The sequence below is a fragment of the Streptosporangium sp. NPDC053982 genome, from assembly GCF_055585205.1.
The window spans coordinates 1-57,671 of the sequence record NZ_JBVJKQ010000012.1; the positions used below are offsets into that span (position 1 = coordinate 1).

At 71.9% G+C, this 57,671-nt stretch carries 41 protein-coding genes (1 of these 41 running past the window's edge); 20 read left to right on the forward strand and 21 right to left on the reverse strand.

Features of this window, described 5'->3' with window-relative positions; translation table 11 throughout:
* Positions 1–213 precede the first annotated feature (213 nt).
* Positions 214–591, forward strand: coding sequence for a DUF6069 family protein (locus tag ACZ6W9_RS22400; RefSeq protein WP_389964363.1), 378 nt, complete (start codon positions 214–216; stop codon positions 589–591).
* A gap of 459 nt (positions 592–1,050) precedes the next feature.
* Here ACZ6W9_RS22400 and ACZ6W9_RS22405 read toward each other — a convergent pair whose 3' ends face one another.
* Positions 1,051–1,224 (reverse strand): hypothetical protein, encoded by a 174-nt coding sequence (locus tag ACZ6W9_RS22405; protein ID WP_389964360.1) that lies wholly within the window; start codon positions 1,222–1,224, stop codon positions 1,051–1,053.
* Positions 1,225–1,385: 161 nt separating this feature from the next.
* On the opposite strand from ACZ6W9_RS22405, the gene mihF reads away from it, so the two are divergent.
* Complete coding sequence (gene mihF, locus ACZ6W9_RS22410) at positions 1,386–1,694, forward strand: integration host factor, actinobacterial type (protein ID WP_362941787.1); 309 nt, start codon at positions 1,386–1,388, stop codon at positions 1,692–1,694.
* Between the two features lie 583 nt (positions 1,695–2,277).
* A complete protein-coding gene (locus tag ACZ6W9_RS22415) occupies positions 2,278–2,640 on the forward strand; it encodes a hypothetical protein (protein WP_389964356.1) in 363 nt (120 codons plus the stop codon).
* A 287-nt stretch (positions 2,641–2,927) separates the two neighbouring features.
* Here ACZ6W9_RS22415 and aceA read toward each other — a convergent pair whose 3' ends face one another.
* A complete protein-coding gene (aceA, locus tag ACZ6W9_RS22420; protein ID WP_389964353.1) occupies positions 2,928–4,217 on the reverse strand; it encodes an isocitrate lyase in 1,290 nt (429 codons plus the stop codon).
* 240 nt (positions 4,218–4,457) lie between these two features.
* Between aceA and ACZ6W9_RS22425 the strand changes: the two genes are divergently transcribed.
* Positions 4,458–5,927 (forward strand): helix-turn-helix domain-containing protein, encoded by a 1,470-nt coding sequence (locus tag ACZ6W9_RS22425; protein ID WP_389964350.1) that lies wholly within the window; start codon positions 4,458–4,460, stop codon positions 5,925–5,927.
* A 69-nt stretch (positions 5,928–5,996) separates the two neighbouring features.
* On the opposite strand, the gene ACZ6W9_RS22430 is transcribed toward ACZ6W9_RS22425, so the two are convergent.
* Complete coding sequence (locus ACZ6W9_RS22430) at positions 5,997–8,495, reverse strand: hypothetical protein (protein WP_470119441.1); 2,499 nt, start codon at positions 8,493–8,495, stop codon at positions 5,997–5,999.
* A 150-nt stretch (positions 8,496–8,645) separates the two neighbouring features.
* On the opposite strand from ACZ6W9_RS22430, the gene ACZ6W9_RS22435 reads away from it, so the two are divergent.
* On the forward strand, positions 8,646–9,674 hold the full coding sequence (locus tag ACZ6W9_RS22435; RefSeq protein ID WP_470119443.1) for a glucosyl-3-phosphoglycerate synthase: 1,029 nt from the start codon (positions 8,646–8,648) through the stop codon (positions 9,672–9,674).
* Positions 9,675–9,870: 196 nt separating this feature from the next.
* Here the strand turns inward: ACZ6W9_RS22435 and ACZ6W9_RS22440 are convergent, their stop codons facing one another.
* A complete protein-coding gene (locus ACZ6W9_RS22440) occupies positions 9,871–10,623 on the reverse strand; it encodes a DUF305 domain-containing protein (protein WP_389964341.1) in 753 nt (250 codons plus the stop codon).
* Between the two features lie 219 nt (positions 10,624–10,842).
* On the opposite strand from ACZ6W9_RS22440, the gene ACZ6W9_RS22445 reads away from it, so the two are divergent.
* Together ACZ6W9_RS22445 and ACZ6W9_RS22450 are read left to right on the forward strand one after the other, a co-directional pair.
* Positions 10,843–11,355 carry a hypothetical protein gene (locus tag ACZ6W9_RS22445; protein ID WP_389964338.1) on the forward strand — a complete coding sequence of 171 codons (513 nt, stop codon included), beginning with the start codon at positions 10,843–10,845 and terminating at the stop codon, positions 11,353–11,355.
* A gap of 86 nt (positions 11,356–11,441) precedes the next feature.
* Positions 11,442–12,095 carry a DUF305 domain-containing protein gene (locus tag ACZ6W9_RS22450; protein ID WP_389964335.1) on the forward strand — a complete coding sequence of 218 codons (654 nt, stop codon included), beginning with the start codon at positions 11,442–11,444 and terminating at the stop codon, positions 12,093–12,095.
* A 168-nt stretch (positions 12,096–12,263) separates the two neighbouring features.
* Here the strand turns inward: ACZ6W9_RS22450 and ACZ6W9_RS22455 are convergent, their stop codons facing one another.
* On the reverse strand, positions 12,264–12,911 hold the full coding sequence (locus tag ACZ6W9_RS22455) for a TetR/AcrR family transcriptional regulator (protein ID WP_389964332.1): 648 nt from the start codon (positions 12,909–12,911) through the stop codon (positions 12,264–12,266).
* Positions 12,912–12,995: 84 nt separating this feature from the next.
* Between ACZ6W9_RS22455 and ACZ6W9_RS22460 the strand changes: the two genes are divergently transcribed.
* The 3 genes from ACZ6W9_RS22460 (at position 12,996) to ACZ6W9_RS22470 (ending at position 17,047) form a co-directional block, all read left to right on the forward strand.
* The gene (locus ACZ6W9_RS22460; protein WP_470119446.1) at positions 12,996–14,213 is read left to right on the forward strand and encodes an MFS transporter; all 1,218 of its coding nucleotides are present in this window, start codon (positions 12,996–12,998) and stop codon (positions 14,211–14,213) included.
* A gap of 153 nt (positions 14,214–14,366) precedes the next feature.
* Positions 14,367–15,581, forward strand: coding sequence for an acyl-CoA dehydrogenase family protein (locus tag ACZ6W9_RS22465; protein WP_389964483.1), 1,215 nt, complete (start codon positions 14,367–14,369; stop codon positions 15,579–15,581).
* 296 nt (positions 15,582–15,877) lie between these two features.
* Positions 15,878–17,047: a cysteine desulfurase family protein gene (locus tag ACZ6W9_RS22470; RefSeq protein ID WP_470119448.1), complete on the forward strand. Its 1,170-nt coding sequence runs from the start codon at positions 15,878–15,880 to the stop codon at positions 17,045–17,047.
* Positions 17,048–17,266: 219 nt separating this feature from the next.
* On the opposite strand, the gene ACZ6W9_RS22475 is transcribed toward ACZ6W9_RS22470, so the two are convergent.
* Positions 17,267–18,085 (reverse strand): NAD(P)H-binding protein, encoded by an 819-nt coding sequence (locus ACZ6W9_RS22475; protein ID WP_470119450.1) that lies wholly within the window; start codon positions 18,083–18,085, stop codon positions 17,267–17,269.
* 87 nt (positions 18,086–18,172) lie between these two features.
* Between ACZ6W9_RS22475 and ACZ6W9_RS22480 the strand changes: the two genes are divergently transcribed.
* Positions 18,173–18,592 carry a winged helix-turn-helix transcriptional regulator gene (locus ACZ6W9_RS22480; protein WP_189249364.1) on the forward strand — a complete coding sequence of 140 codons (420 nt, stop codon included), beginning with the start codon at positions 18,173–18,175 and terminating at the stop codon, positions 18,590–18,592.
* A gap of 141 nt (positions 18,593–18,733) precedes the next feature.
* On the opposite strand, the gene ACZ6W9_RS22485 is transcribed toward ACZ6W9_RS22480, so the two are convergent.
* From ACZ6W9_RS22485 to ACZ6W9_RS22500, 4 genes are all read right to left on the reverse strand, one after another.
* Entirely contained in the window at positions 18,734–20,356 is a 1,623-nt protein-coding gene (locus ACZ6W9_RS22485) for an SMI1/KNR4 family protein (protein WP_470119453.1), read from the reverse strand.
* Positions 20,357–20,974: 618 nt separating this feature from the next.
* Entirely contained in the window at positions 20,975–21,361 is a 387-nt protein-coding gene (locus ACZ6W9_RS22490; RefSeq protein ID WP_389964314.1) for a hypothetical protein, read from the reverse strand.
* Positions 21,362–21,813: 452 nt separating this feature from the next.
* On the reverse strand, positions 21,814–22,356 hold the full coding sequence (locus tag ACZ6W9_RS22495) for a hypothetical protein (RefSeq protein WP_470119455.1): 543 nt from the start codon (positions 22,354–22,356) through the stop codon (positions 21,814–21,816).
* A 10-nt stretch (positions 22,357–22,366) separates the two neighbouring features.
* On the reverse strand, positions 22,367–23,095 hold the full coding sequence (locus tag ACZ6W9_RS22500; RefSeq protein ID WP_389964307.1) for a polymorphic toxin-type HINT domain-containing protein: 729 nt from the start codon (positions 23,093–23,095) through the stop codon (positions 22,367–22,369).
* Here ACZ6W9_RS22500 and ACZ6W9_RS22505 point away from each other — a divergent pair.
* Positions 23,094–23,534, forward strand: a complete 441-nt coding sequence (locus ACZ6W9_RS22505) for a hypothetical protein (protein WP_470119457.1) — start codon at positions 23,094–23,096, stop codon at positions 23,532–23,534. The genes ACZ6W9_RS22500 and ACZ6W9_RS22505 overlap by 2 nt on opposite strands.
* Positions 23,535–23,789: 255 nt before the next feature.
* Here the strand turns inward: ACZ6W9_RS22505 and ACZ6W9_RS22510 are convergent, their stop codons facing one another.
* From ACZ6W9_RS22510 to ACZ6W9_RS22520, 3 genes are all read right to left on the reverse strand, one after another.
* Positions 23,790–24,206, reverse strand: coding sequence for a hypothetical protein (locus tag ACZ6W9_RS22510; RefSeq protein ID WP_389964301.1), 417 nt, complete (start codon positions 24,204–24,206; stop codon positions 23,790–23,792).
* 47 nt (positions 24,207–24,253) lie between these two features.
* On the reverse strand, positions 24,254–32,686 hold the full coding sequence (locus ACZ6W9_RS22515) for a DNRLRE domain-containing protein (RefSeq protein ID WP_470119459.1): 8,433 nt from the start codon (positions 32,684–32,686) through the stop codon (positions 24,254–24,256).
* A 748-nt stretch (positions 32,687–33,434) separates the two neighbouring features.
* On the reverse strand, positions 33,435–34,853 hold the full coding sequence (locus ACZ6W9_RS22520) for an Ig-like domain-containing protein (protein WP_470119461.1): 1,419 nt from the start codon (positions 34,851–34,853) through the stop codon (positions 33,435–33,437).
* A gap of 204 nt (positions 34,854–35,057) precedes the next feature.
* Between ACZ6W9_RS22520 and ACZ6W9_RS22525 the strand changes: the two genes are divergently transcribed.
* Both ACZ6W9_RS22525 and ACZ6W9_RS22530 read left to right on the forward strand, forming a co-directional pair.
* Complete coding sequence (locus ACZ6W9_RS22525; RefSeq protein ID WP_389964292.1) at positions 35,058–36,152, forward strand: DNA-processing protein DprA; 1,095 nt, start codon at positions 35,058–35,060, stop codon at positions 36,150–36,152.
* Between the two features lie 2 nt (positions 36,153–36,154).
* Complete coding sequence (locus tag ACZ6W9_RS22530) at positions 36,155–36,922, forward strand: phosphoribosyltransferase (protein WP_389964290.1); 768 nt, start codon at positions 36,155–36,157, stop codon at positions 36,920–36,922.
* Between the two features lie 132 nt (positions 36,923–37,054).
* On the opposite strand, the gene ACZ6W9_RS22535 is transcribed toward ACZ6W9_RS22530, so the two are convergent.
* The 4 genes from ACZ6W9_RS22535 to ACZ6W9_RS22550 all read right to left on the reverse strand — a co-directional run bounded on the left by ACZ6W9_RS22535 (position 37,055) and on the right by ACZ6W9_RS22550 (position 48,186).
* The gene (locus ACZ6W9_RS22535) at positions 37,055–37,513 is read right to left on the reverse strand and encodes a hypothetical protein (RefSeq protein ID WP_389964287.1); all 459 of its coding nucleotides are present in this window, start codon (positions 37,511–37,513) and stop codon (positions 37,055–37,057) included.
* Between the two features lie 256 nt (positions 37,514–37,769).
* Entirely contained in the window at positions 37,770–43,139 is a 5,370-nt protein-coding gene (locus ACZ6W9_RS22540) for a non-ribosomal peptide synthetase/MFS transporter (protein WP_389964284.1), read from the reverse strand.
* Positions 43,136–43,312 carry a hypothetical protein gene (locus ACZ6W9_RS22545; RefSeq protein WP_389964281.1) on the reverse strand — a complete coding sequence of 59 codons (177 nt, stop codon included), beginning with the start codon at positions 43,310–43,312 and terminating at the stop codon, positions 43,136–43,138. The genes ACZ6W9_RS22540 and ACZ6W9_RS22545 overlap by 4 nt, the downstream gene beginning before the upstream one ends.
* The gene (locus ACZ6W9_RS22550) at positions 43,309–48,186 is read right to left on the reverse strand and encodes an amino acid adenylation domain-containing protein (RefSeq protein WP_389964278.1); all 4,878 of its coding nucleotides are present in this window, start codon (positions 48,184–48,186) and stop codon (positions 43,309–43,311) included. The genes ACZ6W9_RS22545 and ACZ6W9_RS22550 overlap by 4 nt, the downstream gene beginning before the upstream one ends.
* A 556-nt stretch (positions 48,187–48,742) precedes the next feature.
* Between ACZ6W9_RS22550 and ACZ6W9_RS22555 the strand changes: the two genes are divergently transcribed.
* The gene (locus ACZ6W9_RS22555) at positions 48,743–48,982 is read left to right on the forward strand and encodes a hypothetical protein (RefSeq protein ID WP_389964275.1); all 240 of its coding nucleotides are present in this window, start codon (positions 48,743–48,745) and stop codon (positions 48,980–48,982) included.
* Between the two features lie 101 nt (positions 48,983–49,083).
* On the opposite strand, the gene ACZ6W9_RS22560 is transcribed toward ACZ6W9_RS22555, so the two are convergent.
* A complete protein-coding gene (locus tag ACZ6W9_RS22560; protein WP_389964272.1) occupies positions 49,084–49,818 on the reverse strand; it encodes a hypothetical protein in 735 nt (244 codons plus the stop codon).
* A gap of 145 nt (positions 49,819–49,963) precedes the next feature.
* Between ACZ6W9_RS22560 and ACZ6W9_RS22565 the strand changes: the two genes are divergently transcribed.
* A complete protein-coding gene (locus ACZ6W9_RS22565; RefSeq protein WP_470119465.1) occupies positions 49,964–52,435 on the forward strand; it encodes a glycoside hydrolase family 95 protein in 2,472 nt (823 codons plus the stop codon).
* A gap of 78 nt (positions 52,436–52,513) precedes the next feature.
* Here the strand turns inward: ACZ6W9_RS22565 and ACZ6W9_RS22570 are convergent, their stop codons facing one another.
* The 3 genes from ACZ6W9_RS22570 to ACZ6W9_RS22580 form a co-directional block, all read right to left on the reverse strand.
* Complete coding sequence (locus tag ACZ6W9_RS22570) at positions 52,514–53,617, reverse strand: cellulose binding domain-containing protein (protein WP_389964266.1); 1,104 nt, start codon at positions 53,615–53,617, stop codon at positions 52,514–52,516.
* Positions 53,618–53,760: 143 nt separating this feature from the next.
* Complete coding sequence (locus ACZ6W9_RS22575) at positions 53,761–54,675, reverse strand: TauD/TfdA dioxygenase family protein (protein ID WP_470119467.1); 915 nt, start codon at positions 54,673–54,675, stop codon at positions 53,761–53,763.
* 36 nt (positions 54,676–54,711) lie between these two features.
* On the reverse strand, positions 54,712–54,798 hold the full coding sequence (locus ACZ6W9_RS22580; RefSeq protein WP_389964480.1) for a putative leader peptide: 87 nt from the start codon (positions 54,796–54,798) through the stop codon (positions 54,712–54,714).
* A 233-nt stretch (positions 54,799–55,031) separates the two neighbouring features.
* On the opposite strand from ACZ6W9_RS22580, the gene ACZ6W9_RS22585 reads away from it, so the two are divergent.
* The 4 genes in view from ACZ6W9_RS22585 to ACZ6W9_RS22600 are tightly spaced (at most 14 nt apart) and all read left to right on the forward strand, a layout consistent with a single transcriptional unit that may run on beyond the window.
* Positions 55,032–55,799, forward strand: coding sequence for a GntR family transcriptional regulator (locus tag ACZ6W9_RS22585; RefSeq protein WP_389964260.1), 768 nt, complete (start codon positions 55,032–55,034; stop codon positions 55,797–55,799).
* Positions 55,790–56,017 (forward strand): 4Fe-4S dicluster domain-containing protein, encoded by a 228-nt coding sequence (locus tag ACZ6W9_RS22590; protein ID WP_389964257.1) that lies wholly within the window; start codon positions 55,790–55,792, stop codon positions 56,015–56,017. The genes ACZ6W9_RS22585 and ACZ6W9_RS22590 overlap by 10 nt, the downstream gene beginning before the upstream one ends.
* Positions 56,018–56,031: 14 nt before the next feature.
* A complete protein-coding gene (locus ACZ6W9_RS22595) occupies positions 56,032–57,564 on the forward strand; it encodes an ABC transporter substrate-binding protein (RefSeq protein WP_389964254.1) in 1,533 nt (510 codons plus the stop codon).
* On the forward strand, positions 57,561–57,671 hold the start of the coding sequence (locus tag ACZ6W9_RS22600; protein ID WP_470119470.1) for an ABC transporter permease. Its footprint extends 852 nt past the window's final position; only the first 111 of its 963 coding nucleotides appear in the window; the start codon lies at positions 57,561–57,563; its stop codon lies beyond the right edge, outside the window. Before ACZ6W9_RS22595 ends, ACZ6W9_RS22600 begins: the two co-directional genes overlap by 4 nt.

The following is a 57,671-nucleotide window of genomic DNA, read 5'->3' on the forward strand; positions in this document are numbered from 1 at the left end:
GATCCGCTGCCAGGCTTTGTCGGTCAGTTCACCTCGTCGCACCACGAGGCATCATCTAACCGCACCACCGAGATCATTTATCAGACACGCCTTAGGCCGCGGAACGGAGGATCCGTCACCTACCGAAGTAGGAGGCGGCCCCCACCGGAGGAGGACGGAACGCGACCTCGGGCCCGATGCGGTTACCGGCCCGGCCGGGCGAGGCTGACCGCCGTGAACACCTCCCTCAGAAGATTCCTCGTAGTGGTGATCGGCGCCCCCGTGGCGGCCCTGGTCGTGTGGGCGCTGGCGGTGCCGCTGGCCGGAACCGCGCTGACCGTGCGGACGGGCGGCGCCACGCAGACGGTCGGGCCGGTGTCGGTCGTGGTGGTGAGCCTGCTGGCCGGGCTGGCCGGCTGGGCGCTCCTGGCCGTCCTGGAACGGTCGGCGAAGCGGTCCGGCCGTGTCTGGACGATCGTCGCCCTGGTCGTGTGCGTCCTGTCCCTCCTCGGCCCGCTGGGCAGCGCCGCCGGGGCCGCCGCGACGCTGGTGCTGGTCCTGTTGCACCTGGTCGTCGGCGCGGTGCTCATCCCGGGGCTGGCGCGGCGGTGAGGCGCCCGGGCGTCCTCGGGGGCTCGCCCGGCCCTGCCTCCCGCGGCGGTCCGCGCCGCGCCCGCGCCGGGTGCCGCCGGATCCGCGCGCCGTCCGCGCCGGGTGCCGCGGGTGGAGGTGCCGGGGCGGTCCGCCGTCTCCCCCAAGGCGGCGGACCGCCCCGGCCGTTCAGCGGCCGGCCTGTGCGGCCAGCCGTTCCGCTTCCCGGTGCAGGGCTTCGATGAGGAGAAGCTCCAGGCGGAGCCTCTCGTCAGCGAGGCCGTCGAGTACTTCCATGCGGGCCTCCCTGCTCACACGGACGCCCTGGTGATCGGGAAAGTTCACGTCGATGCCGAACCGGCCTCGCCTTTCGGTTCCTTCGGTGACGCGCAACCGGCCTCGCCCGCGGGACGACCGGTTCTGTGATCGTCCTCCCGGCGCCCCCGCGCTCCCGACGTCCCCGCGCATCCGGCCGCCTCCTCAGGAGGAGACCAGTTCCGCCAGGTCGACGTGCTCGCCGACCTCCCGCACATCGGTGCAGTACGCCAGGAGCACCTGACGGTCACCGACACGCCGGGTCACGCGCAGGCACGGGAGGTCGTGGAGCACGACCGCCTCCACCTCGATGCCGTCCGGTCCTTGCCAGATACTCATGAGGTCGAGGCTACGAAGAGTCAGGTAAGTCTGGGGTAACCAATCGGGCATATCGTGGTGGTCAGTGAAGGATGCCCCGTTTTTCCCTGGTTCCAGGATGATTAGCCGCGTCGCTATGGGTAACAGGACGGCAGAACCCAAGCAACCAGGGAGAAACCAACATGGCCTTGCCCAAGCTAACCCCCGAACAGCGTCAAGCGGCGCTCGCCAAGGCCGCCGAGACGCGTGCGGCCCGGGCCAAGCTCCTGGCCGACGTCAAGGCCGGGTCCGTGAGCCTTGAGCAGCTGCTCGGCCGCGAAGACGAGGTCGCCAAGCGCATCAAGGTCTCGCAGGCGCTGCGAGCGCTGCCGGGCATCGGCAACGTCAAGGCGGCCCAGCTCATGCAGGCGGCCGACGTGGACGAGACCCGCCGGCTCGGCGGTCTCGGCGCCCAGCAGCGCCGCAAGCTGCTGCAGGCCGTCGAGCGCTGATCCCCCGGGGCGCGCCGGCCCTCGGCGCGCCCGGATCCCCCGGACATCGCGCGGACGGCCAACGGCCCCACCGTCCGCGAGCCGCCCGGAACGGAGGGCGGCGGAAGAGGCCCCGCCGTACGGACCCCCGTACGGCGGGGCCTCGCCGCGTCCCCATGAGCCCGCGAGGGCCCGCCGCCGTCTGGACCCGCTCAGGAACGCCGATGTCCGGACCCGCGAGGGGGCGCCGGTGTCTGGACTGAGGAGAGAGCGAGCGCAGCGAGCGAACGACGAGGGAAGACACCGGCTAAGAGCCCCCGAGCCGCGACACGCAGTGTCGCCATGAGCACTACCCCGAGCCGCGACACGCAGTGTCGCCATGAGCCCGCGAGGGGGCGCCGGTGTCTGGACTGAGGAACGCAGCCGCGGAGCGGCGGAGTGACGAGGGAAGACATCGGGTAAGAGCCCCTGAGCCGCGACACGCAGTGTCGCCATGAACACAGCGTCGCCATGAGCCCAGCGGGGAAGAACCACAGAAGGGAACGTCGTCCGCGCTGGAACTCCCGCGTTCGAGTGCCGGATACTGGACGCCGAAGGGGGCATCATGAAGCGGATCATCGCAGTGGCGGCGCTGCTGGCGGGCACCGCGGCGACGCTTTCCGGCGCGGGCGCCGTGGCCGAGGCGAAGCCCAGGACGCCGGTGAGCGAATCGCAGTACCAGATCCTCCTCGACCAGTGCGACTACGCGGGCACCGCGCGGCTCCGGTCCGACTGCCGGACCCGGGTCAGGGACACCTACCGGATCGGGGCGGTGAACCCGAGCCTCGACTGCCGCACCTACTCCGGGGTCACCGTCTGCGGCGATCTCACGCTCACCGGGAAGCAGTGCGAGTGCGTGGCGAACCTGGTGAAGGCCGGCCTCTCCTACCGGCGGGCCGAAGTGGAGTGTTACGCCGCCGCCTCGTAGTCCCCGTGATCGCCGCCGCGGATCGGACGCCGTCCGGTCCGGGAATCGCGCCCTGGCCGTGTCGTCCGCCGCGGGGTCGTCCGCCGCGGGCGGACAGCCGGATGCCCCGCCTCCCGGGGGGTGAGGAGGCGGGGCGTTCGCCCTGGCCGGCGGTTCGAGCCCGGGGGCGCGGCCGGGGCGGTTCCCGCGCCGGCGCGGTCCGGGCGGCCCCCCGCATGCCCTGAGGGGGATGGGCCCGGACCGCGCGGGCGCTCGCGGTCACCGCCGCCGGCGCGCGTCTCCGCGGGTCAGTGAGCCTCGAACTGCTCCTCCTCGGTGGAGCCCCGCAGGGCCGTGGTGGAGGAGTCCGGCGCGATGGCCGTGCTGACCAGGTCGAAGTATCCGGTGCCGACCTCGCGCTGGTGGCGGGTGGCGGTGTAGCCGCGCCGCTCGGAGGCGAACTCGGCCTCCTGCAGCCGGACGTAGGCGCTCATGCCCTCCTCGGCGTAGCCGTGGGCCAGGTCGTACATCGAGTGGTTGAGCGAGTGGAAGCCCGCCAGCGTGATGAACTGGAACTTGTACCCCATGTGGCCCAGTTCCCGCTGGAACTTGGCGATCGTGGAGTCGTCCAGGTGCTTCTTCCAGTTGAAGGACGGCGAGCAGTTGTAGGCCAGCATCTGGTCGGGGTGGCGGGCCTTGATCGCCTCGGCGAACTCGCGGGCCACGTCCAGGTCCGGCGTGGAGGTCTCCATCCACAGCAGGTCGGCGTAGGGCGCGTAGGCCAGGCCGCGGGCGATGCAGGCGTCCACGCCGTTGCGGACCCGGTAGAAGCCCTCGGCGGTGCGCTCGCCGGTGGTGAAGGCCTGGTCGCGGGGGTCGACGTCCGTGGTCAGCAGCGTCGCGGCCTGGGCGTCGGTCCGCGCGATGATCAGGGACGGGACCCCGCAGACGTCGGCCGCCAGGCGGGCCGCGTTGAGGGTCTTGATGTGCTGGCTCGTCGGGATGAGCACCTTGCCGCCGAGGTGGCCGCACTTCTTCTCGGAGGCGAGCTGGTCCTCCCAGTGCACGCCCGCCGCGCCGGCGGCGATCATGCCCTTCATCAGCTCGAAGGCGTTGAGCACGCCGCCGAAGCCGGCCTCGGCGTCGGCCACGATGGGGGCAAGCCAGTGCGGCGCGTTCCCGTCTCCCTCGGACCAGGTGATCTGGTCGGCGCGCAGCAGGGCGTTGTTGATGCGCCGCACGACGGCCGGGACCGAGTTCGCCGGGTAGAGGCTCTGGTCGGGGTAGGTCTGCCCGCCGAGGTTGGCGTCGGCGGCGACCTGCCAGCCGGACAGGTAGATCGCCTTCAGGCCGGCCTTGATCTGCTGGACCGCCTGGTTGCCGGTGAGCGCGCCCAGGGCGTGCACGTAGTCCTCGGAGTGGAGCAGGTTCCACAGCCGTTCGGCGCCGAGCCGGGCCAGGGTGTGCTCCTCCTGGACCGATCCCCGCAGCCGGATCACGTCCTCGGCGGTGTAGGCCCGCTCGGTGTCCTTCCAGCGGGGGTCGTTCTCCCACTCGCGCCGCAGTTCCTCTGCGGCTCCCTTGAGGCGATCGATCATTTTTTCACTCCTTGTCGTCCCCTGGGTGCCTTGATCCGAGTGTGAGTCGGGGCGAAACGGGCGAACAAGGCAGAAGCGATCGAAAGAAAGTCATTTTTTCCTACATGGCGAATACTCACCGGTATTCGAGACAGAAGAACCGCTCAGTTTGCCCTGTGGACTAGACCAATCACGTGACGCGGGTCACAGCTACCCTCGCCGTATGGAAATATCCGTTGAAATTTCGTCTAGCATCGGAGCATGGGATCGCTGGTGGGTGAAGAACCGCTGACCTTGACGCAGGAGCTGGACCTGATCGCGTTCGGCCAGCGTCTCAAACACCTGCGCAAGCAGCGCGGCCTCACCCTCGCCGACCTCGGCGAGCGTGTCGGCCGTGCCCCCAGCCAGCTGTCCCTCCTGGAGAACGGCAAGCGCGAGCCGAAGCTGTCGCTGCTGAAGTCGCTGGCCGCCGCGCTGAACGTGCCGGTGGAGGAGCTTTTGCGCCGCCAGGCGCCCAGCAGGCGGGCGCAGCTGGAGATGGCGCTGGAGGAGGCGCAGCGCGACCCGATCTACGCCGGGCTCGGCCTGGCCAGGCTCAAGGTCTCCGCCCGCGTCCCCAACGACGTGCTGGAGCACATCCTCGGCCTGTACGGCGAGCTGCGCTCACGCCAGGCCAAGGGCACCGCCACCCCCGAGGAGGCGCGTGCCGCCAACGCCGAGCTGCGCCGTACGCAGCGCGAGCGGGGCAACTACTTCGAGGAGATCGAGAAGGCGGCGGCCGAGGCGCTGTCGGCCGTCGGCTACCGCGCCGGCGCGCTGTCGCAGAGCACCGTCCAGGCCCTGGTCACGCACTTCGGCTACGCCGTGCAGACGGTCCAGGACCTGCCGCGCTCGGTGCGCTCCATCACCGACCTGCGCAACCGGCGCATCTACGTCAAGCACGAGCAGCTCGGCATGCACAGCCCGCGCACCATCCTGCTGCAGACCCTCGGCCACCTCGCCCTCGGCCACCACAAGCCCCGCGACTTCGCCGACTTCCTGCGCCAGCGCACCGAGGCGAACTACTTCGCCGCGGCCGTGCTGGTGCCCGAGGCCACCGCCGTGCCGTACCTGCGGGAGGCCAAGCAGGACCGGGCGCTGAGCGTGGAGGACCTGCGCGACGTCTACGCCGTCTCCTACGAGATGGCCGCGCACCGCTTCACCAACCTCGCCACCCACCACCTGGACCTGGCGTGCCACTTCGTCCGCAACGACGCCGGCGGCATCATCTACAAGGCCTACGAGAACGACGGCATCGTCTTCCCCGCCGACGAGCAGGGCGCGATCGAGGGCCAGCGGATGTGCCAGCAGTGGTCGGGTCGGCAGGTCTTCCTCTCGCCCGACCGGTTCTCGGTCTTCTACCAGTACTCCGACTCGCCCACCGGGACCTACTTCTGCGTCGCGCACGTCGATCCGAGCCGCGAGCGGGACTTCGCGATCACCCTGGGCGTGCCGTACCGGGAGTCGCGCTGGTTCCGCGGGCGGGAGACCGTCAACCGGACCCGCTCCGGCTGCCCCACCGGCGACTGCTGCCGCCGCCCGCCGGTGGAGCTGGCCCGCCGCTGGGAGGGCTACGCCTGGCCGTCGGCCCGGGGCAACTCCCACGTCCTGGCCGCGCTGCCCCCGGGTTCCTTCCCCGGGGTGGACGAGGCCGACGTCTACACCTTCCTGGAGCGCCACGCCATCGGCTGAACCGCGTCGCCACCCCGGCCTCCTGCCTTCCCTGCCGGAACGGCGTGTCGCACAGGGGCCCGGGGCCTGTCACACGGGCGGTCCGCCGGGCGGCAGCGTCAGCGACGGGTGGCCGAAGAACCGGTAGGCGGTCGCGGTGGCCGGCGCCTGGCAGCGCAGGGAGCGCAGCACCTCCGCCGGGGGCTCCCCGGCCAGGCAGCGCCGGTAGAACTCCCGCGCCAGGCCGTCGTCGCCGACCGGCCAGAGCGGGGCGACCACCGCGCTCGCGCCCGCCAGCAGGAACGCCTGGCAGTCGTCCGGCTCCTCCAGGAAGACGAACGGCGCGCCGCCCATGCCCCGGCCCAGCGCCTCGGCCGCCGAGCTTCCGGCGGTGAAGTGCACCACGTCCGTGGGCTGGGACAGCAGGGCCAGCACCTCGCCCAGCACGGGGTTGATCCGGGCGGCGCCGTACGCGCCGGTCAGCGGGTGGGGCTCGGCGCCGCCGTAGACCACCGCCATGCTCCGCCCGGCCGCCCGCGCCGGCGGTGGCAGCTCGGGGCGCCGTCCGCCCAGCGGCCAGCGGCCGGTCGTCGTCTGGCAGTTCAGGAACGGTGGGATCGACGGGTCGAACGGGTGCTCCAGCGCGGCCAGCTCCCAGGGGACGTGCGTCTCCTGGGAGACGATCAGCACGCTCGGGCGGCGCGGGGCGACCCGGGCCGCCACCGCGTGCAGCAGTTCCCAGAACCCCCGGGGGATCCGCGCGGCGATCCGGCGTCCCATGTCGTCGAGGCTGCCGGCCTCCTCCGCCAGATGCCGCCCGAACTCCGAGATCCGCGTGCCCAGCTCGCAGACCTCCGCCCGGTCGGGGGTGAGGAAGTGCGGCGAGTGGTAGGTCCACCACAGCCGTCCCGGCTGGTCGCCGTGGACGACGACCGCGGTGACGTCCGGCGGCTCGGCGTCGCCTCCCGTGCGGATCCTGGTCCCGGCGGCCGGCTGCCCCTCGCCCTCCGGGGGGAGCGTGCCGGGGGCGCCGACGACGGCGAGGGCGCGTACCCCGAACCCGGTGACCTGGCCGCGCACCGAGTGGACCGCCTGGATCTGCCGGGCGGTGACCGGCTGCTCCTGCGGGAGCGCCACCAGGCGCACCGCCGTCCTCGGGTACGGCGTGGCCGGATCGACGCGCAGCCGCACCCGCCAGCCGCCGGGCGCCTCGAACCCCTCGGCGACGAGCTGGACGTCCAGGTCGAACGGCTCCCCGGCGTACGGCGCCGCCGGGCCGGCGGATGCGGAACCCGGGTTCGCGGGCGTGGCGCCGGGGACGGTTCCGGGAGCGGCGCCGGGTTCGCCGGGCACCACGCCGACCTCCACCAGGGTCTCCGTCCCGGCGACCACCTCGCCGGTCACCCGGATCAGCGGGAACCCGGCCCACTCCGGGCCGGTCGGGGCGGGCTCGGCGCGCCGCCTGCGGAAGGCGCCGGTCAGCCGGCCGAGCACCGAGGGGCCCCTGCCGCCCTGCGCCGAACCGGCGGGGTGCGGCGGCTCCTCCGGACCGCCCCGCCGTACGGACGTGGTGGCCTGGGCGTCCTCGGTCCGCGCGGAACCCAGCAGTCCGGGCGGCGGCCACGCGGGGCCGGTCTGCGCGGGCGGCGCACCGGCCGGCATGGGCGGTCCGGCGTGTCCTGTCTGTCCGGGGGGCGGCCACACCTGTCCCGGCGGCGCGGCGGGCGGTGCCGGCGGAACGACGTTCCCGCCCGGAGGCCCGGCGAACGGCGTCTCCGGCCCGATCCGGCCGTCGGGGAACGGAAGGGACGGCGCCTCCCGGCCGTCCTGGCCGGGGAACGGCCACTCCGGGGAGACCGGTCCGGCGGGGGGCCCGGCCGGCGGCTCCGGCTCCACGTGGCCGATGACCGGCGGGTTCACGTCCACCGGCTCGGCGATCAGCGGCGGGCCGACCGGCGCGGGGAGCGGCGGGTTCGGACCCGGGATCTGTCCTCCCGGGCCGGGCGGCGTTCCAGGACCCTCGGCGCCGGGGAACGGCGGCGGGTTCGGGGAACCGGGGAACGGCAGGCCGGGGTCGGCGGGCATCGGCGGGTTCGGCGAACCGGGCGGCGGCATCCCGGGACCGGTCGGCATCCCGGGGCCGGGGGGCATCGGCGGGTTCAGCGGGCCCGGAAGCGGCGCGCCCGGGTGCGGCGGGCCGTACGGCGGACCGCCCGGCCCGGCCGGTCCGGGGCCGTCGGCGGGGAACGGCGCGCCGGGTCCTGGGGGGAGCGCGGGGGCGGCCGGGAACGACGCGCCGGGTCCGGCGGGGAGCGCGGGGGCGGCCCCGTGCGGCGCGCCGGGACCGGCGGGCGCACCACTGTCCGCGCCGCCGTCCGTGCCGTCCGCGGTCATCAGCTCGCTGAACCGTTCCCAGACGGGGCCGTACTGGACGATGAGCATCACGATGGCGTCCGCCAGCGGTCCGGGAGCCTGCCGGCCCTCCTGCGCCAGCAGCGGATCGAGCTGCTCGCGCAGCTCCCCGGAAGACCCGCCCAGCAGCCGGTCAAGCTCGTCACGGACGATGCGTGCCGCCTTCATCACGGCCACCGGGTCCATGGTGCCCCTTTCCCTCCAGTCTGTGCCGATCCTCCCACCTGTAGGGAGCGCGGAAGACAGGAGGTGTTCCCCGATACTCGTCCATGATTATCGACACATATGGTGAGAGCCGTAGGTCGTCGACGGTGAGAAGGGTGGGCTGTGCTGCCTGAGGTGGAGGCATGGCTGCGGCGACGCACCTCATCGTCGGACGACTGGCCGCTGCCGTGGCTGCTGGAGGCCAAGGGCGACGCGACCGTCAGCGTCGTGCTGCCCGCGCGTGACGAGGCCGGGACGGTCGGGGACATCGTCGCCGCGATCCGGCGCGACCTGATGGAGGCTGTCCCCCTGGTGGACGAGCTCGTGGTCGTCGACTCCCGTTCGGTGGACGACACCGCCGCGCGTGCCGCCCGGGCCGGAGCCAGGGTGGTGGCGCAGGACGAGGTCCTCCCCGACCTCAAGCCGCTGGACGGCAAGGGGGAGGCGCTGTGGAAGTCGCTCGCCGCGACCTCGGGCGACCTGCTGGTCTTCGTCGACGCCGACCTGCGCGAGTTCCGGACCTCGTTCGTGACCGGCCTGCTCGGCCCGCTGCTCGCCGACCCGGACGTGGTCTACGTCAAGGGCTGCTACGACCGGCCGCTGTGGGACGTCCAGGGCGGCGGCGGGCGCGTCACCGAACTCGTCGCCCGCCCGCTGCTCAACCTGCACTGGCCGATGCTCGCCGGATTCGTCCAGCCTCTGGCGGGGGAGTACGCGGGACGGCGCTCGGCGCTGGAGCGCGTCCCGTTCGTCACCGGCTACGGCGTGGAACTGGCCCTGCTGATCGACCTGCTGGAGCTCGCCGGGCTCGACGCGCTCGCCCAGGTCGACCTGGGCCGCCGGGTCCACTCCCACCAGTCCACCGAGGCGCTCGGCGGGATGGCCGCCCAGATCCTGCAGACCTGCTGGTCCCGGCTGGAACGCCAGAACAAGATGATCCCCCTGCACGAGCCGTCCCCCCGGCTGGTGCAGTTCCGCCGCGAGGCCGGGAGCATCGGGGAGGCCGGGAGCGCCGGGAGCACCGAAAAGGCCGGAGGGACCGGAGGGTCCGAGAGGGCGGTGGGGCACCGGGCGGTCGTCCGCGACACGGCCGTCGCCGAGCGCCCTCCGATGTCCACCGTCCCCGACCGGCGCTCCCACGCCCCCGGCTGACCTTCCCGGAGGGGTACACGACCGCCGCGCGGCGGGGGCCGCCGGCCGGGATGTTCCCGGGAGGCCGGGGTGGCAGGGGCGAAGGTCAGGACGGCTTCGGACGCCTTGGACTCCGGGACCGGCCTCGGGCCGTGCGTCCGGCCCCGGGGCCCGATCCCGGCCTGCCGCCCCGGATCATGGGGGCGAGATCCGGGAGTCAGCCCGTTCGCGTGGGCGCCGGTTCCGAAGGCGTCTCCGGGCCGGGAGCGGGGGCCGTGCCCGTGGGCGTCGGCATCGGGCCGTGCGGCATGCCCCGCTCGCCGTACCACTCGGTCAGCCACCGGTGCATCCGCCGGATCTCGGCCCACTGGTCGTCCCGCACGGTGCGCGCGAACTCCGCGACCTGCGGGTGCCGGATGTCCCCGTGTGCCAGCAGCCGTTGGGACATCATGACCGCCATCATGTGGTGCCGGATCATCTCCCGCAGGAACGTCCGGTCCAGCGCCTCACCCGACAGCCCTGACAGGTCGCTCATCATCGGCCGCTGCCGGATCTCCGCGGGGCACCCGGGGTACCACTCGGCCAGCCAGCCCCGCATCTTCGCGATCTCGGCGTTCTGTGTGGTGACGATCGACTCGGCCAGGCGGCGCAGTTCCGGCCGGTCGGAGCGCCGTAGCTGCTCCGCCGCGCTGACGGCCTCCCGGTGGTGTGGGATCATCCGCGCCAGATAGGCGTACTCGTTGTCCGCCGCGTGCATCGGGCCGCCCGGCCCCATGCCCGGCCCCATGCTCGAACCCATGTCCGGCCCCATGCCCGGTCCCATGCCGGGGCCGGTGGGCGGGCAGGGGCTTCGCGATCCGGAAGGGGCCGGGGTCGGCTGCCCGGCCGCACCGGTGGCGGTGACGCCCACCGCCACGGCCGCCAGGAGCGCCCCGGCCGCGATCCGCGCCGTTACCGCGTGTCGTGTCATCTCGACCCCCAACCGCTCGTGCGGTCCCTCCTCCCACGGTAGACACGCCGCGTCCCGGCGGGTCACCGGGCCCACCCCCGTTCCGGGTGCGACTGGAGCCGCCCCGTCGCGAACCCGGTACGGCCGTGCCCGCCGCGGGACCGGCGCCGGGCCGACCTATGCTTTCCTGCGGTGACAGGCCCGTGCCGACGGGCGGAGCGCGAGCGTGGGGGAGGGGAGATGGACGGTACGGCCCGCCGGCCCGCCCTTCCGGCGCATCGCTGGCTGCTCCTCGTCGCCCTGGTCCTCGGCGTCGCCGGGATGCACACGCTCGGGCACCTCGACCATGGCGGGCGGCACGACGGCATGCCCGGCATGGTCGAGGCCGCCCCCGCGGTTCACGCTCTCCCATCCGCCGCGGTTCACGCTCTCCCATCCGCCGCGGTCCGCGCTCTCCCGTCCGCCGCTCTCCCGTTCGGCCACCACGGAGACGCGGCGTCACACCCGGCACCGGACCTCCGGCGGTCGCTCTCCGGCCCCGGCGGCCCCCTTCCCTCCTCCGATCCGTCCTCCGTCTGCCTGGCCGTGCTCACCTCGCTCGTGTCGCTGCTCCTCGCCGGAGCGGCGTGGATGTGGACGCGCCGGAGCCTGGAGGCACGGCCCGCCGGCGTACGGCCGGTGCCGTTCGTCGCCCGGCCGCCCCCGCGAAGGACGGCTCTGCGTCTCGCACGTCTGTCGGTCCTGCGCATATAGGCCGGCCGTTCCCGTGGGCGGCGGCTGGAACGCGCCCGCGGACGACCGGTTCGCAGATCCGACGGAAACGAAAAGAGAACGCGAAGATGTCCACCCACCACCTCAACCGCCCCGCCCCGCGCAGGTTCGCCCTCGCCGTCGTCGCCGGGGCCGGCGCCCTCGCGCTGCTCACCGCCTGCGGCGGCGGGGACGGCACGACGGCCGCCCGGCCGGGTCACGACGGCATGACCGGCATGCCGAGCGGGGCGCCCACGCCCGCCGCGACCGCCTCGCACACCGCCGCGTTCAACGCCGCCGACGTGATGTTCGCCCAGATGATGATCCCGCACCACCGGCAGGCCGTCACGATGGCCGAACTCGCCGCGACCCGGGCCTCGGACCCGGAGGTGAGGAACCTGGCAGCGAAGATCAAGGGAGCGCAGGACCCGGAGATCGCCACCATGACCGGCTGGCTCAAGGCATGGGGTGCGCCCGAGATGCCCGACGGCGGCCACATGGGACACGACATGCCCGGCATGATGAGCGAGGAGGACATGGCCGGTCTCAAGGCGGCCGAGGGCGCCGGGTTCGACCGGATGTTCTCGAAGATGATGATCGCCCACCATGAGGGGGCGGTCGACATGGCCGAGACCGAGCGGGCGCAGGGCGCCGACCCCGGCGCGAAGAAGCTCGCCGCCGACATCGTTATCGCCCAGCGGGCCGAGATCGGGCAGATGCGGAAGATCCTCGACCGGCTCTGAGACGAGTTCCGGCCGCCGGGCACGATCGGAGGCGGCCGGTGACGGGAACGGGCCGGTGGCGGATGCGCTCGGTGCGCGCCCGCCACCGGCTCCTCTCGCCGCCCGCGGGCATGGAGACGGCCCACGGAGCGTCCCGGCTCACGCGGTCGGCGGCCTGGCCGGGCCGTTCTACTCGGCGGGGCCGGCCGGGCGGACGCCGTCCGCGGTCGCCGGTTCCCCGCCCTGGGCCGGGCGGGCGCCGTCCGCCTCACCGGCCAGGGCGGTCCGCGCGAAGGCGACGAGGTGCTCGCGCATCCGCAGCCGCCCCTCCTCGGTCGCCGCCTCGTCGCCGAGGATGATCCGGCCGAGCCGCGACATGACCGCCGGCCAGGCGGCCAGGCCGATCAGTGTCATCATGGTGCGCGCCGTCTCCTGGGACGGCTCGCGGCCGAGTCCCGCGGCGAGCGACTCGGCCTTCCTCTCGCATTTGGTGACCCGGTGCTCCTGCCCCTCCAGCTCGCCGTCGCGGTAGTGCAGCGACTCCCACATCAGCAGGCGGACCAGCTCCGGGTGGGTGCGGTAGTAGTCGTGGAGCCTGGCGACGTACTCGACCGGGTCGTCGCCGGGCATGGCGACCGCCGCGGTCAGCTCGTCCATCACGGTGATCATGACCTGGTCGAAGAGCTTCTCCTTGCTGCCGAAGTAGCCGTAGATGCGCTCCTTGTTGACTCCGGCGCGCTCGGCGATGCGGTCGACGCGGGCCCCGGCGATGCCGTGGGCGGCGAACTCGGCGCGGGCGGCGGACAGGAGGGCGTCCCTGGTGGCTTCCTTCGGCATGCGCCGAGTGTACGGGACGACCGCCCTTCCGTGGAACCAACCGGTTGGTTGACTTCCAACCGGTTGGTTGGCTACGGTCCTGCCATGACGATCTCCCCGCCGGCCCCGGCCACCCAGGCCGCGGCCCTCCGCTCCGGCGGGTTCGCCCCCCTCGGACGCACCCTCGCCGTCTTCTCCCTCGCCGCCGTGCTGTCCAGTGGCCAGCTGTACGTGGTGATCCCCCTGCTGCACGGCATGGCCGCCGGCTGGGGCGCCGCCCAGGCGAGCCTGACCTGGCTCGTCACCGCGTTCGGCGTGGGCTACGCCGCCGGATTCCTGATCTTCGGCCCGCTCTCCGACCGGTACGGCCGCAGGCGCCTGATCCTCGCCGGCCTGCTGGCCGCCGCGGTCGCCACCGCCCTCGTCACCGTCGCGCCGGGACCCGGCGCGGCGATCGGGCTCCGCGTGCTCCAGGGCGTCGCGGTCTCGGTCTTCCCCCCGGCGGCCATGGCCTACCTGGGCGAACGCGTCACCCCGCACCGCCGTACGCTGTCACTGGCCACCATCACCAGCGCCTTCCTCGCCGCCGCGGTGCTGCTCCAGGTCGCCGCCCAGGCGCTGGCGGGGGCGATCGGCTGGCGCGGGGTGTTCCTGCTGTCGGCCGCGGGGTTCGCGGCCTCCGCCGTCGCCGCCCGCGCCGTCATGCTGCCCGACCCGCCGCGTACGGCCACCGGCTCCCTTGTCTCCGCCTACCGCGCGATCCCGTCCCTGCTGGCCACCCCCGCGCTGCTGCTCCGCTACGCCGGAACCGTCACCATCCTGACCACGTTCGTCGCCGTCTACACCGGCCTGCAGCTCGCCGGCCCCGCCGAGGTCACCGGCTCACCCCAGGCCCTGCTCGCCCTGCGGATCAGCGGCCTGCCGTCCATGCTGGCCGTCCCGCTGCTGACCCCCGTGCTGGCCCGCTTCCCCGCTCCCCGGCGGTCGACGGCGCTGCTCGTTGTGGCGGCCCTCGCGCTCGTCGTCGCCGGGGCCGCCGAACCGGGCGTGACCGGGCTCGCACTGCTCCTCGCCCTCTACGTCTTCGGCGTCGCCGCCGGCACGCCCGCGGTCAACGAGAACATCGGCGCGATCGCCGGCGGCGCCCGCGGCACCGCCCTGTCCCTGTTCACCTTCTCCCTCTTCCTCGGCGGGAGCCTCGGACCGCAGCTCGCCACCGCCTTCGCCGGCGGCGGGTTCGGCCTCCTGATGTACGGCACGGCCGCCCTGCTCCTCCTCGGCGTCCTGGCCTTGGCCGCCGCCGCCCGCACCGGCCGCGCGTGATCCCGCCCGCGGCGCCCGCGCGTCCCGGAACCCGCGCGTCCCGGAACCCGCGGCCGCCGCACCGGCCGTCCGGCGGCCCCGCCGTACGCCCTGGCCTACCGGGCGGCCGGGCGAGCCGTTACGGTGGGCAGCGCGCGAAAGGAGTTGATCACGATGAGCGAGGCCGGCTTCTGCCCGGAGCTGGGTGACGACGTGCGGGAGGTGCGCGACTGGGTGCGGGAGTTCGCCCGCACGGTCGTCCGCCCCGCCGGGGCCGAGTGGGACGAGCGCGAGGAGACGCCCTGGCCGGTCATCCAGGAGGCCGCCCGGATCGGGCTGTACTCGCTCGACTTCTTCGCGCAGCAGTGGTTCGAGCCCAGCGGACTGGGCCTGATCGCCGCGTTCGAGGAGCTCTTCTGGGGCGACGCCGGCATCGGCCTGTCCATCGCCGGCACCGGCCTTGCCGCGGCGTCCCTGGCCTCCGGCGGCACTCCCGAGCAGGTGGGGGAGTGGCTGCCGCAGATGTTCGGCACCCCCGACGACGTCAGGGTCGGCGCGTTCTGCGCCTCCGAGCCCGACGCAGGCTCCGACGTCGGCGCCATCCGCACCCGCGCCGTCCCCGACGGCGACGACTGGATCCTCAACGGCGTCAAGACCTGGGTCACCAACGGCGGCATCGCGAACGTCCACGTCGTCGTCGCCTCGGTGGATCCGGCGCTGGGCACCCGGGGCCAGGCGTCCTTCATCGTCCCGCCCGGCACGCCGGGCCTGACGATGGGCCAGAAGTTCAAGAAGCACGGCATCCGCGCCTCCCACACCGCCGAGGTCGTCCTGGAGGACGTCCGGGTGCCGGGCTCGTGCCTGGTCGGCGGCCGGGAGAAGCTGGAGGCCCGGCTGGAGCGGGTCCGCGCCGGCGGGCGGGCGGGCGAGCAGGGGGCGATGCGGACCTTCGAGACGACCCGCCCGGTGGTGGCGGCGATGGCCGTGGGCATCGCCCGCGCGGCGTACGAGTACGCCCGCGACTACGCCCGCGAGCGCGAGCAGTTCGGCCGGAAGATCGGCGAGAACCAGGCGATCGCGTTCCGGCTCGCCGACATGGCCACCCGCGTCGACATGGCCCGCCTGATGACCTGGCGCGCCGCCTGGATGGCCCGCAACGAGCGCTCCTTCGGCCAGGCCGAGGGGTCGATGTGCAAGCTCGTGGCCGGCGAGGCCGCCGTCTGGGTGACCGAGCAGGCCATCCAGATCCTCGGCGGCGCCGGCTACACCCGCGAGCACCCGGTCGAGCGTTTCCACCGCGACGCCAAGATCTTCACCATCTTCGAGGGCACGTCCGAGATCCAGCGCCTCATCATCGGCCGCGCGGTCACCGGCCTGCCCGTCCGCTGACCTCGGACGGCACCGGGCCGGCCCCGCCGCCTCTCCCGGCGGCCGGCCCTCACCGCCGGATCGGAGCGCCGGCGAACGCCTCGGCCCCGAAGGCACCGGTCCGCCGGGCGTCACGGTGCCGTCCGGCCGATCCCGGGGAGCCGGGGAAAGCCGGGGGAACGGGCGGGAAGCCGTACGGGAAGCACGCGCCGTTCCTCGTGGCCGGGGAGCCCGTGCGATGCTTTCCGGAAGACGGGCTTCCTGAGCGGCGGCGCGCGGGGCCGCCCGCCGCGCTCCTGACCGAGAGCGGGCGCGACGTGGGTCATCCGGGCCTCGACGAGGACGTCATCTACCTCGACTACAACGCCACCACGCCGGTCGATCCGCGGGTCGCCGAGGCCGCCTGGCCGTACGTCAGCCGGTTCTTCGGCAATCCCTCGACCTCCTACGGTTACGCCGAACGGCCACGCCGGGCCCTCGCCGAGGCCCGGAGCGAGGTGGCCGGGCTCATCGGAAGCCGGCCCGAGGAGATCGTCTTCACCAGCGGCGGCTCGGAGTCCGACGTGACGGCGATCCGCGGGCTGGTCCCGCCCGGCGGTCACGTCGTCACCCAGCGGACCGAGCACCCCGCCGTGCTGCGGACCTGTCAGAGCCTCGCGCGGCTGCACGGCGTCCGTGTCACCTACCTGCCCGTGGACGAGCGCGGCCTGGTCGATCCGGCCGAGCTGGAGGCGGCCGTCACGGCGCGGACGCACCTCGTCTCGATCATGACGGCCAACGGGGAGACGGGCGTCCTGCAGCCCGTCGCGGAGCTGGCCGGGATCGCGCACCGTCACGGGGCGCTGTTCCACACGGACGCCGCCCAGGCGGCCGGCAAGATCCCGCTGGCGGTCGGCGATCTCGGCGTGGATCTGCTCACCGTGGCCGGCCACAAGCTGTACGCACCCAAGGGGATCGGTGCGCTCTACGTGCGCGAGGGGGTGGACATCGAGCCGCTGCTCCACGGCGGAGGCCAGGAGGGAGGGCTGCGGGCCGGCACCGAGAACACCGCCTACGCCGTCGCGCTGGGCGCGGCCTCCCGGATCGCCGCCGAGGAGACGCCCCGGGAGGCGGCGCGGCTGAGCGCCCTGCGCGACCTGCTGCACCTGCGGCTGCACCAGCGGCTGCCCGGAAGGGTCCTGCTCAACGGGCATCCCGGCCGGCGGCTGCCCGGCACCCTCAACGTCAGCGTCTCCGGGGCCAGGGGGGTCGACCTCCTCGCCGCGACGCCGCGGGTCGCCGCCGCGACCGGCTCCGCCTGCCACACCGGCGACCCTGAGCCCTCCGCCGTTCTCCTGGCGATGGGACTGGACCGGGACCGGGCGCTGGGCGCGGTGCGCCTCTCGCTGGGACGGTGGACGACCGAACGGGACGTCGAGACGGCGGCACGCCTCCTGGCGGACGCGGCGCACCGGCCGGGCGGACCGGCCGCCGCCGTGTCCCCATGACCGGCCTTCCTCATGCCCCGCCCGTCGCTGGTGTCGATCCTGCGCGCCGTCACCCCGCGCGGCGACCGGCCCGTCGGCCCCGTCCACCGCTCGCCGTCCGCCGGCTGAGCGCCGGAAGGCGCCGGGTGGCCCGTGGCCGTGACCGGGTCCTCCCGGGACGGCCGCGGGGAGGACCCGGTTCACCGCCCGGCGTGCGGTACGGCGGTCAGACGCGTGCTGTCAGACGTGTGCCTTCGGGCGTGTGGCGGAGGCGACCGCGACGGCTGCGGCCAGCGGGTCGCGGGCCGGGCGGCCGAGAAGGCCCGTGAGGTCGGGAGCGGTGCCGTCCAGGAAGCCGTGCCGGATGCCCGTGGCGATCGAGGCGAGCATGGGCGGCTGGAACGGCAGGAGACCCGGCGCCTCCAGGAGCCTGCGCCGGTACTCGCCCAGGCCGATGGCGCGGTGCGGAACCCCGAGCCGGTCGGCCACCTGACCCGCCGTGATCGGCGTACCGACGAGGTCGTAGACGCGCCCACCGTGTCGCGCCGCACCCGCCGCGACGACCGCCGCGGCGTCGGCGAGGTCCTCCCGCGCGACCGCCGCCAGGGCTCCGTCCCCGAACGGGGACTCCAGGCCGTCTCCGGCCCACATCAGCAGGCCGCCGAAGAGTTCGGCGTACAGGCCGTTGCGCAGGATCGTCCACGGCAGTCCGCTCGCCCGCACGAGGCGTTCGGTGGCACGGTGCGCCGGCGCGAAACCGAGGTGGTCGCCGGCCGTGGTCAGGCTCGTGTAGACGACATGGCCGACGCCGTCGCGGACGGCGGCGTCCAGAACCGCCGCGTGCCGCTCGATGACCTGGTCGTCCTCGGCGTAACCGGCGGAGATCAGCACCAGGGTCGACACCCCGGCGAGATCGAGCCCCGCGTGGTCGTCGAAGTCGAGACGCCGCATCCCCCCGCCCGGCGTGCGGCTTCCACCCGTCGCGGCGATGCCGCGGGCACGCAGCGCGGCGAGGGTGGCCGAGCCCAGGTTCCCGTTCGCTCCCGTCACCAGGATCATATGAATCACAGTCTTCCGTCGTGGTTCTCATCGGTAACTACGCTTGATCCTTGACCGCACGCCCACCGGCCACAAGAAGGCAGTTCGATGTCACCCACGCACACCGGGGTAACCGCCCCCGCCGACCTTGACCCCTGCGGACGCGCGGACCACCCCGACTGCGGCATCCGCGATGTCCTGGACCGCATCGGCGATAAATGGTCGGTGCTCGTGATCGTCGAGCTCGCGAGCGGGCCGCGCCGGTTCCGCGAACTGCAGCGCGCCATCGACGGCATCTCCCAGCGCATGCTCACCCTCACCGTGCGCAGGCTCGAACGCGACGGCCTCGTGCTGCGCACCGTGTACCCGACCGTCCCGGCCCAGGTCGACTACCGCCTGACCGGGACCGGGACCGATCTGACCCACCTGGTCAAGGCGCTCGCCGACTGGTCACTCGCCCACCGCGCCGTCATCGCCGAGGCGCGGCACGCGTACGACCAGACCCACCCCGACCATGACATCCGCTGACGAGGGCCGCCGTCGCCGTACATCGGCTACTCATGGGTGCGGCGCCGGCCGATGCGGCGGGTGCTCAGCACCGGTGGCCGGCCAGGCCGGTCGGCGGAAGCCAGAGGGCCTCACCGGTCGCATCGGTGAGACCCCTTCCCGTCACCGCGCCTGCTTCCAGTCCAGCTGGCCCTTCCGCACCACGGGACGCCAGCCGCGGATCGGTCTCCCGGTCTCCAGGGAGTCGGCGGTGGCCCGGAGCAGGGCGAGATAGGAAGGCCAGACGACGTCGCCATCGAGTTGCAGTCCCGTCTCGTTGAAGTACTCGCCGGTCTTGCCGGTGCGGGTGTCGATGAACAGGTTACCGCCGTCGATGGCGGTCGCGAACGGCAGGAGATGACCGTCCCACCAGTAGCCGGCCATCTCCTCGGGCCCGCCCAGGACGATGCCGCACAGCATCTTCCAGTCCGCGTGCAGCGCCTTGACCGACATGAACTCGTAGAACGGCGCGGGACCGAACCCGCCCCAGTAGCGGGCGCCGTCGTGCCGCAGCAGGGACGCCCGCAGGTCGTCGGGGAACCTCATGCCCATCGCCGCCTCGGCCCTGGCGATCTGAACCGGGGTGGCCGGGCCGTACAGGGTCCGGTGGCTCACCGGCGCCCTGGCCGCCAGCCAGCGCTCGATCCGTCGCCACGCCGCGTTCACCCGCGCGGCGACCGCGGGATCCACGGGCCGTACGGCGGGCCGCCGCCGGGCGGGGCGGCAACCGCTGGCGCGGGCCTGCGCCGGGGTGAGCTCCTGCGAGACCGGGGTCGGGGACGGGGTGGGGGTCGGGGACGGGCGCGGGGCGCCGGCGCAGCCGCCGGGCAGTGCGTCGGCCGGCTCTTCGTTCCAGCGCAGCTCGCAGCCCGTGGTGACGGCCGGGTACCGCTCGCGCAGTGCCGTACCGCTCTCCAGGGAGGAAGCCAGCGCCTCCAGCAGCGCCAGGTAGGAGGGCCAGCCCATCGGGCCGTCGTAGCGCAGGTTGCGGCCGTACTCCTTCTCGCCGACCCGGCCGGTGCGCGGATTGACGAACAGCTCCTGGCCGTAGCCTGTGGCGGCGAACGGCAGCAGGCTGCCGTGCCAGGTGCCGCTCTCGGGGTCGGCCGCCTCCGGCGGCCCCTCCATCACCAGGTCGCGGCAGTTGTACGAGCGCAGGCTGGTGAAGCTGTCCAGTGAGGCCAGGCCGTGGGAGAACGGCAGCTGGAATCCGGCGCCGAAGTTCCCGTCGGCTCCGTCGTGGCGGAGCAGCGACGCGTACAGGTCGTCGGGGAGCCGGGCCCGCTGGTAGTGCTCCCACCGGGCGACGTCGTGCGCCTGCGCCGGATGCCGGAGCCTGCGCAGCGTGGCCGAGGCGTGCGCGCCGAGCCAGCGTTCGATCCCGTCCCACGCCCGCTCCACCCGGGCGGCGACCGCCGGGTCGAGGGCGCGCGGGCTGAAGGCGGGCGTCGGTTCGTCGGTGACGAGCGGTTCGGTGATCACCTCCGGTTCCGGTCCCTCCCCCTCCCAGGAGACGGGTTCGCAGCCGGCCGCGCGGGCCTGGGCCGGGCTGAGCGCCCGCGCCCGGATCGCCGCCTCCAACTCCGTGTCCCAGCGCCCCTCGGAGTCGTAGCACGTCATCGATATGGAGCCGAAGCCCCCGAAGCTGCACATGGACGTCTCGGCCGCCTCCGGCGCACCGGCCACGACGAGGCTTCCCAGCAGCACGAGGGCGAACGCTGCGCGAATGCCACGCGATATCGGCACTCGCCGCACCCTACCGGCTCATTTTGATCTTCACCACAGAACGACCGGTTCCGAATCTCGATCATCGAACCCGGCCCCGCCTGCGGCCTGACCGCCGCCCACATCCACGTCCTGTCGGCTCTGCACCCACTGGTCGTCCGCGGCCTGACCATCATGGCCGACTCCGGCCATGACGGCGCCGACACCGGCATCCGCACTCCCACCAAGAACCCGGCTGACGGTGGGCCCCTCGACGTCGGCTCCCGCACCCGCAACGAACTCCTACGCACCCTGCGCTGTCTGGGGAACGCAGATTCGCCCTGCTCACCCAACGCTGGCGCACCCTGCAACGCATCACCGTCGGCCCAAGCAGGATCGGTGCATCGTCAAGGCCGCGTTCATCCTCACTCATTCCGAGCACGGGTGCCTGGCGTAGAAATCGCTGAGATCACCTCATTGACGTTGTGGCCAAGAGCCTCAGAAGGCCCCACCGAGCACGCTCGGTGGGGCCTTATCAGCGGCGCTGGAACTCCCAATTGGCCGAAGCTGTTGAGAGTCAAGCGCCACTCTCACGAGAACCTGTACAGATCCTCCAAGGCGCATCCCACGCAGTCTCTATATCTGCGACGCCTAGGCTATTCACAGATCATAGGGATAAAGCTGCAGTTCGGGAACCTGGAAGGAAATGAACCCCTTGATGGGAAGCTCTGACCTGAGATTCGGGATTTCAATCAGGATGATGTCCGATCCCACCCTAATCCCCACGACTGGATCATCGTCATCGTTAAACTTGACAACCTCGCCCGTAACGAGGGTGACAAGATCTGTCCCGGCGACCTTCGAAAGGGAAGCGGTGCTCGACGGGGCCGTCACCCACTCCGTCACCTCCTCCGGAACCTCTATCTCGACATCGAATTGGCCCGTATCTGCGGGATTCGGCCCCATCCAGCGGTCGGACGCGGTGCCGGGCGCGCATCGGAAAGATACGATTCCTAGCGAATGGTCTATTATTTGCAGAACTCCCACTCTCATTATTTCAGCCCCAGTGGAACGCGCTGCATTGTATTGCTGGCGGTCCATGTATTGGTGACGGAATTCCAATCCTATGTTTCCATGTGATAGTGGAATCTCGTGGGTTTGCTGTTCATCTCATGATCACCCATCCGAATGCTGCGGCGCCCATCGGCAGATACAAGTCGATTGGGATCGACCTGTCCCGTTCGCGGATGAATATTCGTATACGGGTCACGTGATCGGCGGCTAAAGTTACAAGCCACCCGCCGCATACGTGCTCCCTGATTTCTCGGCAAGCGTTAATGGCTGCGTTCAGTTATTCCTGAACCTGTTCCATGCCGGTAGGGTTTCTGGCTCCGCCGATGTCGGCGTAGTACTTTTTGAAGCTGTTTCTGAAGCGGCCGAGGTCAACTCCATCGGGAACCGTAACGGTGTCGGTCTTGCCGCCGCCACGATCGCCTACGTTAGTATCCAAGCATATGATGCTCAACGAAGCCGAGCTGTTCCTCTATGCCGAGAGCAACGGCAGCGTGCCATCGAACTGCTGATGGCCAGGCTGCTGTGGTCATCATCCGCAGTTTATCCATCGCCTCATCTGTGTTCAGTTCGCTAAGCGAGAGAATCACTTTCTGGCAAAGCCAGAAAGCTGGCGCTTCGTGTTCACACGAGCGTTCCGCGAGCCGGAACATGCTGTTCGCTGAGGCATCCTCTCTGATCTCTCCGAGAATATCTATGAGGTCTTCGTAATCGATTCCCTTGACATCTGAATCTATGAGTTCGGTGACGGTGCCGCCGAGGCCGGCTACCTTGAGTGCGGCGGCAAGGTTCGCGAATCTTTCAACACGGCGCCAGTTGCGCTGCGCCGCTGATTCTTTGATCCATCCCACCACGGTACTTGAGACGGCTGGATATCTTTTCGCGATCTCCTGGGCGCGCTCCGGCGAGATATAGCCATCTATCAGTGAATCGACCTTTTCGATGATATTATCTCCTGCTCCATGATTCATGGCCAATCATCTACTCTCCTGAAGTCGCCGATCCAGGTGCTCCCGGGACTGGGTGACAAAATTCTCCGTTCCCTTCACGGTAATCTCGCCGTTCGGCCCAAGCTGATTGAACTCTCTTTCGCTCATCGCCCGGTAGAACGTCTCGCCACATTCGGTGTTGTGAACGAGGAGGTCGGCCTCTCCCGCGGCCGTGTGAGTAGGTGTGGATGTCGGCGGCGGACAGGTTGTGGACGCGCTGGCCGTGCCGTACCTCGTGGCGGACGGCGGTGATCTGGACGTGGGTGCCGGCGGAGGTCCGCAGCCACATGCCGGGGCGGAACTGTCCGGCGTCGGTCCAGGCACCGTACTCGGGGACCCAGCTGGGGTGGCGGTCGGTGGCGGTCACACTGCCGGTCTTGGCGCCCCGGTCGCCGTCGACGTCGCCGGTGATGGTGACCAGGCGTTTGACGCCCTTGCTGGTGATCGTCTTGAGCACCGGCTTGGCGGCGGTGGCGCCGGTCGCCGGGTCGGTGGCGATGACCTTGTCGCCGACCTTCAGGGTGTCGATCGCCTTGTGGGTGCCGTCGGCGAGCAGAACCTTGGTGCCGGGGAGGAAGCTGCTGATCGGGCAGGCGCTGGCGGCTCCGCCGGGCTGGCTCTTGGGCTTGGCCGGCACCTGCTTCCGGGTGGTGACGGTGGTGCCCTTCTTGTCCTTGCTCAGCACGGCCTGGGCGCTCTGTTTCACCCGGTGGGCGTTCATGATCTGTTTCTCGATCGTCAGCGGCGGCGTCGTTGCCGGCCTTGACGGCGGCGGCCAGGCGGTCGGAGAACTTGTTGAGAGTTCCGGCCGCCTTCTTGACGGCGTTGGCGGCGCCGGTGACGTTTCCGGCGACCTTGACGGTGGTCTTCATCCATTTGACCGCGGTGGCGGCGGTGCCGGCGAAGAGGATGGCGGCGGCCGCCGACCGGGCGGCGTCGACGTAGTTGCCCTCGGCGGTGTACCAGGCGGCGTTGGCCAGGTCGGCGACCTCGCCGACGGCCGGGACCATGCCGACCACGTCCAGGGCCGGATGGCCGACGTCCGACAGCGACAGGCCGAACAGACGGCTGTCGATCTCGACGTAGGAGACGGGGTTGCCGCCGGTGAAGGCGTGATGGTTGGCGGTCCAGGGGGCGGTGCCGAGGTCCGTCCAGGGTGAGGAGGTGGTTGAGGCCGGGGTTGAGGTCGCGGAACTCCACGTCGTACCTGCCGGTGGGGTTGCCCAGCGCCAGGTACGACATGGGGCGCGATTGCGGAAGCGTCGCGCCGGGTCGAGCGGGAATTCCCGCTCGACCCGGCGCTTTGGCCGCACTATGCGCCGTGTGGGCGGCCCGTCAACTGCTTGCCGACTCGGGTGAGGCGCCGGCGGCCACGAGGACGGCCTCCTGTCCCCCCGGGCGTATGAACATCCAGGTCAGGTTTCGTTTCCCGCTTCCCGGCCCTTTCCGGGATCGTGATTCCTCCAGTCCCAGAAGGGGTCCAGATGGAACCGTTCCAGAACCTGGTCATACCTGAGGAGCTCTCCGTGATTTGTGTCAAGGAGCCCGTCGAGCCCCTGGATGACTTCCGGAAGGAGCCGGCGGATGGAGGGCATGTCGGGATACTCGATGAGTATCGCACTGAATTCTCCCAGTTCTTGGGATATTTCAGCGATTTCCTCCTTCTCGAACTCGGCGATGACGTCACCGGACAAGTCGACGCCGAAAGAAAATCCCCCTTGTTCCAGGTGATCGAAGAACTCCCCCTTGCTGTAGGAGCCGACATGGCGCAGTCGGTCCACGAGCTTTCTGTGAGTATCCACGTCACTCAGGAGCACGATGGTGGGTCGCATGGCGATGCCTCCTTGTTGGCCGGGCAGCTGCCGAGAGGGTGTGAAGCCTACGGCGCCAGGACGTCCAGCAGTACATTCTTATCTCGGGTGACCATTATCCCAGCCTTTTCGAGACTCTTGATGACGCTTCCGCGCCCTTCCGGAAGGTACACGATCACTGGGTAGCCCGTCAGGCTCTGTGTGGCCAAGGCCTGCTTCAGGGCGCCCTTGCCCGAGCCTGCTTTCACTTGGATCACTGCGTTCTTGGTCACGATATCGAAGTCGGTGAGAGGCTTTCCGTCGGCCCCCATGATTTCGATTCCCTGAGCCACGACATGGCCTGGATAGCGGGCATTGATGTCTTTGACGAGTTCGGGGACGAGCGGGTCGTCGCCCTTGCCGATCAAATGTGCCGCTTTGGCCGCGCCGCCGAGCTTGCCGAGCTTGCCGAGCTTTCCTAGCTTGCCGACCGGTATCACGGAAATGGCGGCCCACACGCAAGCCCCGCCATCTCCGCCGGCACAGTTGACGTAGTCCGCAACAAAAAGATCGTAAAGTGCGGCCACCTCTGACTTGCCCCACCGGCAATTCTGATGACCGATCTTCTTGCAGAACGTGAAGTAGGCGTTGATGTCCTCGCCGGGCATGGGGCTGGGAGTCGCGGACGGATCGGCGGTGGGGGCGGCATCCGGCACGGGTGCCAGAGGCGACGGCTGTGGTGTCGGTGACGGAGCGGGGCCTGTTCCTGCTTGGTAGGTTCCGCCGTAGCCGTTCTTGTCGTAGGCGGGGAGTCCTGCCTGTTTGCGGGCGATCGCGTTGTTCTTGCTCACGCAGTCGGGGGAGTTCGGTGAGCATCCGTAGGGGTCGTGGCCGTCGAGTTCGATGCCGGTGATGGGGTTGCCGCCGGTGAAGGCGTAGCGGTTGGCGGTCCAGGGGTCGGTGCCGAGGCTGAGGTCGGCCAGGGCGCCGTTGTAGGAGTCGAGGGTGAGGAAGCGGTTGAGGCCGGGGTTGTAGTCGCGGAACCCCATGTCGTACATGCCGGTGGAGTTGTCCCAGCGCTTGGCGTTGAAGCGGTAGGGGTTGTACTCGTCCTTGGCGGTGGGGTTCGCGGGGTCGGGTTTGTCGACGCCGGTGAACAGGGCGTCGTCGTTGCTGCCGTAGGCGGTGTAGCCGTAGGTGGCGCGGGTGTCGCCGGACTCGCCGGTGATGGCTTCGACGTCGGTGTGGGCGTTGTAGCCGTAGTAGGAGGACTCCTCCCCGCCGGCGGCGGTGGTCTTCACCTGCGACAGCCGCTCGCCCCACGGGCTGTACTGGAAGGAGCGGACCAGTTTGCCGGCGACCTCCTCGTCCAGCACCTCACCTGAGAGGCCGAGGTAGGAGTAGAGGGTGGTCTTGGCCTTGTCGGTGCCTTCCTTCTCCGTCTTGGAGGTGGTGCGGTCCAGCGGGTCGTAGGTGTAGGTGGTCACCGTCGGGGTGGCCCCGTCGCCGCCGAGCTTCTCGTGCCGGGTGACGTGGTCGAAGCCGTCGTAGGTGTACTTCTCCCGAACCTTGCCGCCGCCGGTGATGGTGCGCAGCCGGCCGTACGGGTCGTAGGTGTAGGTGCTGGTGGCCCCGGCGGTGGTGGAGGTCATCAGCCGGTTGCGGTCGAAGGTGAAGGTGGTCTGCTTGCCCAGCACCGTCTGGTCGTAGACGTTGCTGTTGGCGTCGTGCCAGTAGATGTCAGTGGTCGCCGCGCCGCCGCCGACGGGTGTCTTGACGGACTTGGCGATGCGGTCGCGGGGGTCGTAGGTGTAGGTGTACTCGTTCTCCAGGTAGGCGCCGGGGGAGTCGGCGTTCTGCAGCTTGGTCAGGTCGCGGGAGCGCTGCAGGTTGCCCTGGTAGCCGATGGTGTGCTCGGAGACCACCGTGCCGCCTGGTTTCTTCTCGATCGAGTGCCGCAGCAGGCCGTCGAGGAAGTAGTCGTAGGCGACGGTGTTGCCGTTGGCCTTGGTCTCGGTCAGCCGTTCGGCTCTGGGCGTGTAGGTGTAGCCGGTGGTCTTCGGCGCGGTGTCGGTGGCCGACTTCTTGTTGACGACCTGGTCGACGAGGTCGCGGACGTCGTAGCGGTAGGTCGCCAGCGTCTTGTCGTGGGTGCGCTCGGTGACGGCGCCGTTCTCGTTGTAGCGGTAGGTCGTGGTGTTCTTCACCACGCCGTCGAGCTTCTCCTTGATCGTGTCGATCTGGTTCAGGCCGGTGTAGGCGATGTCCCAGACGTCGATCTTCGCGGTGGGGGAGTTGTCCTCGATCAGGGTGAGGTTGGCGTTGGGGTCGTAGGTGTAGTGGAAGTCCTTCTTCTCGGTGTCGGTCTCACCGCCGGCGTCACGGACCAGCTTGACCGCGTCCGCGGCGACGGTTCCGTTCGCCTCGTCGGTCAGGGTGATCGAGTGGGTGTTGCCCTCGGCGAAGGTGAACTCGCCCAGGCTGACCCATTCACCCGCGCGGGCGGTCTGGTCGACCGTCGCGGTGGTCTCGCCGCCGTCGTACTTGATCGTGTACTTGGCGTTGGTCGCCGTCGCGCCGGTGGGGTAGCGGACGTGGACCTTGTACTTGCCCTTCGAGGGGGTGGTGAGATTCCAGGTGAAGGCCGACTGGCCGGTGCCGGCCGGGGCGATGGCGTAGTCGTAGCCGGTGAAGCCGGTGCCCGGCTCGACCGTGGCCGCCAGGCCCGTGCCGCCGCCTGCGGCGCCGACGGTGGTCCAGGAGCCGGTGGTGCTCACCTGCCCGACGTCGGAGTTGTCGTCCAGGACGACGTCCAGGCCGAGCGGCGCCCCGTCGTCGGAGTGGGTCCGAAGCTTGCCGTCGGGGTAGTAGGACCAGTCCATGGCCCGCTGTGAGGAGCCGCCCGCGCTGGTGACGGTGCGGTTGGTCTGCAGGCCGAGGGTGTTGTAGTCGTAGGTGGTCTTGATGTCCCACGGGTCGGTGGTGGTCTTCGACCAGCCGTTGTCCCAGTAGGTCATCTTGGAGACGTTGCGGATCGTCTGCCCGTGCGACGGCGGGGCGGAGATCTCCTTGAGCCGCGACACCTCGTCGTAGACGTACTTCACCGAGTCGGGGGTGTCGTACTTCGGGTCGCCGGAGTCGAAGGGGTAGATCTCCTCGGCCGGCCGGTTGAGCTTGTCGTACCTGGTCTCGGCGATGAAGTCGGTGTCGTCGTCCGTGGTCTCCACACCGCGCGGGGTGATGACCTTGGTACGGTTGCCGACCTCGTCGTAGACGAACCGGGTGACCGTGTACTTGATCGTCCCGTCGGTCTGCGAGTGCGGCACCCTCGTCTGGGCCACCTCGCCGCGGCCGTTCAGGTCGATGAAGGTCTTGTTGCCTTCCTGGTCGGTCTGGCTCGTCACCAGGCCGTCCAGGTCGTACCCGGTCCCGGTCTCGTGACCGGCGGCGTCCTTGGCGCGGGTGATGCGGTGGTTGCGGTCGTAGGTGTAGAAGGCGGTGTAGTCGCCGGTGTCGGCGGTGGCGTTCTTACGCGGGGCGATGACCGTGGTGGTGTTGCCGACGTTGTCGTAGACGTAGGTGATCTTGTGCTGTTCGGCGTTGAGGACGTCGGTCAGCTGGTAGATCGGGTCGTAGGTGTACGTCGTGACGAAGTCGCCCGCCTCGGGGGTGAGGTTGCCCTTCGGCTCGGTCTGCGTCTTGAGGTTGCCGGCCGCGTCGTAGGTGAAGGACACCTTGCGCTCCGGCCCGTCCGCGGTGTCCTTGGGCAGCACCGACTCCAGCAACTGGTCGGCGTCGTCGTAGAGCGCGGTGGAGACCGCCCCGTTGGGCGCGGTCATCGTGACGATGTTGTCGTTGCGGTCGTATTCGGGCGCCGGGGTGACGATCAGTACCGGCGGGCTGGCGTCCTGGTCCTTGGGGACCGTGTTCTCCAGGGGGCGTTTGAAGACGTCGTAGGTCTGGGTGGTCTTCTTGCCCAGCGCGTCGGTCACCGACCGCACGTTGCCGCGCACGTCGTAGGAGGTGACGGTGTCCTTGCCGTACGCGTCGGTGATCTTCTCCGGGTAACCGGAGGGGTGGTAGTCACCGTAGGAGGTCGGGTTGTCGTTGGCGTCGATGCTCTTTGTCAGCTGACCGAAGCCGTCGTACTCGTACGACGTCGTGTAGTCGCCGTCGGCGGCCGAGGCGACGCCGAGCGGGTCGGTGACGGTCTTCAGGTTGCCCTTGCCGTCGTAGCCGAAGACCCACTTACGGCCCTCCGGTGAGGTCTTCTCGGTCAGGTCCGCGACGTAACCGTTCAGGGAGGGCGTGTACTTCAGTACCGTCGGATCGGTGCCGTTGTGGTTGGCCTCGGCGTCCCACAACTTCTGCGGATAGCCGGTCTTCGGGTCATACTCCCAGCTGGCGTAGGCGCCGTTGGCCTCGGTCAGCCGGGTGACGTTGTGGTCGGGGTCCCACTGCAGGCCCGTGGTCTCGTTCTTGGCGTTGGTGATCGACTCCGCCCGGCCGTAGGCGTCCAGCACGTACTTCGTCTGGTGCTGCAGCGGGTCGGTGACGGTGGCGTGGATCTTGCCGCCCTGCGGGCCGTCGGGGTCGACGTAGTCGAACTTCGTCTCCCCGTCCAGCCGGTCGATGAGCTTTTCGACCTTCCACTTGTCCTTGGGGTCGACCGGCGCCTCGTAGTAGGTGACGTCGGTGGAGTGGCCGCGCGGGTCCTTCACCGACACCAGCTTGACGTTCTTGTTGCCCTGGGTGGCGTCGTAGGTGAAGCCGAACGTCTTGGCCTGCTCGTCGCCGGCGCCGTCGACCATCTTGGCCATCAGGCCCTTGTCGGTGTAGGTGAAGGTGACCTTCCGCCCGGCGATGTCGGTGATGGACTCGACGTTGTCGATGATGTGCGGGTTGGTCAGCTTGGTGGCCTTCACCTCCTTGCCGGCGTCGTCGATGTAGGCGTAGTCCTGGCCCTTGGCGTAATAGGTGAGGGTCAGGGTGCGCCGGCCGGTGGCGTCGGTGATGTGCTGCAGGAACTTGGTGGGCTTGTTGTTGGACTTGCGGCGCTCGTAGGTGAACGACATGGTGTTGCCGTTCTTGTCGACGATCGCCGACTGGAAGCCCTCGTCGTCGTAGAAGAACTGGGTGCGGTCGGGCTTGGTGAACACCCACTTGCGCAGCGGGTCACGCGATCCGGTCTGCTGCAGGTACAGGTGCACGCCGCGGGGGTTGCGGTAGGCGCAGGTGGACGGGGTGCAGGTCTTGGGGTCCGTGCCCTCGGGCAGGGTCCACACGTGCGTGGTGCCGTCGCCGTCGGTCATCCGTACCTGCGAGGGCCAGTCCTGGCCGGGCGGATGGAAGGAGACCTGCGATCCCAGCCGCTGCAGCGTGGAGGCCTGCAGGCTCCAGCCGTACCCCATCGACGAGGCGGAGGTGTCGAGGCTGTTGTAGGTCATCCGCACGAACGTCTGCGGTCCGCGGGAGGGATTGGTGAAAGCGTTGTAGTTCCACACCAGGTTGCCGGCGTACGGGTTGACCAGCGCGGTGGATCCGGCGCCGGTGTTCTTGCCGGTGTACTGGTAGAACTTCTCCAGTCCCAGCAGGTCGCTGGTGGGGGAGTCGAGGCGGATCTGCTGCGGCAGCTCCGGCAGGTGGTGGGTGGCCGACTTCCAGTTGTTGGTGGTGGTGTCCTGCACGTCCCACACCAGGCTGACGGCCTCGGCCTTGTTGCCGCCGGCGCCGGTGAGGGCCGGGGCCTTGACGGTGGCGTAGACCGCGGTCGACGCACCCGGTGCCAGGTCGGCCGGCAACTGGGTTCGGAGCTGGTTGTCGGCGGTGGAGACGTCGGTGCCGTCGGGCAGTTTCCAGTGGTAGGACAGCGCGGTGGAGCCGGCCTTCCAGGTTTCGGCGGTGGTGTTGGTGACCGCGACGGTGATCTGCCGGGTGGCGCCGGCGTCCAGCCGGTCGGGGGTACCGGGGGCGTAGAAGGTCGAGGCGCCGTCGGTCTTGTCGGCGTAGGTTACCCGCAGCCGGGGCCGCAGCAGCGGCTCGTCGGTCTCGGAGGCCAGGAACTGCACCGACTGCTTGGCCGTACCCGCCTCGTTGGCGACCTTGACCAGCAGGCCACGGTTGCTTGAGGGATCGGCGATCCATGCCTTGGCGGCATTGGTGACGGTCCACTGCTGCCAACGCGGCTGGGCGCTCACCGCGCCGGCCGAACCCAGCGCCGCCGCGTCGAAGTCGCCTCCGGCGGTGCTCCAGGAGGCGGTGGCGTCGGCCTTGGCCCAGGTGGCGTTCTCGTCGAAGCCGCGGGTGAGGCGGTGGGCGTTGAAGGTGACACCCGAGCCGGTGGAGGTGGCCGCCCACAGCGACAGGGTGGCCTCGCTGATCTGGGCGTCGGCCGGGATCCGGCCGGCGAAGTCACCGAAACCCACCAGCGCGCGGGTGGTGCCCGGCGTGGTGGTGGTGTTGCCGGCCTGCAGCCGCTTCAGCCCGCCCACGGTGTCGTGGCCGGCCGATGCCTCGCCGGAGGCGAGCGTGGTGTCGGCGTCGGCGACCAGCACCCGGGTCACCTGGCCGGGACGGGGCAGGATGACCCGCATCTCCTGCGAGGCGGAGGTCTGGCCGTTCTTCAGCACCGACTCCACCCAGTAGGTGGCCTGGTGGATGTAGGCGGGATCGGCGGCGGCCTGGGGGTCGGCGCCGCTGCTGGTGTCGACGTAGGAGGTCACGTTCGCCGGCAGCGTGGTGACCAGCTGCGAATCCAGGGTGGAGGCGCCCTCGCTCAGCTGGCAGCCCGAGGGGCAGTACCGGTACAGCCGGTACTCGGCCAGATCGTCGGAGGCGTCCCCGGGGGTGGGGTCGGCGTACGGTGTCCACGACAGCGACGCGCCCACCGAGGTGGCCGTCTCCGGCTGCTTGAGCCGCACCGACGGGGTGCCGAAGGTGAGGGTCAGCTTGGGGTACGTGGCGGTCTCACCGGTCATGCCGTCGCCGCCGTAGAGGTCCTCACTGGACTCGTACACCGGCCCGCCGATCTTGGCGGTGGAGGACTCGTCGGCGGCCTTGAGCAGCACGCCCCAGGCTGGGTCGGCGGTCGCCGACCAGGCGTTGGCCAGGGCGGTGACATCGAAGGAGTGCCAGCGCGACAGCTCCCCGGCGTTCTTGGTGACCGAGGCGGCCACCGTGGGGGAGAAGGTCGGCTGGTTGTTCCAGGTGGCGGTGAAGGAGTCCCAGTCGCCGGTGATCTCGTGCGCCTCCACCGTGACCGGCCCGGCGGTGCCCAGGGCCTGGTCGAAGTAGGTCTCCAGCGTCGCCTGGTCGACGCGGGCGCCCAGCGGCAGCACGTCCCAGCTGGGCCAGTTGAAGTACAGCAGCGCACGGTTGACGCCGTTCGCGGTCTTGCCGACCGGCAGCTTCCAGGAGGAGTCGAAGTTCACCTTCGGCGAGGCCGAGTCCACGTAGGTGTTCTGGGCTGAGTCGACACCGAGGTCGATCGTGGGGTCGATCACCACCGGCCACTTACGGTCCGGCGCGGCCAGCCACGCGGCGTCCGGCTTCAGGGTGATCGTCGTCTCGGCGCCCTGTCCGCCCAGCGTCTGGGTGACGGCCGCGGAGAAACGCCTGCCGTACGGAGAGGCCGGATCGGCGGCGGAGTCGACCATGAACGGCTTGGGGATCGTGAATGCGGGAACGTCCTCACCCTTGGCGGTGAAGGCGATCGAGCCGTCCGGCCGGGCCTGCGGCTCGACGCCGCCGGTCTTGACGGTGAAGGCGAACTCCGTCCCCGCCGCCGGCGCCTTGGACAGGACGATGTACTCCTTCACCCCCTGGGAGGTGAGCTTGTAGACCAGATCGGCGCCGTCCCACACGCCGCGGTAGGTGACGGTCGAGCCCTTCACCTCCGGGGCGATCCGCCGGGATCCACCCGCCACGCCCAAGGTCAGCTGCCGCTCCCCGGTCTTGATCCTCGCGAGCCGGGCGGTGTCGTCGCCGAAGCGGGAGGAGAAACCGGTGCGGTCGTTGCCGTGGATGAAACCCTCACCGGAGGCCGCGCCGACCGCGGTGTCGATCGGCTGCCACGCGCCGTCCGCGTCCCGGTAGTGGCGAGGAACGCTGGACAGCTCCACCTGCCGGCGGCCGTCCTCCAGCTCATAGACCGAGCCGTAGGTGAAGCGCTTTCCGGTCAGTTCCTTGACCCGCTTGCCGGGGGGTTTCGGCTTCTGCCGCTGCGGAGCGGTGCCGGTACGGCCGGGCAGGGCCGCGGCCCCGGTGCCGGCGCGCATCTCTCCCCGTGGAGGTTCGGCGAACAGCTCGCCGATGCCTGTGGCCAGCCGGGCCAGCAGTCCCGGCCCGGCCGCCGCCGGGATGGACGGCTGGGCCAGCGCCGGGGAGGCCGGGGCCAGGGAGGCCAGCAGGGCGACGCCGGCCGCCGCGGCGATCAGCCGTCGCCGCGGCCGTTTGCGGCGCCGGGGGGATCCGGTTTCCGACCGGGCAGGCCGATCGGAAGAGGTGGGGGGTAACGGGCGCACACCATCTCCAGTCATGCCAGAAGTGGCTGGTAGAGAACAAAACGCCCTGATCGTAAAGATAGAGATGACAGCAGTAAACGATCACCGTCAGTGATCTTGTTGATGCCGTGTAACGGAAACAAGGGAGAGGTCGATATCTATGCTCGCTCGCGGCGGCGACTTGCGGAGGCAAGCAAGGTCACCTGCTCAAACTTATTTTTTCCTTATGCGAGAACCCTGGCTCCCGGCTTCATGGGCCTCGGGCTGAACCCCTTCCGGCGTTCCATGTGACGTTTATCACAGTAGGCATGAAGGATCGGATCGAGGGAATCCGTATGCATTTCCGATACATCGCGGATACTTTCCTGCTTCTTGTGGGTGGCTTCCAGCCATATCGATATGTGGAATTGCCACACAACCTTTACAAGAGGATTTTTCCATCGGCGGCCGGGTGTCGAGCGGTGAAGGGGCTTCGCCGCCACGATCTTCCGGGGCCCGGTGCGCATCGCATCGGACGGCGGCGTGTCCGGCAGGCTCGCTACGGCGGAGTCTCCGGGGCGCGTTCCGATCGGATTCACCCGGCTCGAACCGGCAGGGTGGTGGAGATGCCCGGCACTCCGGCGCGGTGGCTCGATGGCCGGGGTCGCACGCGAGGCCGGCGTGCCGTGTGATCGCCGCGGGACCCGGCGGCGCGTATCGTCGTCGGGTCCCTGTGTCGAGACTCAGGTATTCGAACGGCCGCGGCTCGGCGGCCGGTGCCCGTGGCGGTTCACGGGCAGGGTGGCGTGCTGAACGTCACGCCGTCCAGGAAGTTGCCGAGCGCGGGGCTGCCGCCCGTGGCCGACACCGACTCGAAGGCGAACCGGGTGGTGGTCTGTCCCGGAGGGACGATGTAGGTCCCGGTGTAGAGGCGCCAGGCGGTGTTGTCGTCGGAGATGTCGGGGGAGGAGGCGCCGGTGGGGGTCTGCGCCACGGTCGCGCCCGGCGGGCCGACGAGCACCCGCATCACGTCGGTGCCGAGGCGGCCTCGGTGGTAGAGCGACCAGGTCATCGGCGTACCCGGCACGGTGGGCAGGTCCTGGTAGAGCGTGGAGACCTCGTTGGCGTTGAGTTCGGCGAACTGCTGGCCGTCGGCCGCCGGGACCCCGCTCGCGCCGCCGCGCCAGAACTCCAGCTTGCGGTCGGTGGCGGTGGTCTGCCAGCCGACGGGCGGGTTGGTGGAGGCGTCGGGGATGGAGTAGTCGACCGTGGCCACGGGCGGCGCCTCGAAGCTTCCGTTGACCAGGCTGACCGGTTTCCAGTTGCAGGGGACGGTGACGGTGACCTTGGCGGTGCTGGTCCCGCAGTCGGTGGTGATCGTGTAGGTGAAGGTGTCGGTGCCGCTGAAGCCGGGGTCGGGCGTGTAGACCACGTTGCCGCCGGAGACGGTCGCGGTGCCGTTCGCGGGCTTGGTGACGCCGCCGATCGCCGGTGCGGTGGCGGTGTCGTTGGCCAGGACGGGCACGCTGACGGCCGTGCTCGGTGCGGTGGTGGCGGTGTCGTCGATGGCCGTGGTGGGCGCGATGGACTGCCCGTTCGCGATCTGGATCGGCGGTGCGGGCGTGTTGCCGCCGAGCTGGCCGGGGGCGGCGACGACGCTGCTGATCCCGGTCGGCCGGATGGTCATGGCGTTGCCGACGGTGCCCTGCCTGACCCGGAATGTGATGACCTTCGGGGGCGGGTCGGTCTTGGTGCCCGGCGAGGTGATCGTCAGGGTGTTGCCACCGATGGTCCCGATGCCGGACTGGCTGACGACGTCGGCATTGGCCAGGAGGGACGACAGGTCCCAGGTGGTGGTGTAGGTCCTGACCAGCAGCGGCCACTGGGCCGTGCGGTGCGTGACCGTGAGGGTGAAGGTGCCGCCCGGTGTGATCTGCCCGCCCCACAGCGACGGGGAGGTGTCGACCGAGACCTTTCCGCTGCCCAGCCTCATGCCGAGCGCGTTCTTCCAGTAGTAGTCGACGGGGTAGGTCGCCTGCCCCTGCCGGATGCAGGGCGTGGCGGCCCGAGTGACGGCCTGCGGTGCGGCGGCGTGCGCGCCCGTGTCGGCCGCGACCCGCGCCCCGGCGGAGGCCGACAGTACCGGCAGCACCGGCAGGACGCAGGCCAGCACGATGAGCGCGGATCTCGGGCGATGCGATCTGAGCACGTGGTTTCCCCTCTGCGAAGATGCATTCGTAGATCAACTTCACGGGAATGTTACTGTGCGGAGTCGTCGGATCACCCGGGATGGCGTATGGGCGATCTTCGTGTCGTGCGCGGCCCCGGAGGTTCCATGAACTGGGCGCGGCGGCCTTCCTGCCGCCGCGCCCGGTCAGCCACCGCCCGGCCCCGCGCCAAAGCGGAGACACGGGTGAACGGAACCGGTATCCGTACCCGGTCCGCTCGATCGGACGTGATCAAGTCCGGCTTGGTGGAAAACCGGGCGGTGGATCAGCGTTCCCCGGCAGTCTCGTTCCCGAAGGAGCGCCGGACGGCGGTGGCTGCCCGGGGCGCGTTCCGATCGGGTCCGTCAGGTTCGATGTCGAGGATGGTGGAGATGTCCAAGGTCAGGGAGCAGGCCGCGGTTCTGGTGCTCAGCGAGGCCACTGCCGGGCCGTGGCAACGCACGGCCCGCGTCGTCCAGGCCGCCCGCGGCGCCCTGCGTCTGGTGGACGGTGATCTCACCGGCCTGGACGAGGACGACCACGCTCACGCCGCCGAGGTGGTCGCCCGTCTCCGGGGCGGTGACCTCGCGCGCGCCGAGGCCCTCATCGCCGCCGCGCGCGCCGAGGGTGCGCATCTGGTGACCGTCCTGGACGAGGAGTACCCCGGCAACTTGGACTTCGTTCACGACCTCCCGCCCGTCCTCTGGGTTCGCGGTCTTCTCCTCGACGAGGACCACCGGTCGATCGCCGTCGTCGGTGAGCACTCCGCCGACGGGCCGTCCATCGATCGGGTCCGGCATGAGGTCCGCGCCCTGGCGCAGGCGGGTCTCACCCTCGTGGCTGATCTAAGGCCCGGTATCGGCCCGGTGGCCCACGCCACCGCCCTGGCGGCCGGTGGCCGGACGATCGCGACCCTCGCCCAAGGCATCACCGTGCCCGTCGCACCGGAGAACACCACTCTGGCCAAGGAGATAGCCCATGGCGGCGCGCTGGTCTCGCCGTTCCGGCCGTTGGAGGCGACGACACCCCGAACCGTCTCCCTGTCCCGCACCGTGACCAGCGGTTTGGCCGCCGCGGTCTACATCGTGGACGGGGAAGAGGACGGCGGTGCCGCCCGGCAGGCTCGTACCGCGCTCAGTCAGGGCAGGCGTCTCTTCGTGCCCCACCGGCTCCACGAGGAACAGCCGTGGGTACGGCGCGTGGCTCACCGGGGAGGCATCACTGTCGTACGGGATATTGACGATCTGTTGACCCAGGTGGTCAATCTGGTGGATGTGACCCGACATCTGCAGAGCTTCTGACCATGGGCGATGCCGCCCGAGCGGCGACAGAGGAGTTCATCCAGCTGTATCGGAACGTTCCGGCGACGGGCCCCGGGGTCTGCCGGATCTGCCACTCGGGGCCCAACCACGCGAGTTACGAGATCTGCGACGGCTGCCGCGACATCACGAACAGGACGCGGCTGCCCACCTGGAACGTCGTCCCCATCTCCCTGTGCACCAAGGAGAACGACCAGCTATATGACATCGTGGCCCTCGCCGCCCAGCCGGCTCCGCGGGCCGGCGGCCCCGATCGGATCCGGTTCATCGCCGCCACGATCTCCCGGTTCTACGCCTCCCACGCGTCGTGCCTGAGACGGCTCGCCGGAGCGGACTTCACTCTGGTCGACACGGTTCCCTGCCCGCGTTCCGCTGACCGGGCCTCCGCCTCCCGCCCCCTGAACCGGGCCGTTCAGATGATCTCCGGCCTGAGGGGACTGCACAGGTCCGTGCTCCGGTGCGACAGCGGGGCGGAAGCGGTCGGCTGGCGGGAACCGAACGAGCGGGCCTACGCGGTCTCCGAGCGTGTCGCCGGTGAGACGGTCCTGCTGCTGGACGGCATGTTCGTCACCGGAGCCCATCTGCAGAGCGCCGCCTCGGCTCTGCATCGCGCCGGTGCCGCCTCCGTCACCGCTCTCGTGGTCGTCCGGCTCATCAACCTCAGCCACAACGACGCCAATCGCGAGATCTGGGCCCGGGCCTCGGCGGAGCCGTTCAGCTTCGACCGCTGCTGCCTGTGCGATCCGGCGTGATGGCGTGTCCGTGTGCTTGTGGGCCTACGCGCCGGTGTTCGAGCCGTGACCGCCCCGACCCCTTTCGATCCGGCGACCCGCCTCCTCTTCCCCGGGAGGCGGTTCTCAGGACCGCCTCCCGGGGAGGCTCCGTCAGGAGGCGACGACCAGGGTCCGGGACGCGGCCTGCTTCATCCGGTCGCGCAGCCACAGCGTCTGCCCGGAGGTCTCCCGCGCGCAGGAGCCGACGACGCCGAGCAGCTCCTCGTCCCGGGCGTCCCGGGCGGCCTGCCCGATCAGCGTCCAGCAGAGGTCGCACTCGGCGGCCATGAGGTAGAGGTCGTGCAGGTCGCGCAGCAGCCCCAGGTCGCCGGTGCGGGTGCCGGAGAACAGCGTGGAGTGCGGCCGCTCCGGTTCGCCGGACGTCTCCTCCGCGTATCGCTCGACGAACGGCTCCAGTCTCCGGGAGTGCTCCACGCACTGGCCGGCCAGCCGCTCGCAGGCGTCGTGGAGGTCCGGTTCGCCGGTGTGGCCCCGGCCGATCTCGCTGAACGCGCCGGCCAGCTCGTTCAGCGAGCGGTGCAGCATTCCCAGATAGTGGGCGAGGTACATGGTCCTGCCTCCTCGTGTCCCGCCGGGCAGGTCCGCCCGCCGTACGGTCGCCCGCCCGCTCCTTTCCGGGTGCGCGGACGTGATGGATGATCACCACTCCTACCCCACCGGTCACGGGAACACACCGGACGCGACGCGGACGGACGCGACGGGGCCCTGCCGGTGACGGCCGACGGACGCGGCGGGGCCCGGCCGGTGACGACCGGCCGGGCCCCGCGGAAACCGTGGCCCGGCAACCGGACGGGCCCCGCCGGACTCACCGCGCGGGGGCCGCCCCCGTCAGCAGTGCGGCGTCCGCCTCCGCCTGGACCGCGTCCAGGTCGTCGGCGATCTCCGCGCCCGCCACCGCGTCGGGCAGCGCGTCCTCCATGCGCCGCAGCGGCCGGTACCACAGACCCAGCGCGCCCCACAGCGCCAGCAGCGCGCCGCAGGCGACGAGCAGCAGGCCGACGCCGCGGCCCGGACCCACTCCGACGACGTCGCCGACGACGGTGCCGTCGAGGAGGCCGCCGGGGGCGAGCAGCGGGCCGAAGACGTCGTCGGCCAGCGGCGAGGCGGTCAGGAACGCCAGCGGCGTCATCGACACCGCCATCATCTGGTTGGTGGCCAGCACCCGGCCCTGCAGCTCCAGGCCGACCTTGAGCTGGATGATCGACAGCCAGTGCGCGTTCAGCACGCTGAGCGAGGCCCACGACAGCAGGCCGCCGAGGGCCGCCAGCGGCAGCGAGGGCCGCAGGCCCACCAGCAGCACGCCGATCCCGAGGCTGACCACGAAGCCGACCATGCCGATCGCGCGCCGCTCGGTGCCGCCCCAGAACACCATGATCAGGGAGCCCAGCACCGCGCCCAGACCCTGCATCGCGGTGACCAGGCCGACGCCGCCGACGTCGCTGAACGACATCACCGCCGGCACGGTCACCGACATGGCGAGCATGTTCAGGTAGTTCTGCACGACGAAGAACCCGATCATGATCATCAGCGGGCGGCGCCGTACGAGGAAGCGCCAGCCGCCGACGATGGCCTGGCCGAAGGACTCCTCCAGCCGGTAGAACAGCCGGTCGGGGAAGCGCACGGCCAGCAGCGTGCCGAGCCCGGCGAGGAACGTGACGACGTCCACGGCCACCACGCCGTGCAGGCCGACCAGCGAGATGAGCGCGGCGCCGCCCAGCGGGCCGACGAGCATGCCCAGGCCGGTGCCGAGGTTGGCCAGCGCGTTGGCCTGCATGAGGTACGGCTTGGGCACCAGCTGCGCCACCGCCGCCAGGTAGGCGGGCCGGTGGAAGGCCGCCACCAGTGACAGCATCCCGGCGACGATCCCGACCTGCCAGATCTCCAGCCGTCCCAGCCACAGCAGGATCACCAGGCCGGCGGTGGCCACGGCGGAGACGCCGTCGCAGACGAGCATGATCCGCCGCCGGTCCACCCGGTCGGCCAGCGCGCCGCCCAGCGGCGCCGCCAGCAGCGACGGCAGCAGGGCGAGCATGCTGACCAGGGCGTAGTCCAGCACCCGGCCGCTCTTCTGGTAGGCCCACACGCCCAGCGCGAAGGAGGTCAGCGCCGCGCCGAGCAGCGACAGGGTCTGCCCGGCCGCGACGGTGTAGAAGCGGCGCAGGTCACGGCGGGCGCCGCCGCCCGACACCCCGACCTCCCCGACCGGCTCGGGCAGGTCGCCCGCGGTCCAGCGGTCCAGGTGGTCGCACATCAGCCGGGCCAGGGAGGCGGCCTGGTGCTTGAGGAAGTAGTGGCCGGCCTTGGGGATCGTGGCCAGCTCCACCCGGTCGGCGAACGCCCCCCACTCGCGGTAGCGCTCCTGGTAGAGCTCGGTCGCCCGGTCCCGCTCGCCGATCACGCACAGCAGCGGCGCGGTGAGCCTGCGCTGCCGCTCGGTGGGTTCGCCGAGGCGGCGGCTGAACCAGCCCTGGGCCTCCTCCACATCGTGCCGCAGGCCGCGCAGCATGAGCCCGGTGTCGCCGAAGTCCTCGTCGAGGGCGCCCAGCGTGCGCAGGAAGTCGCGCTGGGCGCGGTCGGAGGACCAGCGGTGCGCCGGGAACCTCCGGTTCCACCAGGCCGACAGCCGGCCGGGCAGCCGCGCGTCGGGGAAGCTGCCGCCGACGAAGACGCCGGCGACCGGAGTCCCGGCCTCCTCCAGCCGCAGGGCCAGCTCGGTCGCGGCGGCCGAGCCGACGCAGTGGCCGTACAGCACGATCGGGCCGGTCGCGTCGGCCTGCCCGGCCAGCTCGGCCAGGACCCGGTCGGTCAGCTCGTCCATCGGCAGCACGTCCTCGCCGGGCCGCGCCGGGTCGTGGCCGGGCAGCTCGACGGCGAGCACCGCGGTGGCGGGGGAGAGGCGCGCCAGCTCGGTGGCCAGCGGCTGGAACGCGGCGGCCGAGCCGCCGCCGTAGGGCAGGCACACGACGGTACGGCTCGCCCGGCGCGGACCGGCCAGGCGGTGCAGCAGCCCGGCGGGGGCCTGGGCGCCGCCGTCGAGGTGCGCGGCCAGCTCGCGGACCGTGGGCCGGGTGAACAGGTCGATCACCCGAAGCGCCGTGTCGATCTCCCGGACCGCGCGCACCGCGCGGAAGGAGTCGCCGCCGAGGTCGAAGAAGTCGTCGTCGATCCCGATCTCCGCGACGTCCAGCAGCCTGGACCAGACCTCGGCGATCCGCAGCTCGGTCGGCGTGCCCGGCGCGACCCGCTCACCGGCGGGCGCGGCCTCGGGAAGCGGCAGCCGGGCCCGGTCGATCTTGCCCAGCGGGGTGAGCGGCAGGTCGTCCAGGACGACGATGCCGGACGGCACCATGTAGTCGGGCAGCCGCTCGCGCAGCCCCGCCCGGATCGCGGCGACGTCCACCGAGGCGGGCGCGACCCAGGCGGCCAGCCGCCGGGAGCGGCCCTCGCCGACCGGCAGGACCGCGGCCTCCCGGACGCCGGGCTGCTCCTGCAGCGCGGCCTTCACCTCGCCCAGCTCGACCCGGAAACCCCTGATCTTGACCTGGTCGTCGACCCGGCCGAGGAACTCCACCAGCCCGGCGGAGTTCAGCCGGACCCGGTCGCCGCTGCGGTAGCAGCGGGCGGTCCCGTTCACCGGGTCGGAGACGAACCGTTCGGCGGTCAGGTCGGGGCGGTTCAGGTATCCGCGGGCCAGGCTGGGCCCGGCGATCCACAGCTCGCCCGGCACCCCGGCGGGCAGCGGGCGGCCCGCCGGGTCGACCACGTAGCAGTCGACGCCGGCCAGCGGCCGGCCCAGCGGGACCGACCCCGAGCCCGACGGCACCTCGGGCACCCGGCCGCCGAGGACCGAGACCGTCGTCTCGGTCGGCCCGCAGTGGATCTGGACCTCCAGGTCGGGGCGGGCCGCGCGGATCCGCTCGGCGAACTCCCACGACGTGGCCTCGCCGGCGAGGATCAGCAGCCGGCGCGGCAGCATCCGGGCCAGGTCGCCGTGGGCGGCCAGCAGCTCCAGGTGGCTGGGCACCATCTTGATCACATCGACCCGGTGGCTCTCCAGGTAGGCGGCGTACGCCTCCGGGTCGGTGGAGGTCTCCTGGTCCACCAGGTGGACCGCCGCGCCCTGGAAGAGCGGGCCGTACAGGCAGGTCATCACCAGGTCGGCGGCGATCGTGGAGACCACCGCGTAGGACTCGCACCCCTCGGGCACCAGCCCGGCCAGGCCGTGCAGGTAGTGCAGGACCGAGCGGTGCTCGATCGCCACGCCCTTGGGCCGCCCGGTGGAGCCGGACGTGAAGATCACGTGCAGCAGGTGGCCGGGGGTGACGCCGGCGTCCACCGGCTCCCCGGGGCCGCCGGGCCCGCCGGTCCCGGGGGGATCGGCGGCCAGCAGGTCGGGCAGCACCAGCGCGCCGGGCACCCGGCCCGCATACTCCCGGTCGGTCAGCACGACGCGCGCGCCGGCCGACTGCAGGATGTAGGCCAGCCGGTCGTCGGGGTAGGCCGGGTCCATCGGCAGGTACGCGCCGCCCGCGCGCAGCACGCCGAGCAGCGCCGGGACCAGCCCCCGGTGCCGGTCGACGAGGATGCCGACCGGCTCGTCGGGCCGCACCCCGGCCGCGATCAGGTGCCGGGCCAGGCGGCCGGCCATCCGGTCCGCCTCGCCGTAGGTGATCGAGCCGGAGGCGTCCACCGCGGCGACCGCGTCGGGCGTGCGCCGCGCCCAGTCGGCGGCCACCTCGTGCAGCGGCCGGGTCAGGTCCATCGAGATCCGCGCGCCCGAGACGGCGGGCCCGGTCACCGGCTCCAGCGGCACGGCCGCCGCGGGCGCGTCCAGGTCGGCGAGCATGCCCTCCAGCAGGTTCAGGTACCAGCCGGTCATCCGAAGCGCGGTGGACTCGTCGAACAGGTCGGTGCGGTAGACCAGCTCGCCGTCGTAGTCCTCGCCGGCGTTGACGAAGGCGAGATTGAGGTCGTACTTGGCGGTGCGCAGCACCGGGTCGACGGACTCGGCGGTCAGGCCGGGGAAGTCCAGCGCCTGCGGCGGGTCGTCCAGGACGTTCAGCATCACCTGGAAGATCGGCGTGGTGGAGAGGTTGCGCTCGGGGTGCAGCCGCTCCACGATCCGCTCGAACGGCACGTCGCGGTGGGTGAGGGCGTCCAGCACCGCGTCCTTGGTCCGGGCCAGCAGCTCCCGGCCGGTCGGCTCACCGGACCGGTCGCCGCGCAGGACGAGCGTGTTGACGAAGCAGCCCAGCATGCGCGCGGTGTCGGGGTGCAGCCGCCCCGCCTCGGGCACGCCGACCGGCACGTCGTCGGTGCCGGAGACGCGGCCCAGCAGCTCCTGCCAGGCGGCCAGCAGCACCATGAACGGCGTGCAGCCGGTCTCGGCGGCGGCCTCGCGGACCCGGGCGGTCAGCGCGGGCGTCAGCCGTACCGGGACGGCCGCGCCGGTCCAGTCGGCGACCGACGGCCGGGCCCGGTCGACCGGCAGGTCCAGCACCGGTTCGAGGCCGGCCAGCCGCTCGGCCCACCAGGTGACGTCGCCCTCCGGCTGCCCGGCCAGCCACGCCGCGTAGTCGGCGTAGCGCACCTGCGGCGGCGCGGGCGGGCCGGTACGGCCGAGCCGCGCCGCGTACAGGGCGGCCAGCTCGGCCAGCGCCAGGTTCCGCGACCAGGCGTCGAAGGCGATGTGGTGCACGGTCAGCGACAGGACGTGATCCTCGCCGCCGGGCAGCCGCAGCAGCAGGGCGCGGGCGGGCGGCTCGGCGTCCAGCGCGAACGGCCGGGCCAGCTCCTCGCCCAGCCGCGCCCCCAGCAGGGCGGGGTCGCCGAGGTCCTCCACGGTGACGGGCACCCGGTCCGCCTCGACCGGGGTGGCGCCCTCCTCGGTGACGAGGCTGCGCAGCACCTCGTGCCGGTCGGCGAGGTCGCGCACCGCCCCGGTCAGCGCCTCGGCGTCCAGCGGGCCGCGCAGCCGTACGGCGGTGGGCACGTTGTAGGCGGCCAGGTCGTCCAGCTGGGACAGGAACCACAGCCGGGCCTGGGCGGGCGACAGCGGCGCGGGGCCGCCGGTCGCCTCCCGGACGGGGATCGCCGGGACGGTCTGGGCGGCGGCGCGGCGCGCCGCCGCCAGCCGGGCGGAAAGGGCGCCGCGACGTTCGTCGCTGACGGTCATGGGGCCTCCTTCGCCGGTACGGTGACCGGCGTGTGATGCGGGTCGGCGGCGGCGAGCGGCATGTCGTGTGGGTCGCCGGCGTCGTACGGGTCGGCGACGGTGAGCGGCATGCCGGACAGGCCGTCGGCGAGCGGCGTGCCGTACCGGCCGCCGGCCGCCGCGGGCCCGCTCACGCCTCCCCTTCCAGGTCGTCCAGCAGCAGTTCCTCCAGCCGCGCCGCGTAGCCGGCCAGCGTGCGCCGCTCGAACAGCATGCGCACCGGCAGCCGCAGGCCCAGGGCGTCGCCCAGCCGGGCCGTGACGAGCGCGGCGGTCGCCGAGTGGCCGCCGATGGCGAAGAAGTCGTCGTGCGCGCCGAGGTCGGAGCGGCCCAGCACGGCGGCCCACACCTCGGCGACCAGCAGCTCGGCCTCCGTGCCCGGCGGAACCCGACCGGCCTCGCCGCCGGGCTCGGGCAGCGCGGTGCGGTCCACCTTGCCGGAGGCGGTGAGAGGCAGGGCGTCCATGACCACCCAGCGGCGGGGCACCATGTACTCGGGGAGCCGGGCGGCCAGGCGCCGCTCCAGCGCGCCGGTGTCGGTCCCCGGCGGCGCGGCGACATAGCCGACCAGGTGGTCGCCGCCGTGGACGGTGACCGCCGCGTCGGCGACGTCCTCGCCCTCGCGCAGCAAGGTCTCGATCTCGCCCAGTTCGATCCGGTGGCCGCGGACCTTCACCTGCCGGTCCCGGCGGCCGAGGAAGTCGAGCGTGCCGTCGGGCCGCCAGCGGGCCAGGTCGCCGGTGCGGTAGCGGCGGCCGCCCGCCGGGTCCAGCGGGTCCTCGGTGAACGTCGCGGCGGTCAGCTCCGGCCGGCCGCGGTATCCCCGGGCCACGCCGACGCCGCCGATCCACAGCTCACCGGCCCTCCCGGGGGGCAGCATCCGGCCCGCCCGGTCCAGCACGTAGGCGCGCTCCCCGGCCAGCGGGACGCCGATCGACACCGGGTCGCCCACCGGGGCGGTGACGCGGACCATGGTGGAGTAGATCGTGGTCTCGGTGGGGCCGTAGGCGTTCCACAGCTCGCCGACCCGCTCCACCAGGTCGGCGGCCAGGGCGGCGTCGAGCACCTCGCCGATGCTGACCACGCGCACGTCCTCACCGTGCCAGCCGGAGGAGACCAGCATGCGCAGCGTCGTCGGGGTCGCGGTCATCAGCGTGACCCCGGCCTCCGCGATCCGCCGGGCGACGGCCCGCCCGTCGAGCGCGTCGTCGCGGCCCAGCAGTTCCAGCCGCAGGCCGTGGCAGAGGCTCACCCACAGGTCGAAGCCGAACACGTCGAAGGAGAAGGGCGTCAGGCCGAGCATCACGTCGTCGGACCGGATCCCCGGCGCGAGCCGCATCGAGGCGGTGAACGCGGCGAGGTTGGCGTGGGTGATCTCGACGCCCTTGGGGCGGCCGGTGGAGCCGGAGGTGTACAGCACGTAGGCCAGGTCGCCCGGCTCCACCCGGGAGACGTCGCCGCCCTCCGGGAGGAGATCTGTGGTCTCCGCCGCGGGCGGCCCGGCCAGGTCGACGACGGTGCAGCCGAACCGCGAGGCCACCTCGAGCCCCTCGCCCGCCGCGAGGATCACCTTGGCGCCCGCGTCCTCGACCTGGTGGCGGAGCCGTTCGAGAGGGTGGCCCGGGTCGAGCGGGACGTAGGCGGCGCCGGCCAGCAGCACGCCCAGCAGCGCCGCGGGCAGGTGGCGGTCGCGGGGCAGGCACACGCCCACGCAGGAACCCGCCGCCGCCGGGCCGAGCGCCGCGGCCGTCCGCCGTGCCCGGGAGACCAGCTCTCCGTAGGTCACCACACCCTCGGCGTCGGCGACCGCCGGCGCGTCCGGGCGCCGTACGGCCTGCTCCAGCACCGCCTCCACCACGGTCCGCGGCGTGTCGGCGGGCAGCGGGGCACCGGTCCCGGCGGCCAGCAGCGCCGCCCGCTCCTCGGCGCCGATCACCTCGAACGCCGACAGCGGCCGGTCGGGGCGGGCCAGCGCGTCCTCCAGCAGGCGGACCAGCCGGTCGGTGAGGTCCTCGGCCGCGGCCCGGTCCAGGTGCTCCAGGTCGTACTCCACCTGCAGCTCGGGCCCGGCCACGGTGTCGTTGACGTAGACGATCAGCGGCGCCTGGGCGCTGCCCGCGTCCAGTTCGCCGATCAGGTCCACGCCCACGCCGTCGCGCTCCAGGGAGAGGGGGACCTCCGCGGGCTGGATGGACAGCGTGACGGGCGTCAGGACCGCGCCGGGCGGCCGTTCGACGCCACTGGCGTCCGCGCGGTCCCGCGAGGGCAGCGCGCGGTGGTCCATCACCCGGGCCGTCGCGGCTCCGGCGTGCCGTACGGCCTCGCGCAGCGACAGCCCGTCGTCCAGGCGCAGCCGCACCGGCACCACGTCGACCAGCACGCCGACCACGGACTCCATGCCCGGGGCGGCGCGGTCGGCCACGGCGGCGCCGAGGACGATGTCCGGCCGGTCGGTCAGCCCCGCCACCAGCACGCCCAGCGCCGTCAGGTGGACGGCGAACGGGGTGGCGCCGCAGTCGGCCGCGAGCTCGCCGATCCGCGCGGCCGTCGCCGGGTCGATCCTGCGGACCAGGCGCTCACCGCTCATCCGGCTGGGACGCCCGTCGAAGCCGGACATCAGCTCGTACGGCGGGACGGCTCCGGCCAGTTCCTCGGCCCAGAAGGCCCGCAGCGCCGCGGTGTCCGGGACGGTGTCCTGCTCGTGCAGCGCGACGTCGCCGATCTGCAGCGCCGGCTCGGGCAGGGAGATGTCGCCGGAGTGGGCGAGGCCGTCGAGGAGCTCGCGCATCACGACCCCCAGCGACCAGCCGTCGAACGCGGTGTGGTCGGTCAGCAGCACCAGCTCCGCGCTGTCCGGCCCCGACCACAGCAGGGTGGCCCGCAGCAGCGGCGAGTCCCGGGTGACGTCGAAGTCGCGGGCGACCGCGGCCCGGCGCAGCGCGGCGGCCTCCTCCTCGGACGCCGGGCGGTGCTCGGTCAGCGGCACCGGGACCGGCGGCCCGACCTCGGCGGTCACGCCGTCGGTGACGACGGTGCGCAGCGCCTCGTGGCGGCGCACGATCCCGTCCAGCGCGGCGCGCAGCGGCTCGGCCGAGGCGAGGCCGCGCAAGCCCAGGCGGAAGGCGATGGCGGTGGAGCCGTGGTTCTGGCTGACCTCGCGCATCAGGCACATGTCGCGATGGGTCACGGTCAGCGGGTAGGTGGTCCGCCCGGCGTTGCGGACCAGCGGCGTCACCGCCACGGGGGCGGCCTCCGCGACGTACGCCGCCAGCTCGGCGACCGTGGGGCGGGCCAGGAACGTCGTCAGCGGGACGCGGACGCCGAACTCGTGCTCGATCCTGACGCAGATCTTGGCCGCGGCCAGGGAGTGGCCGCCCAGGTCGAGGAAGTGGTCGTGCGCGCCGACCCGCTCGGCGCCGAGCACCTCGGCGGTGACGGCGGCGAGCCGCCGCTCGGTCTCGTCGCGGGGGGCGACGAACCCGGCTCCGGAGCTTCCGGCGCTCCCGGCTGCTTCGGCGGCTCCGGCGGTTCCGGCGGCGGAGGAGAACGTCACCGCGGGCAGCCGGGAACGGTCGGCCTTGCCCGTGGGGCCGACCGGGATGGCGTCGAGGAAGACGATCCTCGCGGGGATCATGTAATCGGGCAGCCACTCCCGCAGCCAGGACCGCAGGCTCCCGTCGTCGAGGCCGGGACCGGCCGGTTCGACGTAGGCGACCAGCCGCCGGGTGCCCTCGGAGTCGGTGGGGGCCAGCACGACGGCGTGGTTCACCAACGGGTGGCGCGCCAGCCTGCCCTGCACCTCGCCCAGCTCGACGCGGAAACCCGCCACCTTCACCTGGTCGTCGATGCGCCCCTCGTAGAAGTGGACCCCGCCCTCCCGGCGGACCAGGTCGCCGGTGCGGTAGTGGCGCACGCCCGCCGCGTCGGTCACGAACCGCTCGGCGGTCAGGTCGGGCCGGTGCAGGTAGCCCCGGCCGACGAGCGGGCCGGCCACCCACAGCTCACCGATCTCGCCGTCGCCCAGCACCGCGCCGTCGGCGCCGCGCACCGAGAGCTCCGACCAGGCGTACGGCGTGCCGATCGGCGGCTCGCCCGTGGAGTCCCGGGAGATCTCGTGCGCGCAGCAGTGGACGGTGCACTCGGTCGGGCCGTACAGGTTCACCATGCGCCGCACGCCGGGGTTGGCGAAGACGCGGTCGGCCAGTGCCCGGCTCACCGGTTCGCCGCTGGACAGCACCGTGCGGACGTTCGGCGGCAGCGGCTCCCGCAGCAGCGCGGTCAGCGCCGAGGCCGCCGCGCTGACCATCGTCACCTCGTCCCTGGCGGGCAGGGAGTGCAGCGCCAGGGGGCTCTCGGCGATGATCACCGTGCCGCCGAGCAGCAGGGGGAGGTAGAGCTGGGGGACCGACGGGTCGAAGCAGACCGAGGTCGAGGCGAGGAAGCCGGCCAGCTCCTCCTCGGTGAAGTGGCCGGCGTCCCAGCGCAGCAGCGTCATCACGTTGCGGTGCTCGACCATGACGCCCTTGGGGCGGCCGGTCGAGCCGGAGGTGTACATGATGTAGGCCAGATCGGCCGGGTCGGTGGGCCGGCCGGGATCGTTCCAAGGCCGCTCCCCGACGGAGTCCACCGTCACGATCTCGGTCTCCGGCAGCCGCCCGGCCAGCGCGGCGGAGGTGACCACGTGCGACACCCCGGCGTCCTCGACGATGAACTCCAGCCGGTCGGCCGGGAACGCGGACTCCAGCGGCACGTAGGCGGCGCCGGTCTTCCAGACGCCCAGGAGGGCCGCGATCAGCTTCTCGTCGCGGTCCAGGCACACGCCGACGGTCGAGCCCCGGCCCACTCCCCGGGAGAGGAGTTCGTGGGCTATCCGGTTGGCCTGCGCGTTGAGGTCGGTGTAGGTCGTGCGGGTCGTCCCGGCGACGACCGCCGTCCGCTCGGGGGTGCGCCGCACCTGCTCTTCGAAGGCCTTGCAGACCGGTTCGAGCAGCGGGAGTTTGCCAGCCACCTGCGATCTCCTCTGGGGGGCGGGGGTGTGTAGGGACGTACGCGGGCAAGGTTCGCAAAGGTATACGGGCCATACAACGCAAAGATCGTTTCGTTACATTAACGAGGCGAACCGGACATATTTAGATTTGCGTGATGTTCCGCCTTGCTCGCGAAAAGTAACACTCCGTAAGGTCATTCACCGGAGAATTTCACGGTGTGACTTACTGATCGCACGGGGTGTCGAGTTTTCTAGTGATACTTACTGACTTTTCCTAGAAAAGTCATGAATGTCAGGTGGTAAATGGCGCTCGTTGCCGGTGACTCTACGCACCGGTAACCATCGCGACGGCGGTCGGCGGACATGACGCCGACCGGTCCACCGCCTGTTCTTCGCCGCCCGGTTTTATGATCAAATCCGCTTTTATCATTAAATGTCCGTTTTAAGGCTGTCGCCTTGCGGGCCGCCTCCCGGACTCGTTCCTCCGGTCGCCCGGCGGGTGATCGACGTGCATGCGGAGAGTAATGATTCGGTGTCATACTGTGACCGTCATGCATCCTTCCGAGAGAGGACCATCATGATCAGATCGGTGTTCAAGGCCGGAGCCGCGGCCCTCGTGACGACCGCCCTGCTCTGCGCCCCCGCGCTCGCCGACACGGCCCCGCGGTCGGCCGCGAGCAACGACGTGTACCGCGACTGGTACTGGACCCACTCCGCCTGCGTGGCGGCCGGCCAGGGCGGGATAGACCGGGGCCACTGGGAGACCTACACCTGTTCCGAGGGCGACTGGCTCTGGCACCTGTGGACCAACCGCTGACCGGCTGACACCCCGGCCGGTCGCACGCCCGCGGGGGCGACGGCCGGCCGGGACCGCGGGGGCGTCCGGCCGCGGGGCGGCGGAGGGGGCCCGCGGGCGGTTCAGTCGGCGATGTAGCCGATGGAGTGGACCTCGTAGCCGCCGGCGGCCGAGCCGCGCGTGTGCATCACCATGGCGCCGCCTTCGTAGGAGTAGGCGCAGGCGTGCCCCCGGGGCTCCGGCGTGCATCCCTGGAAGATGTGGCGGACGCCGCGCGGGTCGTACGCGGTCCGGAACAGCCTGCCGACCGCCGCGGTGGTGGCGACCTCCAGTCCGGCGTTCCGGTCACCGTGCCGCCAGGCCGAGAAGAGGTGCCCGGCGGCGGCCGAGGGCTTGGTGAGCAGCCGCGAGGTGTACACCCTGGTGACCTTCGAGCCGGAGACGACCATGAGGACGCCGTTGAGGCCGCCCCGCACACGCACGCTGGTGTGGACGAAGCGGCACGCGGCGCCCCGGCACCCGGCGAACTCGTCCGGGGCACGGTAGCGGTAGGAGAAGATCGCGCGCACCGCGGACGGCGTGGCGACCCGGGCCGCGGCCCCGCGGTCGGCGCGCAGCCAGGCGCGGAACAGCTTCCTGGCCACGGTCGCCGGGGCCGGGGCGGAGGTCGCGGAGGTCGCGGTGGCCGCCGCCCCGGCAGTGATCACCCGCGTGGTGGCCGGGGCGGTCGCGGCGGTGCTCACGGTGGAGGCGGCGGGGGTGGCGCCGGCCGTACGGGCGGAGGCCGGGGCGGCGGGGAGCAGCAGCGTGGCGCTCACCGCGATCGCGGCGCCGCCGAGGATCAGTCTTCTGGACACACCCCGAAGGTAGGGGCTCCAACTTGCACGGGGTTTGAGGATCACTTGCAGGTGCGTTCCGGCTCATCCGGCAGGATTCTCCGGGTGACCGCGGTGTTCATCGGATGAACCGCCGTGGCCCGATGCAGGCTCCCGGAGGAGAGACATGACCCTGAGGCTCTGGTATCCGCGTCCGGCCAGGAACTGGATGGAGGCCCTGCCCGTCGGCAACGGCCGTCTCGGGGCCATGGTGTTCGGCGGCCCGCGGCGGGAGCGCATCGCGCTCAACGTCGACACGCTGTGGTCGGGCGGGCCGCACGGGGCCGGGGTGAGCGACGGTCCCGGGATCCTCGCGGAGATCCGCCGCCTCCTGCTCGACGAGGACGACCGCCGGGCGGCGGAGGAGGCCGTACGGAGGCTCCAGGGGCCGGAGAGCGAGTCCTACCAGCCCCTCGGCGATCTCCTGCTGACCTATGGGACCGGTGGAGGGGATCCGGGGGGAGACGAGCCGTGTGGGGAGTACCACCGGGAGCTCGACCTCGACCGCGCGGTCGCGGTCACCTCCGCCGACGGCGTCACCACCGAGGTGCTCGCCTCGGCGCCCGACGGGCTCCTCCTGGTACGGCTGACCTCCTCCTCCCCCCTCGGGTTGCGGGCCGGGCTGCGCACTCCGCACGCGGAGGCCGAGACGGGCCACCCCGACGCGCGCACGCTGACGCTGACCGCCCGCGCGCCCGCCCATGTCGAACCGCACCGGCCGGTCCCCGAGCCCGTCGTCTACCGCGCCGGTGAGGGCATGCTCCTCGCGGTCGCCGTACGGGCATGGGCCGACGGAGGGACGGTGCGCGCCGCAGGCGGGACACTGACCGTGGAGGGGGCCACATCGCTCACCCTGGCGCTGGCCGCCGAGACCTCGTTCCGCGGCTGGGACCGGGAGCCGGGGGACGACCGGGGAGAGCCGCTGGAGCGGTGCCTGGCCACGATCGGCGCGGCGGAGCCGTACGGGGCCGGCGAACTGGTCGCGCGGCACGTCGCCGACCATGCCGGGCTGTTCTCGCGGGTGAGCCTGCGCCTCGGCGAGGCGCCGGAGCGGCGGCCGGAGACGGGGGAGCGGCGGCCGGAGGCAGGGGACGACGAGGCTCCGGAGAGGAGGGAGGCGGGGGACGGCACCCGTGCGCCCCTGCCGGACGGCGGGCGGCCCACCGGTGCGTGGCCGGGCGACGAGCGGCCGGGTGACGAGCGGCCGGGTGACGAGCGGCCCACCGACGAACGGGTGGCCGCGGTCCGTGCCGGCGCCGACGACCCCGGGCTCGCCGCGCTGCTGTTCGCCTACGGCCGCTACCTCCTGATCGCCTCCTCCCGGCCCGGCACGCAGGCCGCCAACCTCCAGGGCATCTGGAACGAGGACGTGCGGCCCCCCTGGAGCTGCGACTACACCACCAACATCAACGTCCAGATGAACTACTGGCCCGCCGAGACCACGAACCTGCCCGAGTGCCACCTGCCGCTGGCCGACCTGGTGGAGGAACTGGCCTGCTCCGGCGCGCGCACCGCCCGTGAGGTCTACGGCGGCGAAGGCTGGGTCGCCCACCACAACGCGGACCTCTGGCGGGCGAGCTGGGCGATGCCCGGCGAGGCGATGTGGTCGATGTGGCCGATGGCCGGGGCCTGGCTGGTCAGGCATCTGACCGAGCACGCCGACTTCGCCGGCGACGACGGCTTCCGGATGACGCGGGCGTGGCCGGTGGTGCGGGGGGCCGCGGAGTTCGTGCTCGGCCGGCTCGTCGAGGACGGCGCGGGGCGTCTGGTCACCGCGCCGTCCACCTCGCCGGAGAACTCCTTCCTCGACGCCCGCGGCGAGCACGTGTCGGTCGACGTCATCGCCACCATGGACGTGTGGCTGATCCGCGAGCTGTTCCGCACCGCGGCCGGGCTGGCCGTACGGGCCGGTGACGCGGGGTTCGCCGGGCGGCTGCGCGACGCGCTCGCCCGGGTGCGCGGCCCCGTGATCGGCGCGGACGGCCGCCTGCTGGAGTGGTCGCGGCCGTTCACCGAGCACGAGCCGGGCCACCGCCACCTGTCCCACCTCTACGGGCTGTTCCCCGGCGGCGAGATCGACGTGGACGGCACGCCGGAGCTCGCCGCGGCGGCCCGGCGGTCGCTGGAGGCCCGGCTCGCGGCCGGTGGCGGCGGCACCGGCTGGAGCCGCGCCTGGACGATCTGCCTGTGGGCCCGGCTGCGCGACGGCGCGGCGGCGGAGACGGCCGTCCGCGAGGCGCTGCGCGAGCACACCGCCGCCAACCTCATGGGCCTGCACCCCCCGCGGATCTTCCAGATCGACGGCAACCTCGGATTCACCGCGGGCGTGGCCGAGATGCTGCTGCAGAGTCACACCGGGACGCTGCGGCTGCTGCCCGCCCTCCCGCCGGGCTGGCCGGCGGGCGCGGTGACGGGCCTGCGCGCCCGGGGTCCGGTCCTCGTGGACCTCGAATGGTCCGGCGGCCTCCTCCGGCGGGCGTCCTTCACCGCCGGACGGGACCGCGTCGTCGCCCTGGCCCTCCCCGCGGGCGTGACGGGGCCCGACGAGCTGCGCCTGGCGGCGGGTGAGCCCCGGGTCGTGACGTTCGACCCGGCCTGACGGCCGGAGGACCCGGATCCGGCGTCCTCCGAGGACACCGGCGCTCCGGTGCCCCTCGGAGGACGGCGGTCCGGGCGGTCAGGCCGCCGAGCAGGTGAGGACCGGCGCGGTGTTCACGCCGTTCCACGAGGCCAGGAAGCCGAAGGCGGTCGAGGCGCCCGCGGAGAGCTCGCCGTTCCAGGAGAGGCTCCGTACGGTCACCGCGGAGCCGTTCGCGGAGAGCTCGCCGTTCCAGACCTGGGTGATCCGCTGGCCGTCGGCGAAGGTCCACCGCACCGTCCAGGAGCGGATCGCGGCGGTTCCGGTGTTCCTGACCGTGACCTCGCCCTGGAAGCCGTCCGCCCACTGGTTGGTGTTCCTGAACGTGGCCGAGCAGCCGCCCGCCGGGACGGTGGGAGTGGCCGTGGGGGTGACGGTGGGAGTGACGGTGGGGGTCGGCGTGATCGAGGGGGTGGGGCTCGGGCGGACGCCGTCCAGCAGGCCGGTGAGCGCCGGATACCACCGGTCGGACATCTTGCGGTCGCCCGTGGCGTTCGGGTGCACGCCGTCGTAGGTGTCGGTGGCCGTGTCGAAGCCCGTCCACTGGTCCACGACGACGATCGGCGACCGCGCGGTGGAGGTGGCCGCCGCCCAGGCGGGGATGGCGTTGTTGAAGTTCACCGCCCGCTGCCCGCACTCGGCGCAGGAGGACGGGTTCATCGGAATGATCTTGGCGACCAGGATCCTCATGCCGGGGTTGGCGGCCCGCATCTGGCCCACCAGCCTGGTGAACGCGTCGAGGATCGTCGCGGGGGCGATGCCGCTCCACACGTCGTTGGTGCCGAGGTGCATCATCACGACGTCGGGCCTGGTGGCCTCCAGCCAGCCGGGCAGCAGGTTCTGGTTCGCGATGTTGGTCGCCAGGTAGCCGCCGTGCCCCTCGTTGTCGCCGTCGTGGGCCACCGAGCAGCCCTGCGGCGGCAGCGTGCCCACGAAGTCGATGTCGGTGTACCCGCCGCTCTGCAGCCTGTTCCAGAGCAGGGCCCGCCAGCAGCCGGGGGAGCCGGTGATCGAGTCGCCGAGCGGCATGATCCTGGTGGCCGCGGCGTCCGCGGGCGCGGAGGCCGCGAACGCCGCGGCCATGAACATCACCGCTCCGGCCAGCGCCGCCAGCATCGCCGAGAAGGCGTTCCTCCGCGTCATCGTCCCCTCCGCCGTCGGTTGAGCGGATCGTAGGGGCGCGGTCCCGGCGGCCGGAAGCGACCGGCCGCCGGGACCGCTGTGACCTGCTGTTCCGGCGTAGAACTCCTGTAACTTTCAAAGGCCGGCCCGGCGGACCGGGCGTCTCAGGCGGCCGCGGGGACGGCCACGGGGGAGTAGGCGGCGGCGTCGCCGGTCAGCGCCATGCTGGGCCGGCCGTCCACCCCGACGGGGATGTCCCCGGCGATCGTGACGCGGTGCAGGCGGCGTGGCCGGTCGCCGAAGTCGTGCACGACCCGGTGCTGGGTCGCGCGGTTGTCCCACACGGCGACGTCACCTTCGGCCCACCGCCAGCGCACGGTGTTCTCCACCTGCGTGACCTGGTCCTGGACCAGCCGGACGAGTGCGTCCGACGCCTGGCTCGTCAGGCCGGTCAGCCGCCGGGCGAAGTCCCCGAGGAGGATGGACCGCTCGCCGGTCTCGGGGTGGACCCGTACGACGGGGTGCTCGGTCTCGAAGACCGTGGAGGCGAAGACCTCGGCGTAGGCGCGGGTCCGCTCGGGGTCGTCGGCGGTGGCGATCCGGGCGTAGTCGTACCGGTTGGTGTGGACGGCGCGCAGCCTCTCCAGCAACTCGCGCAGCTCGGTGGGCAGGTGCTCGTAGGCGGTGACGGTGTTGGCCCACAGCGTGTCGCCGCCGGCCGGGGGCACGGTGATCGCCCGCAGCACCGAGGCCGCGGGCGGGCGGTCGACGAAGGTGACGTCGGTGTGCCAGCGGTCGACCTTGTGACCATTGGTGTAGTCGAGGTCGAGGACGTGGGTGTTGCCGTCCAGGGACGGCACGGTCGGGTGGGCGGTGGTCGGCTCGCCGAGCAGGCCGGCGAACGCGGTCTGGCCCTGCTCGTCGAGGTGGTCCTGGCCGCGGAAGAAGACCACCTTGTGGGTGAGCAGGGCCAGGCGGATCTCGGCGACGACCTCGCCGGGCAGGTCGCCGCCGAGTCGTACGCCGGAGACCTCGGCGCCGATGCGGCCCGCGACGGGGGTGATGAGGAGAGAGGACATGGTTCGGGTTCCTTCCAGGGACGTGTCCGGGTGGGGTCAGCGCTGGAAGGGGCGACAGAGCGCGCTGGCCACGCGGCAGAGGTCCACGTGGCCGCGGGTGGTCAGCGGAACCGGGTTCGTCACGTCTCGAACGTAGGACGCCCGCCGGAGAAAGTCAATCTAATTGGTAGGTAATTAGGGTTTTAGAGGTCGCGATCGTCCGCTCCGGCTGGCGGAACGGGCCGGGTCCGTGGCGGAAGCGCAGGTGGAAAGGGGGGTGCGGGCACCGGGGGTGGCGCAATCTCCCCGTTACACCATTTTCCCTACTCATTTAGTAGGGTTCTCGGCGTCAGAGCACGACGACGTCTGGAGGCGGCATGGAGACGACGGCGGCCGGACCCGTCCCGGCCGGCGCGCGGCGCAGGGCCGACCGCGCCAGGCAGGTGGCCGACCTGCTCCGGCGCGAGATCGTGCACGGCGGGTACGGCGAGCGGCTGCCGCTGGAGACCGCACTCGCCCGGGAGTTCGGCGCCTCCCGCAACACCGTGCGCGAGGCGCTGGACCTGCTGCGCGAGGAGGGCCTCATCGAGCGCTGCCCCGGCGTGGGCACCACGGTCGCCGCAGAGAAGTACCCGCACGGCCTGCACCGGCTGCTCGGCCTCGCCGAGACGCTCCACGAGCACGGCCGGGTGAGCAACGAGGTCCGGACCATGGGCCTCATCGAGCCGCCCGCGGCGGTCGGGCGGCGGCTCGGACTGGCCGCCGGGGAGCCCGTCGTCTACCTCGAACGGCTGCGCCGCCTGAACGGGCTGCCGCTCTCGCTCGACCTGACCTACCTCGTCCGCGACGTCGGCGAGCCCCTGTTCGACGCGGACCTGGAGCGCAACGACGTCTTCGTGCTGCTGGAACGGATCGCCGGGCAGCCGCTCGGCGAGGCCGAACTGACCGTGGAGGCCGTCAACGCCGACGCCCACACCGCGGCCGTGCTCGACGCCCCGCGCGGAGCCGCCCTGCTCATGGTCGAGCGGCTCACCCACCTGGCCGACGGGCGCCCGGTCGACCTGGAGTTCGTCCGCTTCCGGGGAGACCGCCTGACCATGCGCGGCCACCTGCGCCGCGCCCCGGAGGAGGACACATGCCCCTGATCAACCAGCGCGCCGAGGTCCCCGTGACCATCGACCAGGCGCTGTGCATCACCGGCTGCACGCTCTGCGTCGAGGCGTGCCCGCTCGACTCGCTCGCCATCGACGACGAGACCGGCAAGGCGTACATGCACGTCGACGAGTGCTGGTACTGCGGCCCGTGCGCCGCCCGCTGCCCCGTGGACGCGGTCACCATCGACATCCCCTACCTGCTGCGATGAAGGATCACAAGGACATGCGACCCCTCCGCGCGGCCGTGCTGGCCGCCCTGATGCTCGCCGTGCCGGGCTGCTCGGTCGCCGGAGCCGCCGGAGCCCCCGGGACCGCCGCCGGCGGCGGCGAGGGCGGCGCGAAGACCCGGCTCGTCATCGGCTACCAATCCAAGACGATCAACACGGTGACCGCGGGGACGCTGCTGCGCTCCCTCGGCTATCTGGAGAAGCGGCTCGGCGGCGAATACGCCGTCGAGTGGCGCGACTACGACACCGGCGCCCCGATCACCGCCGAGATGGTGGCGGGGAAGATCGACATCGGCTCGATGGGCGACTACCCCCTGCTGATCAACGCCTCCCGCACCCGGGACATCGAGGAGGCCCGCACCAGACTGGTCTCGATCACCGGCTACAACCTGCGCGGCGCGCTCAACATGGTCGTGGTCCCCAAGGACTCTCCCGCGAGGAGGCTGGCCGACCTCAGAGGGAGGAGGATCTCCGCCAGCGTCGGCTCCGCCGGGCACGGCACCCTCGTCCAGGCGCTGGAGAAGGCGGGACTCGACCCGGCGGACGACGTCGAGGTCGTCAACCAGCAGCCCCCGGTCGGCGCCTCGGCCCTGGAGTCCGGCGGCGTCCAGGCGTACGCGCAGTTCGTCGCCTGGCCCGGCCTGCTGGTCTTCCAGGACAAGGGCCGGCTGCTCTACGACGGCGCGGCCCTGAACGTGCCCACCTTCCACGGCGTCGTGCTCCGTGAGGCGTACGCCCGCGAGCACCCCGAGGTGGCCGACGCGTTCCTGAAGGCGCAGATCGACGCCACCCGCTACCTGCACGAACACCCCCTCCAGGCGGCCGGGAGCGTGGCGGAGGCGACGGGACTGCCCCCCGAGGTCGTCTACCTCTACAACGGCCCCGGCGGCATCTCCACCTTCGACGTCACGCTCAAGCCGCCGCTGCGGGCCGCCCACGAGCACGACGTGCCCTACCTCAGGCGCATCGGCGACGGGTTCACCGGGGTGGACGTCGCCGCGTTCACCGACGACACCTACCTGCGCAAGGCGTACGGCCCGGCCTACGACACCGACGCGGCCTCCACCGCCAACCCCGCCCGGATCTCCGGCACCGACCCCGTCTGCGGCGTTCCGGTGGACGACCCGGCGACGGCGTCGGAGCTGTGGTTCGCCGGCGAGGCCACCACCCGGCCCGCGGCGACGCCCGCCTGCCTGCTCCGCCAGATCGCCGAGGCGGGCGTCAAGGGTGTCAAGGGCGTCAAGGGCGCGAAGGACGGGGAGGGAGCGGAAGGCGCCGGGGATGCCGGGGGCGCCGGGGGCGGCCCCGCCGTCCGTGCCGCGTACGTCCCCGACGCCGCGACGGGCACCCGCTGGTTCGCCGACCGGTCCGTCTGGGTCAGGGACCCGAGCGCCGCGAAGAACGCCCGGTTCCTCCCCTTCACCACCCAGGACGGCGCCGACGCCTACCGCGCCGCCCACCCCGGGGCGGAGACCGTCTCCTACGACGACGCCGTCAAGGCCGCCGGCGCGGAAGGAGGCTCCCGGTGACCGGCACCCGGAGCGCGCCCAGGGCCGCCGCCCCCGGGACCGCCGACACCCCAGCCGTCTCCGCCCTTCCCGAGGCTCCCGGCGCGGTGGTCCCCGAGACTCCCGGC

What these genes read in the sequence shown, in the direction of transcription:
- aceA (WP_389964353.1), bottom strand. Translation starts at nt 4,217, where the DNA reads ATGATCGATCGCCTCAAGGGAGCCGCAGAGGAACTGCGGCGCGAGTGG.
- mihF (WP_362941787.1), top strand. Translation starts at nt 1,386, where the DNA reads ATGGCCTTGCCCAAGCTAACCCCCGAACAGCGTCAAGCGGCGCTCGCC.
- ACZ6W9_RS22450 (WP_389964335.1), top strand. Translation starts at nt 11,442, where the DNA reads ATGTCCACCCACCACCTCAACCGCCCCGCCCCGCGCAGGTTCGCCCTC.
- ACZ6W9_RS22505 (WP_470119457.1), top strand. Translation starts at nt 23,094, where the DNA reads ATGATCTGTTTCTCGATCGTCAGCGGCGGCGTCGTTGCCGGCCTTGAC.
- ACZ6W9_RS22465 (WP_389964483.1), top strand. Translation starts at nt 14,367, where the DNA reads ATGAGCGAGGCCGGCTTCTGCCCGGAGCTGGGTGACGACGTGCGGGAG.
- ACZ6W9_RS22565 (WP_470119465.1), top strand. Translation starts at nt 49,964, where the DNA reads ATGACCCTGAGGCTCTGGTATCCGCGTCCGGCCAGGAACTGGATGGAG.
- ACZ6W9_RS22595 (WP_389964254.1), top strand. Translation starts at nt 56,032, where the DNA reads ATGCGACCCCTCCGCGCGGCCGTGCTGGCCGCCCTGATGCTCGCCGTG.
- ACZ6W9_RS22585 (WP_389964260.1), top strand. Translation starts at nt 55,032, where the DNA reads ATGGAGACGACGGCGGCCGGACCCGTCCCGGCCGGCGCGCGGCGCAGG.
- ACZ6W9_RS22530 (WP_389964290.1), top strand. Translation starts at nt 36,155, where the DNA reads ATGGGCGATGCCGCCCGAGCGGCGACAGAGGAGTTCATCCAGCTGTAT.
- ACZ6W9_RS22405 (WP_389964360.1), bottom strand. Translation starts at nt 1,224, where the DNA reads ATGAGTATCTGGCAAGGACCGGACGGCATCGAGGTGGAGGCGGTCGTG.
- ACZ6W9_RS22425 (WP_389964350.1), top strand. Translation starts at nt 4,458, where the DNA reads ATGGGATCGCTGGTGGGTGAAGAACCGCTGACCTTGACGCAGGAGCTG.
- ACZ6W9_RS22570 (WP_389964266.1), bottom strand. Translation starts at nt 53,617, where the DNA reads ATGACGCGGAGGAACGCCTTCTCGGCGATGCTGGCGGCGCTGGCCGGA.
- ACZ6W9_RS22575 (WP_470119467.1), bottom strand. Translation starts at nt 54,675, where the DNA reads ATGTCCTCTCTCCTCATCACCCCCGTCGCGGGCCGCATCGGCGCCGAG.
- ACZ6W9_RS22495 (WP_470119455.1), bottom strand. Translation starts at nt 22,356, where the DNA reads ATGAATCATGGAGCAGGAGATAATATCATCGAAAAGGTCGATTCACTG.
- ACZ6W9_RS22590 (WP_389964257.1), top strand. Translation starts at nt 55,790, where the DNA reads ATGCCCCTGATCAACCAGCGCGCCGAGGTCCCCGTGACCATCGACCAG.
- ACZ6W9_RS22455 (WP_389964332.1), bottom strand. Translation starts at nt 12,911, where the DNA reads ATGCCGAAGGAAGCCACCAGGGACGCCCTCCTGTCCGCCGCCCGCGCC.
- ACZ6W9_RS22535 (WP_389964287.1), bottom strand. Translation starts at nt 37,513, where the DNA reads ATGTACCTCGCCCACTATCTGGGAATGCTGCACCGCTCGCTGAACGAG.
- ACZ6W9_RS22460 (WP_470119446.1), top strand. Translation starts at nt 12,996, where the DNA reads ATGACGATCTCCCCGCCGGCCCCGGCCACCCAGGCCGCGGCCCTCCGC.
- ACZ6W9_RS22555 (WP_389964275.1), top strand. Translation starts at nt 48,743, where the DNA reads ATGATCAGATCGGTGTTCAAGGCCGGAGCCGCGGCCCTCGTGACGACC.
- ACZ6W9_RS22415 (WP_389964356.1), top strand. Translation starts at nt 2,278, where the DNA reads ATGAAGCGGATCATCGCAGTGGCGGCGCTGCTGGCGGGCACCGCGGCG.
- ACZ6W9_RS22445 (WP_389964338.1), top strand. Translation starts at nt 10,843, where the DNA reads ATGGACGGTACGGCCCGCCGGCCCGCCCTTCCGGCGCATCGCTGGCTG.
- ACZ6W9_RS22500 (WP_389964307.1), bottom strand. Translation starts at nt 23,095, where the DNA reads ATGAACGCCCACCGGGTGAAACAGAGCGCCCAGGCCGTGCTGAGCAAG.
- ACZ6W9_RS22480 (WP_189249364.1), top strand. Translation starts at nt 18,173, where the DNA reads ATGTCACCCACGCACACCGGGGTAACCGCCCCCGCCGACCTTGACCCC.
- ACZ6W9_RS22540 (WP_389964284.1), bottom strand. Translation starts at nt 43,139, where the DNA reads ATGACCGTCAGCGACGAACGTCGCGGCGCCCTTTCCGCCCGGCTGGCG.
- ACZ6W9_RS22440 (WP_389964341.1), bottom strand. Translation starts at nt 10,623, where the DNA reads ATGACACGACACGCGGTAACGGCGCGGATCGCGGCCGGGGCGCTCCTG.
- ACZ6W9_RS22475 (WP_470119450.1), bottom strand. Translation starts at nt 18,085, where the DNA reads ATGATCCTGGTGACGGGAGCGAACGGGAACCTGGGCTCGGCCACCCTC.
- ACZ6W9_RS22510 (WP_389964301.1), bottom strand. Translation starts at nt 24,206, where the DNA reads ATGCGACCCACCATCGTGCTCCTGAGTGACGTGGATACTCACAGAAAG.